Raw genomic sequence first — 49,520 nt, 5'->3', positions numbered from 1 at the left:
CGCCTTCAACGCGTCGATCCGCCCCGCCGTGGACAACCCTCCACGCTCCAGCAGGCCCAGCATCGCCGCCGTCTGCGGCCCCGGCACCGCCGAGGCCAGATGCGCCGCCCACTCATCCGCCGACACCGGCAGATCCGACGCGCCTGGTCCGGCTGCGTCGGTGGGTTCGAGCAGTGTGGCTTGCATGGTCTCCGCCCCCGATCGGATGCCTTCGAACTCCCGCCCACGCAGCGGGTGTTCCTACCTCCTATTCTCCGTCACGGACGGTAATACATCCAGGTCCACGGGTCGGAACCACCCGAACGAGTGGCCGAAACCGGACCCGGGAACTCCACCTCTGCCCCACACCACGCACCCCCCAAGCCACCCCTTGGGGACCGCTGCCAGCGGTAGACCGCCACGACGACCCGAAGGCCGGACAACACCGGCGCATGTGCCCCTGAAACCGCCCACAGAGACCAAGCGCCACCCGTGACCGACACCGACAGCCCGCCACGACGGCGGGACAGCCGAAGAGATCAGGCGCGCGTGTGTTTCCGCGCACCCCCACCGGCACCAGCCACGCCATCGCCTTTCGAACCGACCCCGGCGGCATAAGGCCCCGGATAGACGACCGACCACCGGCCAACCCCCGGCACGGATGCCGTAACCCACACCCAACAACCCCCGCCGGACCGCGACGCACCCGCCACCACCACCGCGCCGCCCACCCGGCGCCGTAACCCCGGCCCACCCACCGCCTTGCCTGCGCTCACCGCGCCGACGCCATCGGCCGCCGGCGCTTGGCGGCTCGGCCGCCGCTCCGGTCTTCCAGTCGTTCCCTTCGAGCCGTCTGCTCGGCGCCCAGCCCGTCTTGCTCCATCTACTCGCTCGGCTGGATCTACTCGATCTACTCGATCTACTCGCTCGGCTCGGTCTCCTCGCTCGCCTCGGTATGCATCGCCTGCTCGGCCTGAACCGTCTGCTCCCTCCACCGACTGCTCCGCCCCGCTCCTACTGCGCCTACCGCGTCTCCTCCGCCACCGCACGCACCTCTCGGATCTCCCCTACGTTCTGCACCCGTTGCGCCCCATCCGGGCCCTCCACCCCGTCGGCTTCGAGCAAGTCCAGCTCGAACCACACCGTCTTGCCGATGCCGCACGGTCGGCGGTGAGCGCCCCACCAGTCGGCCAACGCGCTGACCAGGGCGAGCCCGCGGCCCGACTCATCGGTTTCCGCCGCCTGCCGGAGACGCGGCATCTCATCCCCCGCGTCCGACACCTCGACGCGCAGGGCCGGTCCTTCCGCCACGCACCGGATGCTGATCTCGCGGCCGGGCGATGTCCGTGCCTGCCGGTGGGCGTTGGTCACCAGCTCGCTGAGCAGGAGGACGGCCGTCTCCACCGTCTCGTCCGGGAGTTCCCAGGAGTGCGCCTGCCCACGCAGCAGCGTCCGGGCCCGGCTCACGCTGCGCGCGTGGCGCGGCAGGCGCCATTCGATGTCGCGGGACAGCTTGCCAGGGTTAGCGCCCGCGGGCGGGCCAGCCGGTCGGGAATCGCTCGTGAGGGGAGTCTTTGCGCTGTTCACGCCGCCAGCGTGCTGATGCGCTCCTAGCCTCGCCAAGGAGCGGAGCGGGTACGGAGCGTAGCCGTACCCCGCGCGCACCGGGTCTCGGAAGCGATGCCCGGGACCGGTGACCGAGCACCGAGGAGGCGGGGCGCAGTGAGCACGGAGAACCCCGAGCCGCCGATGGCATGGCGGTACTGCGGCAACCAGATCAAGCTGTGGCGGACCCAGGCGGGCATCAGTCGCGAACAGTTGGGCAGAGAGGCGAACTACGAATACGACTCGGTGAAGTCCATGGAGCAGGGCCGCCGGAAGCCCACCCTGCGGCTGCTCCAGGTCGCCGACGAGATGTGCGGGGCGCACGGGCTGTTGCTCGCGGCGCAGGACTACCTCAAGCCGGAGAAGTACCCGGCCCGTACACAGGACTTCATGGCGGCTGAGGAAGCGGCCGTCGCCCTGCACTCGTACGGAGCCCTGCTCATCCCCGGTCTGTTGCAGACCGAGGCCTACGCCCGGGCCCTGATCGGCGGTCACTGTCCGCCGCTGGACGAGGAGACGGTCGATGAACGCGTGGCCGCCCGCCTCCAGCGTCAGGAGAAGCTGAGGCGCAGGCCGCCGGTCCTCTTCGGTTTCGTGATCTACGAGGCGGCGCTGCGCACTGCGGTCGGCGGACCGGACGTCATGAAGGCGCAGCTCCGTCATCTGGTGAAGACCGGTGAGCTGCGCAACGTCTCCGTCCAAGTACTGCGGGCCGGGCCCGCCGCCCTGGCCGGGCTCAGTGGTCCGTACGTCCTTCTGGAGACCTCGGAGCATGAGCAGTACGCCTATGTGGAGGGACAGGAGACGGGGGTCTTGTACACCGATCCCCGCAAGCTCAGCGCGCTCGCCCAACGCCATGGAATGATCCGGATGCAGGCCCTCGGCACGGAGGAATCGGCTCGGTTCATCGAGAAGGTGGCGGAGGAACTATGAGTGCGCGGCTCGTGTGGTTCAAGTCCAGCTACAGCGACAGCGAGGGCGGCGACTGCGTAGAAGTCGCCCTTTCCTGGCGGAAGTCCAGCCACAGCGACTCCGAAGGCGGCAACTGCGTCGAAGTCGCCCTCCCCTGGCGGAAGTCCAGCCACAGCGACAGCGGAGGCGGCGACTGTGTCGAGATAGCCGACTGCTCCGGCGCCGTCCACGTCCGTGACTCCAAGGACCGGTCCGGTCCGCAGCTCGTTCTCGCGCCCGCCGCGTGGGCGGCCTTCGTCGCCCACGCGGCGCGGCAGCCTGTGGCGTAGCGGCCGGTCGGCCGGCTGCTCATCCCGGGGCCTCACCCGGGGCCCTCACTCGGACCCCCGCCCCGGGTCTTCTACCGGCTGTTCTCCGGGCCCTCCCTCGGCCTTCCCCCGGGCCTCGGGACCCGGACCCTCGTCCGAGCGGCTTTCCCGGCCGTCAACCCGGGCTGTCCTCCGGTCCGTCCACCAGGCGGGCCGCCAGCCCTTCCGCCAGCACCTCCGCCAAGTGGCGCGCCCTGCGGCCCGCCAGTTGACCGAGTTGGGTGCGGCAGGAGAAGCCGTCGGCGAGGAGTTCGGTGTCCGGGGTGGCTTGGCGTACGGAGGGCAGGAGTTGTTCCTCCGCGCAGGCCACGGAGACGTCGTAATGGCCGCGTTCGAAGCCGAAGTTGCCCGCCAGGCCGCAGCAGCCGCCCGACAGCTCGCCCGTCAGTCCGGCCCGTTCGCGGAGTTTGCGTTCGGCGACGTCGCCCAGGACGGCGTGCTGGTGGCAGTGGGTCTGGCCGACGACGGGGCGGTCCAGGCGCGGGGGCTGCCAGTCGGGGGCGTACTGGTCGAGGGCTTGGGCGAAGGTGGTCACTGCCTCAGCCAAGCGCGCTGCACGCGGGTCGTCGGACAGCAGTTCGGGCAAGTCGGTTTGCAGCGCGGCGGTACAGCTCGGTTCGAGGCCGACGACCGGGAGGCCCGCCTCCAGGGCGGGCGCCATGACGTCCAGGGTGCGCCGCATCACCTTGCGTGCGCCGTCCAGTTGCCCGGTGGACACCCATGTCAGCCCGCAGCACACGCGCTTGGGCGGAACGACGACCCGCAGGCCCGCCGCCTCCAGTACGGCCACCGCCGAGCGGCCGACGGAGGGGGAGAGGTGGTTGGTGAAGGTGTCCGGCCAGAGCACGACCGTGCGGCGGCGGTCGGGGTCCGTACCGGCACGGCCGGAGCCGGTGGGACGGGGCAGGTCGGCGGATGCGGGAGCGACCTCCGTCCCGGCTGCGGCTCCGGTCTCGGCTCCGGTCTCGGCTCCGGTCTCGGCTCCGGTCTCGGCCGCGGGCCCGACCCCGTTCACCGTCGCCTTCTCCCTCTTGCCCGCTGTCCCCGCCGCCGTTCCCGCGTCCGCCCTCGCGTCCGTCCCCGCCGCCTCCGTCTCCGTCCCCGCCTCCGTCCCCGCGCCCGCATCCGCCTCCGCCGTCCGGCGGCGCCACCACCGCCGGAACGTCTCCCGGGCCAGCTCCGGCAGTTCCCGTTCCGGCGCGATGCCGCCCAGCCGCTTCGCCAACGCCGCCAGCGGTGCCACCCGCGCCAGCCGGTTGGCCAGGGGTGCCAGCACCGGTGCGACCGGTGCCGTCGCGCGCAGCCAGAGCGGCAGGCGGCCCATCGCGTAGTGGGCGGCGGGGCGGAGCCGGCCCGCGTAGTGGTGGTGCAGGAACTCGGCCTTGTACGTGGCCATGTCGACGTTGACGGGGCAGTCGGTGCGGCAGCCCTTGCAGGACAGGCACAGGTCCAGCGCCTCCCGCACCTCTTCCGAGCGCCAGCCGTCCGTGACGATTCCGCCGGGACCGCCGTCGGCCCCGGCCAGCATCTCGTGGAGCAGCCTGGCCCGGCCGCGGGTCGAGTGCTGCTCCTCGCCGGTGGCGCGGAAGGAGGGGCACATAACGGCGGCTCCGGCGACCGATGGAGTACGGCACTTGGCGACGCCGACGCACCGGCGCACGGCCGCCGCGAAGTCCCCGCCGTCGTGCGGGTAGCCGAAGGCGACGTCAACCGGCCGCTTCGGCAGCACGGCGAAGCGGAGGTTGTCGTCGAGGCGGTGGGGGCGGACGAGCATGCCCGGGTTGAGGCCGCCCGCCGGGTCCCAGAGCGTCTTGAACTCCTCAAAGGCGCGGACCAGTTCGGCGCCGTACATCCGCGGCAGCAGTTCGGCCCGCGCCTGGCCGTCGCCGTGTTCGCCGGAGAGGGAGCCGCCGTGCGCGACGACCAGGTCGGCGAGGTCGGTGGAGAAGTCCCGGAAGCGGGCGATACCGGGCCCGGTGAGCAGGTCGAAGTCGATGCGGACGTGGATGCAGCCGTCGCCGAAGTGCCCGTACGGGGTGCCGCGCAGGCCGTGTTCGGTCAGGAGGGCGCGGAAGTCGCGGAGGTACGGGCCGAGGCGGGCGGGCGGGACGGCGCAGTCCTCCCAGCCGGGCCAGGCCTCGCTGCCGTCGGGCATGCGGGTGGCGGTGCCGGAGGCGTCCTCGCGGATGCGCCACAGGGCGCGGCGGCGGGCGGGGTCGGTGACGACCAGGCTGTCCGTGGTGCCGTCGGCCGCCGCGCGGCACAGCGCCTCCGCGCGGGCCCGGGCCTCGTCCGGCGCGGAGCCGCCCGTCTCGGCGAAGAGCCAGGCCGCGCCCCGGGGCAGGGAGGCGGCGGCCGGGGCGGGGACGAGGTCGGAGGCCATGCCCTCGACGGTCAGCGGCCCGTGCGGGAGGAGGGTGTGGGCGGCCTCGGCGGCGGCGCTCTCGTCCGCGTAGCCGAGCACGGCCAGGGCGCGGGCGGCGGGTGCCTCGACGAGCCGTACGGCCGCCTCGGTGAGCACGCCGAGGGTGCCCTCGCTGCCGGTGAAGGCGCGGGCCCAGTCGGGGCCGTTCTCGGGGAGCAGGGCGTCGAGGGCGTAACCGGAGATGCGGCGTGGGAGGCCGGCCGGGAACCCGGTGCGCAGCAGGGCGAGACGGCGTGCGACGAGGGCCTCGGCGCCCTCGCGCAGGGCGGGTGGGAGCGCTGTTCCGCCGGGGGCGGAGCCGGGGGCGGGGGCGGGGGCGGAGCCGGGCAGGGAGCCGGGGGCGGAGCCGGGCACGGAGCCGGCAGGCCCTGTGTCCCGGGCCGCCAGGTGGGCGTGCTCGCCGCCGTACGTGAGGACGTCCAGGGCCCGGACGTTGTCGGCGGTGGTGCCCCAGGCGACGGAGTGCGCGCCGCAGGAGTTGTTCCCGATCATGCCGCCGATGGTGCAGCGGCTGTGCGTGGACGGATCAGGGCCGAAGGTCAGCCCGTGGGCCGCGGCCGCGGTACGGAGGCTGTCGCAGATGACCCCGGGCTGGACGACGGCCGTGCGCGTCTCCGGGTCGAGGGAGACGATCTGGTTCAGGTACCGGGTGAAGTCGAGGACGACGCCGGTGCCGGTGGCCTGGCCCGCGATGGAGGTACCGCCGCCCCGGGGCACGACCGGCACACCGTGCTCGCGGCAGACGGCGAGGACGGCGGCCACGTCGTCGGCGTCGCGCGGGGCGACGACGCCGACGGGCACGCGCCGGTAGTTGGAGGCGTCCATGGTCACCAGGGCTCGGCTCGCGGCGTCGAACTCCACGTCACCACCGATGGCCCGGCGCAGGTCCCGCGCGAGCCCGGAGACGTCCGGGGCCGCCGCGCCGGACGCTGTGGAAAGGCCCTGGGCCGACGGGGCGGGGTGCGCCGGACTGGACTGCCCGGGATGGCGCCGTGCCGGGTCCGGCCGTGCCGGATCGGGCCGGGAGCCCGGGTTCGCCGGGTCACGCCGTTCAGGGCCGGGAGCTGCCGCGTCGTGATCAGCCATGAGTCCAGACTGCCCGCCGACGGGGCCCGGGCACACCAGGCGGCGAGCTGCGGCCGGCCGGCGTGGTGCGGCGCGGGCCGTCGGCGCGGTGCGGCCCGTCGGCGCGGTGCGGTGCGGCCGTTGATGCGGCGCGGCCCGTCGGTGCGGTGCGGCGCAGGCCGTCGGCGTGGGCGCAGGCCGTCGGCGCGGTGCGGTGCGGTGCGGCCGTTGATGCGGCGCGGCCCGTCGGTGCGGTGCGGCGCGGGCCGCCGGCGCGGGCGCGGGCCGCCGGCGCGGGCGCGGGCCCGTCAGCACAGTGCGGCTCGGCTCGGCGCGGCGCGGCCCGACAGCGCGGCACGGCGCGGTGCGCGGCACAGCGCGGTGGGCGGCACAGCGCGGTGGGCGGCACGGCGCCACGCAGTGCTGCCCCCGCCGGATCAGCGCCCGCCCCGCACCACCCGACGGCGGTCCTCCTCCTGCCCGGCCTCCTCCGCGAAGCCCCCGGTCCGGACGTAATCACCGTCTCATCCGGTGGACGAATGACCCCCGCCTGCACATCCAAGGATTAGGCTGCGGCCGTGGCTGATATCCAGATCCCCGCTGACATCAAGCCCGCCGACGGTCGATTCGGCTCGGGCCCCTCCAAGGTGCGCACGGAGGCGCTCAGCGCGCTGGCCGCGACCGGCAGCTCCCTGCTCGGCACCTCCCATCGCCAGCCCCCGGTGAAGAACCTGGTCGGCAGGGTGCGCGACGGCGTCCGCACGCTGTTCTCGCTGCCCGAGGGGTACGAGGTCGTTCTCGGCAACGGCGGCACCACCGCCTTCTGGGACATCGCGACCCACGGCCTCATCGAGCGCAAGTCCCAGCATCTCTCCTTCGGTGAGTTCTCCTCGAAGTTCGCCAAGGCCGCGAAGCTCGCGCCCTGGCTGGAGGAGCCCACCGTCATCACCGCCGACCCCGGCTCCCACCCGGAGCCGGCCGCCGAGGCCGGTGTCGACGTCTACGGCTTCACGCACAACGAGACCTCCACCGGTGTCGCCACGCCCATCAAGCGGGTGCAGGGCGCCGACGAGGGCTCGCTGGTGCTGGTGGACGCGACGTCCGGCGCGGGCGGCCTGCCGGTCGACATCACCGAGACGGACGTCTACTACTTCGCCCCGCAGAAGTGCTTCGCGGCGGACGGCGGCCTGTGGATCGCCGCGTTCTCCCCGGCCGCCCTGGAGCGCGCGGCCCGGGTGCACGCCTCCGGCCGGCACGTCCCGGAGTTCTTCTCGCTGCCGACGGCGATCGACAACTCGCTGAAGAACCAGACGTACAACACCCCGGCGCTCACCACCCTCTTCCTCCTCGCCGACCAGCTCGAATGGATCAACGGCCAGGGCGGTCTGGACTGGGCCGTGCGGCGCACCGCCGACTCCTCCTCCCGGCTGTACGGCTGGGCGGAGAAGGCGGAGTACGCCACCCCGTTCGTCACGGACCCGGCCAAGCGCTCGCAGGTCGTCGGCACGATCGACTTCAACGAGGGCATCGACGCGGCGGCGGTCGCCAAGGTGCTGCGCGCCAACGGCATCGTGGACACCGAGCCGTACCGCAAGCTGGGCCGCAACCAGCTGCGGGTGGCGATGTTCCCGGCCGTCGAGCCGGCGGACGTCGAGGCGCTGACGCGGTGCGTGGACTACGTCATCGAGCGGCTCTGACGGAAGAGAACAAACGGAACGGAACCGGTTCAGTACCCGGTTCGGAACCAGTCCGGTCGGCCGTGATCGCGGCGACCGGTGAGAGCGGGCTCCGGCCGTTCGTGCGTGACACCACGCGCGACGGCCGGGGCCCGCTCCGTTCAGCGGGTGGGCTCAGCGGCTGGGCCGGGCGGTCGGCTCAGCGGCTGAGCCGCTGGTAGCGGCGTACCGCCAGGGGCAGGAAGACGGCCGTGACGATCAGCGGCCAGACCACGGCCATGAGCAGGGCGTGCTGCTCGATCCAACTGCCGCCCGTGGGCACGGGATTGCCGAACAGCTCCCGGATGGCGTTGGCCGTGGACGAGACCGGGTTCCACATCGCGACGGCGCCCAGCCAGCCCGGCATCATCGACGGCGGGGTGAACACGCTGGAGATCATCCCGAAGGGGAAGGCCAGCGCGAAGAGATTGCCCGCCGCCTCCTGGTTGGGCACGAGCAGTCCGAGGAACACCCCCATCCAGATCAGCGCGAAGCGCAGCAGGATCAGCAGTCCGAAGGCGGCGAGGGTGGCCGGAAGGCTGCCGTCGGAGCGCCAGCCGACGGCGAGAGCGATGAGCGCCAGCACCACCAGGTCCAGGCAGGCGCTGATGACGTCGGAGACTCCGCGCCCGCTCACCACGGCCGAGGGGGCCATGGGCATGGACCGGAAGCGGTCCATGACGCCCTTCTCCTTGTTGATGGCGACCATCATCGCGGTGTTCATGAAGCCGAAGGCCATGGTCATCGCGAACATGCCGGGGAGCGCGTAGTCCTTGTAGTCGTCCGCGCCGACGTCCATGGCGCTGCCGAAGACGTAGACGAAGAGCAGGACGGAGACGATCGGGAAGCCCAGCTGCCAGGCGATGTTGGCGGGCTGGCGCACCAGATGGGTCAGTTCGTTGCGGACGATGACGAGGCAGTCGGCGATCGCCCAGTAGATCCTGCGCTCGGGGACCGCGAGGTCCGGCGCGGGGGTCGGCGCGGAGGCCGCTGCGGACCCGGGCGCGGAGGTGGGCGCGGGCCCGGACGCCGCCGCTGCGGGGCCCGCGGTTTCAGCCGTCCTGGTGCCCGTGGTCGTGGCACCCGTGGTCGTGGCATCCGTGCTCGTGGATGTGCCGGCGCTCGTGGCCATGGCCCTGTTTCCCCCTGTGTCCGCGTCGGCGCCCGTGTCGGCGCCCCTGTCCGCACCCGTGCCTGTGCCCGCACTGGTGCCTGTGTCCGCACGGGTGTCGGTGTTGCCCGTGCTGCTCGCCCTCGTGTGCGGGTTCATGCGGCTCGGCCTGCTTCCCGGGTCCGCTCGGCCTGTCCGGCTCCCCCGGTGCCCGTAACGGTGCCGACGTCCGTACCGACGCCCGTGCCGTCCTCCGCCCGCCGTCCCGTGATGCGCAGGAAGACCTCGTCCAGGGTCGGCCGCCGGAGACCGATGTCCTCGACCGGGATCTTCTCGTCCCGGAGGGTGCGGACGACCTCGGTGAGGGCGGCCACCCGGTCGGTCACCGGTGCCGCGGCACGGCGGACTTCGGGGTCGCTGTCCGGCTCGGCGCCCGTGACCCTGGCGACGATGCGGACCGCGGCCGGGAGGTCCGCGGCCTCCTGGACGACCACCTCGATCCGGTCGCCGCCGATCTGCTGTTTGAGGGCGGCGGGGGTGTCGTCGGCGATGGTCCGCCCCCGTTCGATGACGGCGATGCGGTCGGCGAGCTTGTCGGCCTCGTCCAGGTACTGGGTGGTGAGCAGCACCGTGGTGCCACCCGCGACGAGGGAACGCACCGCTTCCCACACCTCGTTGCGGCCGCGCGGGTCGAGACCGGTGGTGGGCTCGTCGAGGAACAGCACCTGCGGGGCGAGGATCATGCTCGTCGCGAGGTCGAGCCGGCGGCGCATACCACCGCTGAACTCCTTGACGCCCTTGTCGGCGGCCTCGGTCAGGGCGAACTGCTCCAGCAGTTCGGCGGCCCGGCGTTCCGCCCGCTTCTTGCCGAGGTGGAAGAGGCGGCCGAACATCACCAGGTTCTGGCGGGCGGTGGTGATCTCGTCCACCGCCGCGTACTGGCCGGTCAGTCCGATCCGGCGGCGCACCTCGCGCGGCCGGCTCGCCACATCGACCCCGGCGACCTCGGCCCGTCCCCCGTCGAGGCGCACGAGGGTGGAGAGGATCCGGACGACGGTGGTCTTGCCGGCGCCGTTCGGCCCGAGGAGGCCGTGGACGGTGCCGCGCGCGACCGTGAGGTCGAATCCGTCCAGTGCGCGCTTCTCGCCGTAGCGCTTCTGCAGTCCCTCGGCGAGGACGGCGTGCGGCGCCTGATGCACGGGCGGGTTCGCAGCCGAGCCCGCGGCGGGGCCTGCGGCGGCGCTCGTTGACGGACTCGTGGACGAGCTGGTGGATGGACTTCCTTCCGGATTCACGGACGTCTTCACAGGTGATTCCCCCTTGGGCGGACCCGCCCGAACAGAATTGAGTACGGTGTATGCAGAAAAGAGTACACCGTACCCAGTAGCGCGTACAGCGCAAGCGGTGACTGCGGACCGGCGTACCGCACGGCGGCTACGATGACGGTGCGATGACGACCGAACACAGCGGTGGCGGAGACCTCAGCCGCAGCCTCGAGCTGCTCTGGGGAGAACACGAACGCCGGACCCGCGGGCCGAAGCCCGGGCTGTCCCTCGACCGGATCGTCACGGCCGCCGTCACCGTCGCGGACGCGGAAGGACTGAGCGCGGTCTCCATGCGGCGGATCGCGGGCGAACTGGGCGTCGGCGCCATGTCCCTCTACCGCTATGTCCCCGGCAAGGCCGAACTGCTGGACCTGATGCTCGACAAGGTCAACGGCTTCGACCGCGAGAAGGCGGAGGACCCGGCCCGGCTCGGCTGGCGCGGCACCCTGGAACAGGTCGCCCGCGGGGTCTGGGATCTCTACGGCCGCCACCCCTGGCTGGTCCATGTCGACCAGGCGCGCCCCCTGCTCGGCCCCGGGGCGCTCGCCGGTCTGGAGTACGCCCTGGAGGGCCTCGACGGGCTGCCGCTGGCCGACGCGGAGCGGATGAATCTGCTCGTCGTCATGGACGGCTACGTCACGGGCACCGCGCGCAGCCGGGTCAACGCCGAACTGGCCGAACAGCGCACCGGTATGAGTGACGAAGAGTTCTGGAGAGCACAGGCGCCCATCCTGGAACGGGTCATGGCGACCGGCGCCTACCCGAAGCTGGCCGCGCTCAGCATGGAGGCGTTCGCCACCCCCTGGGAAGAGATGTTCGAGACCGGACTGCGGCAACTCCTCGACGGCATGGCGGCGTTCATCGAACGCCGACGGCGGGAGCGGGGGCAGGAGCAGTACGGACCGGGAGACGGGAACGGGAACGGCAGCGGCGAGGGCGACGGCCACGACCGCGCGGAGTGACCGACCGGACCGGTAACGAGAGCGGTGGCGGCGGCACGCACGGCGGCAACGCCCGTCGGCGGAAGGCGGGGAAGACCGCGTCCCCGCTCGGTGGGACCGGCGGGGGCCACCGGTCGTGACGGGCCCCGGCCGGCGCCGTACAACCGCCGGCCCCGGCCCGGCCCCGGCCCGGCCGCGCCGTGTGCCGGTTCACCATCCGGGTGCCGCTTGGCGGTTGGCGGCTGCCTGTTGGCGCTCAGCGCTCACCCGTTGCCGCAGGGCGCCGGGGCGCCGGGCGTCCGGCCGCGGGCTCCCCGTCAGCCGCGGCGGAACATCTTCCGTACGCCCATCAGCAGGACGGCCACAGCCGCCAGGGCGAATCCGCCGATGACCAGATTGAGGTCCGTCCCGGGCCCGGACTCCCCGCCGGCATCCTTCCCGTCACCGTCACCGTCACCGCCCGCGGTCGCCTTGCCGCTGCCCTTCCCGGCACCCGCGTCCGCTTCCGTCACTGATTCGGGCAGCAGTTCACCCCTCAGCTCCACCCTGGTCACGGTGCTCCGCAGCCCTTCCGAGCCGAACATCAGTGCCCGCCCATCCGGCGTGAACGTCACCGACTCCCCCTGCCGCTGCACCGGTACACCCGGGGTCATGGAGAGCTTGGCGGGCTTGCCGTCCTGCCAGCGGTACGCGCCGCCACCGAAGTAGCCGCGCACCACCAGCCGGGTCCCGTCCGGCGAGAAGGCGGCGTCGGTGGCCCACTCGTCGATGTCCGCGATCCGCCGGAAGGTGTTGACGCCGGACGCGGACGCCTCGGCCGGGCCCTCGTACAGCCCGCCGCCCTCCTTGTGCTTGCTGACGATGTACATCCGGCCCGTCCTCGGATGCACCATCAGCGACTCGGCGTCCCGGGGGCCGCCGTCGTAGCGGACGGTGAAGCGGGTCGGTGTGACGGTGGTGTCGCGCAGTTTCTCCGGCTCCTTGAAGCGGTAGACCCACACCTCGGGCCAGGTGCCGCCCATGTTGTCGCCGATGTCGCCGACGTGGACCATGCCGCCCGGGCCGATGGAGATGCCCTCGATGTCACGCGGCTCGATCCCGCCGAGCGTGACGGTCGCCACCGTGCGGCCGGTCGAGCTGTCGACCGCGTAGACGTACGGGCCGTCCTCGCTGTCGTTGTGCGTCCAGTAGACCCCCGGGTGGGCGCGGCTCGCGGCCAGGCCGCTGGACTCCTTGATCCGCTCGTCCTCGATACGGAACGAGTCACCGCCCTCCGCGGACGCCGAGGCCGGGAAGGCCGCACGGGCGGGAGACGCGGCGGCCACGACGGCCGAGGGCGCGGGCCCGGGGGCGGGCACGGCCAGTGCCGCCGCGGACGCGGCCGCCAGAGCAGCGGCACCGAGGCCGCAGGGGAGCGAAAGCATGCCCAAAGCCTGCCATCCCGGGCGAGCACTCGGCGCCGCATCCCCGGCCAATGGCCGGTTCCGCGACGGTGGCCGGCCACGCCCCCGAGGTGACGGGGCGGCCGGCGGACCGGCGCCGGGATCCGGCCACGGCTGCGCAAGACACCTTGCGACGGACCGCGCCGAAGAGGACTGTCAGGTCTGCCCTCGATGCTGCCCGCCCGGCTCTCGCGGGCGCGCGGCACTTCCGCGTAGTCCTGAAGCGCCCCGATGGGCCGACGAGCCGTTGCCCCGTTGCCCTGCTGAACGAAAGGGGGCGCCATGCACGCCCGTAATCAGGACCGCCTGCCGGAGCGGGGGCAGACGGCCGCACCCCCGAGCCGGAGCCCGAGCCCTGCTCCGGCCCCGCTCATGGCGCTGCAGCGGGCGGCGGGCAACGCGGCCGTGTCCCGGGCGATCCAGCGCGCCCGCGGTGAGCACGGCCCGGCCCCGGCCGCCTTCTCCGTCTCCGTGCAGCGGGCTCCCGCCGGAACGAAGGGCAAGGCCAAGGCCGAGCCGGTCTCACGGAGTTCGGAGACCGAGTGGGAGCGCCGGGCGAAGAAGATCGGCGAGTACGTGAAGGCATGCACGTGCCGGCAGACCATGAAGCAGTGGGGGCGTGTCGAGCCGGAGGTGATGGTCCGCCATCCGCGCTCCTACAAGCACCAGCCCGATGAGCAGAGTCTGCGCCACGCCGTGCGCAGGGTCCACCGGGCCGCCGCCTGGCTGGAAGAGCAGGACAAGCAGAGAAGCAAGCAGCAGGCTGCGGCGGCGGAGGACACGGCAGAGGGGGAGAAGGAGAAGACCAAGAGGACGGAGGACGAGATCGAGGCCATGCTCTTCAACGGGCGCCTGGCATTCGCCTCGAACCTGAACACGACGGTCCACACCCTCCACCGTCATCTTCTGAGCTTGGCGGAGGAGCCCTCCGACACCGAGGACGCACCGGGCCAGGCACTGCGGCACACCCTCCTCCAGGACTTCGACGAGGAGGACGGCAACGAGGCGGACGACGAGCAGCCGGAGACGTCGGCCACGAGCGGCAAGCGCCGGGCGCCGGGAGGCGGGCAGAAGGGCGGCAAGCGCCGGAAGACGGACAGGGACCCGGCCGCTCCACGCCTGGGCTCGAGTATCGGACCCGATGAACAGAGCAGGCGGAATCGCCGGGCCCGGCGGAAGCTGGCCGAGGGCCTGATCCCGGCTCCGCGCGTACAGCCTCTCCCCGAACTGCCCCCGGAAGCCGACCTGTACAAGAGGGACAACGCCACCACGCGGGCGCTGAGGAACGTGCAGTGGGTCCGGAAGGTCGACATCTCCAACGAGCGGGCCAAGGACCCGGAGTACCGCGAGTACTTGTCAGGGCTGCTCACCAAGTCCGACGCGGATTTCGAGAAATACGCCTTCCTCCTGCACAACGGCGCCAACGACGAGGTGCTGCACGCCGAGCAGAAGCTGATGCTCTTCATCCAGAACGCCGGGGTGACCGGGGAAACCCCGCACGACCCTGTGCTCGTCCGCGGCCTGAAGCGGCCCTGCAAGGCATGCCTCGCCCTGCTCGACTACTTCCGCACCGAGCTGAAGGTCGATGTCCGCTACAACCCGAACGGCGGCCACTTCTTCCAGAACGCACTCGGGACCATCTCCCAGAACTTCCCGGAGGCCACCCAGAAGACGGCCGAGGACGGCGAGAAGAACTGGTTCGCCCACAACATGACCGACGGACGCCCGATGTACGCCTCCAGCATCTCCGGTTTCCGCCCCGGCCTCGAGGCCGAGAAGGGCAACGAGGGCGGCCTGCAGGAGCGACTGACACTGGAGGAGAACGAGGACAAGCGGAACTATCCGACCAACGCGCCCGTGGTGCCCACGCTCGACACCGCCTCGTCGAGCGATGACGAGGGCACCGCCTCGCTGCTCTCGGACCTGGAGCAGGCCACCACCAAGCTCTCCCTCACGGGCACCCCCAAGTCCCGCACCGCCCCGCCGGTCAACCGTGAGGCGCAGAAGGAACTGGCGGAGGCCATGTTCCGGAAGCAGGTGGAGCCCCGGCTGCTCGCGGCGATGACACCGGAGTTCCACGCGGAGTGGGTGGAACGGCCGTCCGAGAGCAAGGGCAGGGGCCAGTACAAGACCGGATTCCCCGAGGCTTTGCGCGAAGAGGTCGGCAAGCTGCTGAAGGAGGCAATCCTCAACAACCAGATCGCCCAATATCTCAAGATGTCTCCCGCAGCCCTGACCAATCAGCTCAAAACCAAGAAGCGCACACAGGCGGAGAACATCAATCGTCACCCGAAGGAGAAGGAAAAGCTGGAAAACGCCATGCCTGAGGGCTTCCACACCGAGTGGCAGCAGCACACGACTGACAAGACGTACATGGCCCTCGAGTTCTCCGCAAACCTCCGCCGGCAGGTGTACGACACCATCGCGAGTGACATCTCCTGGACATCGGTGGCCGAGTTCCTGCGGATGAAACCGGGCACTTTGAAAGCTCGCTACGACAAGATGAAGGTTGAATGGGGCGATCCGGCAGTGGACCGCGGCGAGGGCCCGGCCGGCGCCTGAGCCGGCCGGATGCGCGGGGCTACCGGGCCGGAGCGTCCCACGGGGGAGCCGGGAGGTACCTCCGGGAAGGCTGCCCCTGCCCGCGGTCCCCGCCGGGACGGTGGTCGGCCCGGTCCCCCCGTCGGATAGCCTGGACCGCCGCGTCCCGCATCCCGCCTCCTGGCCCTGACCTGGGGAGAGCCCGTATGTACCTGATGTTCGTCGGGGACTCGATGACCATCGGCAGCACGGGAGAGCACACCTGGCGCCACCGCATGTGGCAGCACCTCAACCGGAGTTTCGGCGGCCCGTACCGCATCGTCGGGCCGCGCACCGCGCTCTACGACCAGCAGGCCGGGGAGCCGGTCTCGCAGGACTACGCCGACCCGGACTTCCCCGAGCGGGCCCGCGCACACCTCGCCGGCTGGGGCGAAGGCTGGCTGCAGATGGCGCCGCTGATCCGGGAGGCGGTCGCCGCGCACCGGGCCGATGTGCTGCTGGTCTCCCTCGGCCTGATCGATCTCGGCTTCTACACCAACCCCGAGCAGACGGCCGGCAACGTGCGGCGCTTCATCGCGGAGGCGCGGGCGGCCAATCCGGCCGTACGGATGCTGATCATGCCCGTGCTGCCCAACGTGCGGACGGCGGACGACCCGGCGTTCGGTGCCGAGGTGCGGCGCTTCAACGTTCTCCTCGCCGAGGCGGTGGCCGAGCTCGACAGCCCCGGCTCCCCGATCGTCCTCGCCGAGCCGCCCGCCGACTGGGACCTGCACCGGGACACCTACGACGGCACCCACCCCAGCGCCCGCGGCGAGCACCGCATGGCGGCGGCCTTCGCGGACGCGCTGTACGAGGAGTGGGGGCTCGGCGCCCCGTACGAGGCGCGGCTCGCCGCCCGCTGAGCCCGGGCCCGCCCGGGCGCCGGGAACCCGGGCCGCGGCAGCCGAGTGCCGCCCTTGCTTCGAGCGCACTCCAAGGCGTTGGCTGGTGACCATGAAGTACACGCAGCTCGGACGCACCGGACTCAAGGTCAGCCGCCTGGTTCTCGGCACGATGAACTTCGGCCCCACCACCGACGAGGCCGAGAGCCACGCGATCATGGACGCCGCGCTCGACGCGGGCATCAACTTCTTCGACACCGCCAACGTCTACGGATGGGGCGAGAACAAGGGCCGCACCGAGGAGATCCTCGGCAGCTGGTTCGCCAAGGGCGGTGACCGCCGCGACAAGGTGGTCCTCGCCACGAAGGTCTACGGCAACATGGGCCTCGACGGCCCCGCGTGGCCGAACCACGACAAGCTCTCGGCCCTCAACATCCGCCGGGCCGTGGACGCCAGCCTCAAGCGGCTCGGCACCGACCACATCGACCTCTACCAGTTCCACCACATCGACCGGGACACCCCCTGGGACGAGATCTGGCAGGCGATGGACGTCCTCGTCCAGCAGGGCAAGATCCTCTACGTCGGGTCGAGCAACTTCGCGGGCTGGAACATCGCCCAGGCCAACGAGACCGCCGCGCGCCGCGGCCGCCCCGGGCTCGTCAGCGAGCAGTGCCTGTACAACCTCTGCGAGCGCCGCGCGGAGATGGAGGTCGTCCCGGCCGCCCAGGAGTACGGCCTCGGGGTCATCGCCTGGTCGCCGCTGCACGGCGGGCTGCTCGGCGGCGCGATCCGCAAGGAGCAGGAGGGCGGCAACCGCCGCGCCGCCTCCGGCCGGGCCGCCGACGCGCTGAAGGACCCGCGGCAGCGCGAACAGATCCAGCGGTACGAGGACCTGCTCGACCAGCACGGCCTGGAGCCGGGCGAGGTCGCGCTGGCCTGGCTGCTGACCCGTCCCGGCGTGACCGGCCCGATCGTCGGCCCGCGCACGGCGGACCAGCTGGCCTCGGGGGTGCGGGCCGCCGAACTGACGCTCTCCGACGAGGTGCTCACCGCGCTGGACGAGATCTTCCCGGGGCCGGGCCCGTCGCCGGAGGCGTTCGCCTGGTGACGGGGGCGGTTGGGCGGGACCGGTTGGGCTCGTTCGGCCGGTGACGGGGTGGCCGGCCCCGGCCCGGCCGGTGGCGGCCGTGCCCGCTCAGCGGAGGGCGGCCGCCACGGCGACGACGACAAGCATCAGCACCAGCGTGCCGCTGACGATCAGGGTTCGGGTCCTCGGGTCCATTTCACGAGGTTAGCCCCGGTCACGGCGCGCCCGGGATTCAGGGTGGGCGGCCGGGCCGGGGCGCGGTCCGGACTCCGGTGCCGGCCCGGGCTCCGGTGGCGGCCCGGACTCCGGACGGCCCAGCGGCCAGAGGGCCACCGTCTCGTAGTGCGGCTGAGCGCCCGGCATGCCGGGGGCGGGCGGATGGCTGCGGATCAGCGCCAGTTCGGAAACGGTCCAGGGGGTGCCGGCGAAGCCCGCCAGCGCCTCGACGTACGGACGCAGGTCCACGTCCCGGTCGCCGTGACGGCCGTGGCCATGACCATGGCCGCTGTGTTCGCCCTGGTCCCCGTGAACCCCAGGTCCGCCGGGTCCGCCCTGTCCGCCGCGGCCGCCGCGTCGGGCACGGGTGTTGTTGCGGGCCAGCGTCAGGTGCGGGGTGAAGCCCGGACGCTCGTCCTTCATCGGGATGCCCGCCCGGCGGCCTGCGGCAACGGCCGTGGCGGCAAGCCGTGCCATCGCCCGGACGTCCCCGGTGGCCCCGGCCCACAGTGCCCGGTGCCCGAAGCGGCCGCCACCGGCCAGGCTCAGTTCGTACGCGCTGTGCCGGTGCGCGGCGCGGGCGAGGCGCCGGTGCAGGTCGGGAAGCGGTTCCTCGGCCACCTCGCCGTAGAAGGCGAGCGTGAAGTGCCAGCCGTGCCGCCGGGTCCAGCGCAGGCGGTCGGCTCCCGGCAGTTCCCGGAGCCCGGACACGACCTCGGCAAGTTCACCGGCCACCGGCATCGGCGGGACCACGGCGGCGAAGAGTCTCATGGGATCAGTGTCGCCCGGGGAACCTCGGAACCGGGGAAACCGGGGAAACCGGGGAAGGAGCCGGGCCGGAGGCCTTGGGGAGCACGGGCGTGTGGGCGTCGTCATGCCGCCCACGGCGGCGAACACCGCCTCCTCTTCGACCTCATCGACCGGGCCTGCCCTCGGTAGGTCCGGTCGTTCAGGCGGCTCCGTCCCGACCCGCGCAGGCCCCGTCCAGGCGCCTCTGTCCTGACCCGCGATCGTTTCGGTCGTCGTACTAACCTCGTCCGGATGAAGAACCAGCCGACGGAGCACACCCCGAAGTCCCCCGATACCTCACGGACTTCGGACACCACGGAACCCGGGAAGGGCCCGGAGAGGGCCGAGCCGCCGAGGGCCCCGGCCGCGCCGGAGCCGTCGGCGCCGGAGCCGTCGGCGGTACCGGAAGCGGCGCCGGCCGTGAGCAGGCCCCCGCGGCTCTCCGAGGTCTCCGCGGGTGGGGAGAGCGTGCGGATCAGGGAGGGCGGCCCCGGGGACGTTCCGGCGGTCGTCGCCCTGCTCGACGGTGCGGTGGAGTGGCTGGTGGCCCGCGGCCGCACCGGCCAGTGGGGTACGGAGCCGTGGTCGGCCCGGCCGGAGGCGGTGGAGCGGGTCACGGAGATCGTCCGCTCGGGGGCGCCGTGGATGGCCGAGCTCGGCGGCAGGCCCGTGGGGGTGATCGTCCTCGCGCCGCACGGCTCGCCCGGCGTACCGCCGGCCGGGGAGCCGGAGGTGTTCATCCGCCTGCTGGTCACCGACCGCCGCTTCGCGGGCCGGGACATCGGAGGCGCGCTGCTGCGGCACGCGGTCGAGGAGACCCGGCGGCAGGGCCGGGGCCTGTTGCGCGTCGACTGCTACGCGGGCGGGGACGGCGCGCTGATCGAGTACTACACCCGGCACGGCTTCCACCCGGTCGAACGGTTCGCGGTCGGCGACTGGCCGGGGCAACTCCTGGCCCAGCGGGTGTGAACCGGCCCGAGGGTCCACTCCCCGCGGCATCCACCGTCCGGCCACCTCTGGCCGCCCCCCGGCCCGCGCCGGGCAGCGGCCGCCCCGGGCTCACATCATCGCGGCCAGTTGCTTCTTCCGCGGGGCGCGTTCGACGAAGGCCACCCGGGGCCGTCCCCGGCGCAGGTCGACCTTGAGCCGGAGCCCGCCGATCCGGGCCAGCATCAGCCCGACGGCGAGCGCCGCTCCGGCGGAGATCACGCCGCCCGCGAGGAAGCCCGTCCGCGCCCCGTGGGCGTCGGTGATCCAGCCGACCAGCGGGGCCCCGAGGGGCGTACCGCCCATGAAGACCATCATGTACAGGCTCATCACCCGGCCGCGCATGGCCGGGTCGGCCGCCAGCTGCACGGTGGAGTTGGCGGTGACGTTGATCGTCATGCCGAACATGCCGATCGGCACCAGCAGCAGCGCGAACATCCAGAAGACGGGCGCCGCGGCGGCGGTGATCTCCAGCAGGCCGAACAGCAGTCCGGCGCCGACCAGCAGCCGCAGCCGCGAGGTGCCGCGGCGGGCAGCGAGCAGGGCGCCGGCCAGCGATCCGGCGGCCATCAGGGTGTTGAGCAGGCCGTAGGTGCCCGCGTCGCCGTGGAAGACGTCGTCGACGAAGGCGGTCAGCCAGATCGCGAAGTTGAAGCCGAAGGTGCCGACGAAGCCGACGAGGACGATCGGCCAGAGCAGTTCGGGACGCCCGGCGACATGGCGCAGCCCGTCCCGGAGCTGGCCCTTGCCGCGCGGGGTGGGCGCGACCTCGTGCAGCTCCTCCCGGCGCATCAGCAGCAGCGCGGCCATGGGCGCGAGGAACGACAGTCCGTTGGCCAGGAAGGCCCAGCCGCTGCCGACGGCGCTGATCAGCACACCGGCGACGGCGGGGCCGACGAGCCGGGCGGACTGGAAGTTGGCCGAGTTGAGGCTGACGGCGTTGCGGAGGTCGCGCGGTCCGACCATCTCGGCGACGAAGGCCTGCCGGGCCGGGTTGTCGACGACGGTGGCCAGCCCCAGCAGCAGGGCCATGAGGTAGACGTGCCACACCTGGACGTGCCCGGTGAGGGTCAGGACGGCGAGGGCCAGGCCGGTGAGGCCCATGGCGCTCTGGGTCACCAGCAGCAGCCGCCGCTTGGGGAGCCGGTCGGCGATCACGCCGCCGTAGAGGCCGAACAGCAGCATGGGCAGGAACTGCAGGGCGGTGGTGATACCGACGGCCGCGGAGGAGCCGGTCAAGGTGAGGACCAGCCAGTCCTGGGCGATGCGCTGCATCCAGGTGCCGGTGTTGGACACCATCTGGCCGCCGGCGAAGAGCCGGTAGTTGCGGATGCGCAGCGAGCTGAACATGCCTCGGCGGTCGGGGTCGGGGTTGTCGGCGGCCCCGGCGGGGTCGGGGGTGCGGGTGGGGTCGGGGTCGGGAACGGGTGCGGAGTGTGCTCCGGGTCCCGTACTCAAACTGCGTCGCCTCCTCGGCGTTCTTCGGCGTCCTCAGCGCTTCTCGGCGTTCTCGGTGCCCCTCGGCGTTCTCGGCCTTCGGTGTCCTGCCGCGTCCTGCCGCGTTCTGCCGCGTTCCGCCGCGTTCTGCGGCGCTCTGCGGCGGCCTCCGTCCGCGCCGGACCCGGCGGCCCCCGACGGTCGCCCGCGACGAGACCGAGGCCCGCGAGAACCCGTCCGTCCTAGCTCTCGGCGAGCTTCTCCAGGACGGGCGCGGCCGCGCGGAGGGTGGCCCATTCCTCGTCGGTCAGGCCCTCGCAGAGCTCCGCCAGCCAGACGTTGCGCTTGCGGCGGCTCTCCTCCAGCATCGACTCGGCCCGTTCGGTCCGGGTGACCACCTTCTGGCGGCGGTCGTCCCGGTGGGGCTCCAGCCGGACGAGTCCCTTGGCTTCGAGCAGGGCCACGATGCGGGTCATCGACGGCGGCTGCACATGCTCCTTGCGGGCCAGCTCGCCGGGGGTGGCGCTGCCGCAGCGGGCGAGGGTGCCGAGAACGGACATCTCCGTGGGGCTGAGCGACTCATCGACCCGCTGGTGCTTGAGTCTGCGCGAGAGGCGCATCACGGCGGAGCGCAGGGAGTTCACGGCGACCGCGTCGTCGCCGAGGGACAGATCCGACATGTTTGTTAGCGTAACTCATTACTCTAGCTAAATACGGCCGGGGTGAGGAAGCCAACAGATGTACCGCCGTCCGGGTGACGTCCCTGCTCAGCGCCGCGCCGGGGCCCGCGTCCGGCCGCCGCCCCGCCCGTCGCCCCGGGAACGCCGCAGCGCCCGGAACTCGTGGTTCCGGGCGCTGTGTGAGGCCGGATGCCGGGCCGGCCGGCGGTGGATGGCGCCGGCCGGCGGAGGGCGGTCCGGCCCGGTCGGCCGGGGTGTCAGCCGATGCCGAGGGCCTGCTCGATGGGGCTGAGCAGGAAGTAGACGAGGAAGCAGAGACCGACGACGTTGAGCAGCCACGGCACGGTGCGGAGCTTGCCGGTGGCCGCCCGCAGCACGATGAACGCCAGCACGCCGAGGCCGATGCCGTTGGTGATGCTGTAGGTGAACGGCATCGCGATCATCGTCAGGAAGGCCGGGGCCGCGATGGTCGGGTCGTCCCATTCGATCCCGCGGATGTTGGCCATCATGATGAGGAAGCCGACCACGACCAGCGCCGGGGTGGCCGCCTGGGACGGCACGATCAGCGCGAGCGGGGTGAAGACCAGGGCGAGCAGGAACAGGCCGCCGGTCACGATGTTGGCGAGCCCCGTGCGCGCCCCCTCGCCGACACCCGCGGTGGACTCCACGAAGCAGGTGTTGGCCGAGGCGGAGCCGAAGCCGCCCGCCGCGACGGCGGCGCCGTCCACCATCAGGATCCGGCCCATGCCCGGGACCTGACCGTCCTCACTGGTGAGCTTCGCCTCCTCGGAGACGCCGATGATGGTGCCCATCGCGTCGAAGAAGCCGGACAGCAGCACGGTGAAGACGAAGAGCGAGCCGGTGAGGATGCCCACCTCGGAGAAGCCGCCGAACAGACTCACCTGGCCGATCAGGCCGAAGTCCGGGGTGCTCACGATGGAGTCGGGCAGCTCGGGCGTGGTCAGGCCCCAGGCGCCCTTCGGTATGTCGGCGACCGCGTTGATGATCAGGGCGAGCACCGTCATCGCGGCGATGCTCAGCAGGATCGCGCCCTTGGTGCGGCGGATCACCAGGATGAACGTCAGCGCCAGGCCGAGCACGAAGACCAGCACCGGCCAGCCCTCCAGCCGGCCCCCGACGCCGAGGCCGAGCGGCACGGTGGTGTGGGCCTCGTCCGGGTTGCGGGTGACGAACCCGGCGTCGACCAGGCCGATGAGGGTGATGAAGAGGCCGATGCCGATCGCGATCGACCGGCGCAGACCGCTCGGGATCGCGTCCAGGACCCGCTGCCGCAGACCGGAGGCGACGAGCACCATCAGCACGAGGCCCGCGAGGACCACCATGCCCATCGCGTCCGGCCAGCTCATCACGGGTGCGAGCTGGAGGGAGACGACCGCGTTGATGCCCAGGCCGGCGGCGAGGGCGATCGGGACGTTGCCGATGAGGCCCATCAGGATCGTGGTCAGACCGGCGATCAGCGCGGTGGCGGTGACGAGCTGCCCCGCGTCCAGCTGATGACCGAACTTGTCCGTACCGGAGCCGAGGATGATCGGGTTCAGTACGACGATGTAGGCCATGGCGAAGAAGGTCGCCAGGCCGCCCCGGATCTCGCGGGAGACACCGGTCCCGCGCTCGGAGAGCTTGAAGAAGCGGTCGAATCCGCTCACGGGTCGCGAGGGCGGCTTTTCGTCGACCGGGGTGGTGGCCGGGGATGGCATGACAGGACCTCAGGGGGAGGACGGGGTCCGCGGCGGCGTGGTCGGCCGGCCGGACAGGACCGTTGGCGGAGCGGGACGGGCGTATCAGGGCGGGACGGGACGTACCGGCGTCGACAAGCGTGGACGGGCGGACCGCGGGGCGGACCCACCGGCCCCCTCCTCAACCGCCCGGCCGGGTTGGACGAAGCTACGAAAGAAACAAGTCAACTCCGGACCGATTCAGTATGAATACATAAGCTTCGGATAGCCAATCTTCGCGCGTAGAACGCCCTGCGGTATCCGTCACGGGGCGGCCGCGGGCAGCCGCTTAGACTGACCGTCGCCGCAGCCGGCGCAGAGCAGGAAGCCGCAGCCGTCAGGAACAGGAACGGGGAACGATGGGCAAGTGGACTCCCACCCGGGAGGCACCGGAGCCGCTGGAGGGGAACGTCGTCGCCGTCGTGACCGGCGGCACCCTCCTGTGGTTCGTGATGTTCCTGGTCCAGCTCCCCTTCTACGGCTGGTTCGAGAGCCGGGGGCTGCTGTGGTGGCTGTGGACCTGCCTCGCCGGGGCCGGGCTCGGGCTCATCGGCATCCGTTACGTACGCCGCCGCGAGGCCGCCATCCGGCGCGCGGCGGAGGAGAACCCCGCCACCGCGGACCGGCCCGGCGGCACCGGCGGCCCCGGCCGGACCGGCCCGGACGCGGAGCCGGGCACCGGCTGACCCGGCCCCTACGGGCCCCGCCTCGCCGAACCACCGTAAAGGGGACGGAAACCCCCGGAGCCCGCCCGCGCCCCGGGATCTCCCCCGATTCCGCCGCCCCGGCGGCGCGGGAGCCGTTCGTCCCCGTACCGTCTTCCGCATGACGCATCGCTCCCCCACCGACATCGGAGAGCCGGAGCCGGGGAACGCCGCCCCCGCCGCGCCGGTTCCGGCCGGCGGAACCGCCCCCGGGGCCGGGGCCGCCACCGGGGCTCCCAACGGGGCCGCCACCGAGGCTGTCACCGCGGCCCGGACCACGACCGTGACCGGTACGGTGCCCGCGCCCGCGCCGGTGGCCGCGCCCCAGCCCGCGTCCGCACCCGCGGCCGGAACCACGGCAGCCACCGCCGCCACCACCACCGCCGCCCCCGCCCGGCTTCCCGGGCTGACCGGCGCCGAGGTGGCGGCGCGGATCGCGGCGGGCGAGGTCAACGACGTTCCCGTACGGTCCTCGCGTTCGACGGCCGACATCGTCCGGGCCAACGTCTTCACCCGCTTCAACGCGATCATCGGCGTGCTCTTCCTGATCATCCTGATCGTCGGCCCGATCCAGGACGGCCTGTTCGGCTTCGTCATCATCGCCAACACCGCCATCGGCATCATCCAGGAGCTGCGCGCCAAGAAGACCCTGGACAACCTGGCCGTGATCAGCGAGGCCCGGCCGGTCGTCCGGCGCGACGGCCACTCCGCCGAGGTGCGGACGGGCGACATCGTCCTCGGCGATCTCGTCGAGCTCGGTCCCGGCGACAAGTGCCCCGTCGACGGCGAGGTGGCCGAGGCGGAGGGGCTGGAGATCGACGAGTCGCTGCTCACCGGCGAGGCCGACCCCGTCCTCAAGCGCCCCGGCGACCAGGTGATGTCGGGCAGCTTCGTCGTCGCCGGCACCGGCGCCTTCACCGCCACCAAGGTCGGCCGGGAGGCGTACGCGGCCCAACTGGCCGAGGAGGCCTCGCGGTTCACCCTCGTCCACTCCGAACTGCGGAGCGGCATCAGCCAGATCCTCAAATACATCACGTACATGCTGGTCCCGGCGGCGATCGGGCTCGTCGTCAGCCAGCTCTTCGTGCAGGACCACGACTGGCGGGAGGCGGTCCGCCGCATGGTCGGCGGCATCGTGCCGATGGTTCCCGAGGGCCTGGTGCTGCTGACCTCGGTGGCCTTCGCGATCGGCGTGATCCGGCTGGGCCGCAAGCAGTGCCTGGTGCAGGAGCTGCCGGCGATCGAGGGGCTGGCCCGGGTGGACGTCGTCTGCCTGGACAAGACCGGCACCCTCACCGAGGGCGGCATGGACGTCACCGGCATCCGCGTCCTCGACGGCAGCGGCGAGGAGCGGGTGCGGCACGTCCTCGGCACGCTCGGCGCCTGCGACCCGCGGCCCAACGCCAGCCTGCGGGCCGTCGTCCGGCACTGCCCCGCCCCGGACGGCTGGCGGCACACCGAGACGCTGCCGTTCTCCTCCGCGCGCAAGTACTGCGGCGCGTCGCTCACGGACGCCGACGGGGCCACCGCCACCTGGCTGCTGGGCGCGCCGGACGTGCTGCTGCCCGCCGGCGATCCGGCGCTCGCCTCGGTGGACGAACTCAACGCGCAGGGGCTGCGCGTGCTGCTGCTCGCCCGCACCGGGCAGCCGCTGCTCGACCCGGCGGCGGGCCGCGACGCGCGTCCCGTCGCCCTCGTCGTCCTCGAACAGCGGCTGCGCCCCGACGCCGGGGACACCCTGGCCTACTTCGCCGAGCAGGACGTCGCCGCCAAGGTGATCTCCGGCGACAACGCCGTGTCGGTCGGCGCGGTCGCGGGCAAGCTGGGCCTCCCCGGCGCGGAGAGCCCCGTCGACGCCCGCCGGCTGCCGGAGGACCGGGAGGAGATGGCGGAGGTGCTGGAGGGCGGCGCGGTCTTCGGCCGGGTCACGCCGCAGCAGAAGCGGGACATGGTGGGCGCGCTGCAGTCCCGCGGCCACACCGTTGCGATGACGGGTGACGGCGTGAACGACGTCCTGGCGTTGAAGGACGCCGACATCGGCGTCTCCATGGGCTCCGGCTCGGAGGCCACCCGGGCCGTCGCCCAGATCGTCCTGCTCAACAACAGCTTCGCCACCCTGCCGTCGGTCGTCGCCGAGGGGCGGCGGGTGATCGGCAACATCACGCGGGTCGCGACGCTCTTCCTGACGAAGACGGTCTACTCGGTGCTGCTGGCGATCCTGGTGGTCTCCTCCCAGGTGCCGTATCCGTTCCTGCCGCGGCATCTGACGCTGATCTCGTCGCTCACCATCGGCATCCCGGCCTTCTTCCTGGCCCTCGCTCCCAACCGGGAGCGGGCGCAGCCGCACTTCGTGCGCCGGGTGATGCGGTACGCCGTCCCGGCGGGCCTGATCGCGGGCACCGCGACCTTCACCTCGTATCTGCTGGCCCGGCACCACTACACGGGGCCGGAGGCGCTGGCCGCCGAGACGAGCGCGGCGACGCTGACGCTGTTCCTGATCGCGATGTCGGTGCTGGCGATCGTGGCCCGCCCCTACACGTGGTGGCGGATCGGGCTGGTCGCCACCATGGCGTCCGCCTTCCTGGTCGTCATCGTCACGCCGCTGCTGCAGGACTTCTTCGCGCTGCGGCTGGTGGGGACGGTCATGCCGTGGACGGCGGTGGGCATCGCGGCGGGGGCGGCGGTGCTGATGGAGCTGAGCTGGCGCTGGGTCGGCCGGCGCTTCCCGGCCTGAGCGCTTGCGCCCCGGTGGGCGGTGGACGGTGGGCGCGGTGAGCCGGCGGGGCGGCGGGGCGGGGCTGGGCGGGGCTGGGCGGGCGGTTCAGCTCGGCCCCGTCCGGTCGGGCCGGGGCAGATCCGGAGGCGGCAGGTCGGTGAAGCCGGGTCGGGTCAGGCCGGGCCAGGTCAGTTGGTCAGGCCGGGCCAGGCCGGGCCAGGCCGGGCCAGGTCCAGTTCGCCGACGATCTGGTGGCCGCTCGTCTCACCCGTCCGCCGGAAGCCGAGCTTCCGGTAGAACGCCTCGGGGCTGCCCTCGCCGGGTGTCCAGGTGACCGTCACCCGGCTCCCGCCGCGCCTGCGGATCTCCTCGCACACGGACTCCACCGCGAAACGGCCGTATCCGCGCCCCTGTTCGGCGGCGTCGACAGCCAGCCGCCACAGTCCCGAGCGGGGCCGGTCGCCGGGGTCCTCCGGGTGGAGGCGGACGTCGAAGAAGGCCATCACGAACCCCACCAGCCGGTCCCCGTCACAGACCAGCCGGGGCCAGGCGATGTCCGGTTGTGCGTAGGCCTCGGCCAGTGAGCGGGCGACCGGGGCGACGAAACGCTCCTGGTCCGGGCGGACCGCCAGGCGGCACGCGGCCAGAACGTTGTCGGCTGTGACCTTCTCCAGGCGGAGGGGAGACGCAGTCATGCCGCGCACCGTACCGGCGCCGCCCGGGTGGCCGTCCACCCCGTACCGGCGTCCGGCGCGGACTGGACACCGGGCACGGCTCGGGCGGCGGGCACGGCTCGGGCATGAGCATCGCGCACGGCTCGGACGCCGGTCCCGGGCGCGGACTGGCGTACCGCCGCTGGTCCTCCGCCGAGCCCGGTCACCCCGGTCACCCCGGTCGCGCCGGTCACCCCGCTGCTCGGAGGGCCCGAGCTCCGCGCGCCGTCCGGACTCCGCCGCGCGCCCGTGCTCCTGGCTCCGGCACCGGCACCGGCACCGGCTCAGTCGAACCAGCGGTCCCGGGCCAGTTCCTCCGTGCGGGACAGGTCCTCCAGCAGGGCCGCGACCTCGAAGCGGCGGGGCCACTGGCCCGCCGCCCAGGCCAGGCCCGCGGCCACGCCCTCCACGGTCGCGGCGTGCACCACGCCGTCGGGGGTGCGGCGCCAGTCGACCTCCACCAGCGGGGCCGCGGACCCCGCCGCGTCCTTCCCGCCGGAGCCGCTCCCGCCGGAGCCGCTCCCGTCCGCGCCGTCCGCTCCGGCGCGGACGAACAGCTCCTCGTACTCGGTGTAGGCCTCGGGGGTGCCGGGGCCCAGCAGGACGCGGACCGCCTCCGGGACCTCGCGGACCTCGCCCGCGTCCGGGTCCGCGACCGGGGCCGGGTACGCCTCGCTCAGCCGCCGCACCTGGAGCAGCTCCGCCAGGTCCGCCGCCCGCGCCGGGCTCACCGGGACCAGCGGGCGGTCCCCGGCCAGCGGCAGCAGATCGGGGGCGTCGGCGATCAGGGCGTCGGCGGCGTCCACGACCCGTACGTCGCCCGCCGCGCCGACGACCGCCCGGAGTTCGTCGGGCAGGGTCACCTGTTCGGGGTCGAGGACGGCCAGGGCGTTGTAGAGGCCGTGCAACTGGCGTGGGCGGACGGGGCGTTCGGGGTCGGCCAGCCGGTTCAGCAGTTCGGCGGCGCCGCCGGGCTCGTCCAGGAGCGCGGCCACGGAGGTCCGCACGCCCAGGGCGCGCAGCACCTGCTCGTCCTCGAAGCCCGTCGCGTCGGCGGCCTCGTAGAGCCCCGCCAGCAGCGGGTCGCCGCCGGCCGCGCGCAGGCCCGCGGGACGGCGGCCGTCGAGCACCGGGTGCCCGCGCAGCCACCAGGCGGTGTACGGGCGGACGGTCTCGGTGGTGCCGTCCGGGAGCAGGACGCGCACGGGCTGGGTCAGGGCGTCGCGCAGCGGCGGCCGGGCGAGCAGCGCGAGGGCCCGGGGCCAGGCGTCGTCGTCGACGAGGTCCAGGTCGCGGACGGCCGTGATCTCGGTGGCGACGGGCGGCACGGGGCTGTCGGGGAGCTGGTCGAGGACGTCCTCGCACCAGACGTCGACGGAGTCCAGGAGCCCGGTGTCGTCGGGCTCGGCGTAGTCGCTGTCGCGCGGTTCGAACTCGTCCGGGTCGAGGACGACGTCGGTGGCGCGGACGAGGGCGAAGGTGGACTGCACGCCGACCGCCGCGAGGGTCTCGGGGCCCCAGCGCCCGGCGAGGCCGGCGTCGCAGGCGGCGAGTTCGCCCTCGCGGATGACCTGCTCGAAGTCGCTTCCCGGGAAGACCAGTTCACCGGCCGGGGCGAGTTCGCCGTCCTCGTCGGGGAGGGCGAGGGCGCCGAGCCAGGGCTCGTCGTCCGGTGCCAGGCCGGCGTCGCGGACGAGGCCGAGCACGGCCTCCGCCAGCTCGTCGGCGTCGAGGGTGTCCTCGTCCCAGACGTCCTCGCTGTCGAGGGACGCGGCGACGGCCGCCCGCACCTGCGGGGTCGTCAGGACGGCGCGGGGCGAGGCGGGGAGAGCGCCCAGCTTCTCCAGCAGCGGGTGGGCGGCGTCGGGGTGGGCGACCTTCAGGCCGAGACGGGCGAGGGTGGCGGCGCTGGGGGCGGCGGCCTCGCCGGGCTGCTGCCCGGCCGTCGCGGTGGCGCCGTCCTCGGTGGTGCCGTCCGTGCCGGTCCTGTCCGCGCCGGTCTCCGCCGGGCGGTGCTCCTCGCCCGGGAGGGGCAGCAGGACCTGGCGGGGTCCGATGGTGGTCCGGCCGTCGGCGAGCGGTACCGGGAGGCCGCTGAGCCGCTCCGGGTCGGTGCCGGCCAGGCTGTCGTAGAGCCGCCGCCACCAGGACGGCGGGCGCTCCACGCCCGCGAGCCGGTCGACGGCCTCGCCGAGCGGCACCCGCACCACGCCCAGGCCGCGCAGCTCGGGACGGCGTTCCAGGCCGGCGGGCAGCAGGCCGGGGAACAGCTCGGCGAGCACCTTGACGGTCCCGGCCCCGGCGCCCTCGACGATCTCGGCGTCGACGGGGCGCAGCCGTACGGGGCGCGGGCCTCCGGGCGTGGCGGCGCCGGACGTGGCGGGACCGGGCATGGCGGCCCGCACTTCCCCGCCCGTGCCCGTGCCCGCGCCCGTTCCCGCGCCGGTCCCGGTGCCCGCGCCCGCGGCGGCCTCGCGGCCGTCGAAGCCGGGGAGCGTCTCCCACTCCCGGTCCGCGGCGGCTTCGTCGTCCTCCTCGGGCGCCGTGCCCGCGCCCGCCAGGAACGGCACCCTCGGCAGCAGCCGCAGCACCTCGGCGCGCAGCCGCCCGTCCAGCCCGCCCTTGCCGAGCGGGCCGGGCACCAGGTCGATCGTCCCGGTGGCGAGCGGCTGCCAGTCGCGGAGCAGCGCCGCGTACGTCTCGGCGGCGCGGGCCGTCAGGAAGTCGGTGAGCGGGCCGGGCGCGGTGTGCCGGCGGGTGGGCTCCAGCGGGAAGGAGCCGATGAGCAGCGCGGGCAGGCCGAGGGGTTCCTCGGTGGGGGTCGGCGCGTGCACGACGGACGCCGTGGCGGGCCGGGCCGGGGCGCCCTCGGCGTCGACGGGGACGGCCCAGGTGACCGACCAGACGGGCCGCAGCCGCTCCTCGACCGGGCGGTCGGCGAGCAGTGCGGGCTCCAGCCGGCCGCCGGAGGCGGCGGTGCGCCAGCGCGTGGTGCCGCGCGCGCTGTCCTCGACGACGGTGTACGGGCCGTCCTGGCCGCGGGTCAGCGTCCGGACGTCCTCCTCGGGGATCTCGACGACGATCTCGTCGAGGCCGGGCAGCGTCAGCAGCAGCGCGTCGTCGACGGCGGCGAGGAGGCGCTCCGCGAGGTCCTCGGCTGCGCCGTCGCGCAGGGGCAGCACGACGGCCGTGTCGTAGCCGAGCGGCGGGGAGCCCTCGGCGGGCAGCGGCAGGCGCAGCAGCGGTACGTGGCCGTCGCGCCGGCGCAGCTCGTCGGCCAGGCCGGGGTTCGTGCCGGCCGCCTCGGCCGCCAGGTCGCGCGCCTCGGCGAGGGACCACCGGACGCTGCCGCTGCGGCTGATCACGGCGGGCTCGTCGCTCACGGCCAGGACGGCGGCGAAGCCGACGCCGAAGCGCCCGACGGACGGGGTGCCGTCGCCCTCCTGCCACTCGTCGCGCTTGGCGGAGGCGCGCAGCGTGGCCAGCGACTCGACACCGGCGGCGTCGAGCGGCGCCCCGGTGTTGGCGGCGGCCAGGACGGCGGGGCTGTCGCCCTCGGCGGCGTGCAGGGTGAGCCGGAGGCGGCCGGGGACGCCGGTGCGGGCGGCGGCGTCGGCCGCGTTCTGGGCGAGTTCGACGACGAGCCGGTCGCGGTAGCCGCCGAGTGCCAGGTCCTCCTCGGCGTTGGCGTCCTCGCGGAATCGCGCGGGCGAGGCGGCCCACGCGTCGAGCACACCGCGCCGCAGCCGCGCCGTCCCGTACGGGTCCTGCCCGCCGGTCGCCGCTCGCACCATCGCCGTGCCGCTCACGTGTCGCTCCTTCTCCCGGGTGCCGTCGCGCGTCCGCGTTCGTCCGTGCGCCTGTCCGTGCGCCGGCGCTGCGTCCGCCCGTCCGGTGCAGTGGCTGCCAGCGCTGAACGTACCGCCTCCGGCCCGCCGGCGGCTCCGCAGCCCCCTCCGGCGGACGGGCGGGGGCGCACCAGCGGGGGCGCACCGGCAGGTCACGGGAGACGCGGGCGGACGGGGCGCCGGGACGAGGGCCGGGCAGGGCCGGCCGGACCTCGCCCGGGCCGGAGTCCGGAGTTGGTGACAGACGGGCCGACGAGCCGCCAGAGGTCCGGACCCTCGCGGCCATGACGGGATTTCCGGCTCCCGGGCCCGAACTCGGTGGAAGACCGGATACGAGCCCCGGACGGGTGGCACGGGCCCGGCCGGAAACGGAGGGCGTCCCGCCGGGTGGGCAGGGCTCGGAACACCGGAATCCACAGGTGGCGGCGGTGGGCGGGGCGCCCCGGCAACCGGCACCCGAACGGCTCTCCACCGGACAGCCCTTCGGTGACCTTGGCCAGCTTGCCCACATCGACCGCCTCCCGCCCCGCGAACGGGCGGCCCCGCCGAGCGCCCGGGCGCACCCGCACAGGTCCTCCGGGTACGGCACGGGCAGCCGACCGCCGCGGACGCCCCTGCCGGGCCCGTGCCCGGCCCTCGCCCCGGACGGGTCGGCGCACCCTTGCCCGACGGCTCCGGCGACGCCCGGGGCCCGTGACCCCGGGGGGCTCCCCGGAGTCGCGTCCCGCGTCAGGAGCCGCCGGGCTCCCCGGGGACCGTGTTCTCCGCCGGGCCGGTGTCTCCCGCCTGGCCCGCGTCCTCCGCCGAGCCGTCGGGCCGGCCGGGCCGCAGCGGCATCGGGTCCACCCTGGTCTCGTCGATCACGGGCGGTGCCGGGCGCGGCGGCTTCGGCATGACGGCTGCCTCGGAGTGGCCCCCGCAGCCGTACGTCAGGGAGACGACATGGCCGTCCGCCGGGCTGAACTCGTTGGCGCACACGCCGAAGGCCTGCCGGAGCGAACCGGTCAGCGGTACGAGGAAGCCGCAGGTCATGCAGGCGGCGGGGGCCGCCTGGGCCATGGCGCTCCGCGCCCCGTACGACTCGTCCCAGCGGTCGGCGGCGGTGTGCAGCCCGTAGCGGGAGAGCACGCGGGCGCGGCCCATGCCGAGCTCCGTGGCGACGGCCGCGATCGTGCCGGAGGCGCGGGCGGGGGACGGACGGCCGGCCGGCGGGCCCGCGGTGACTTCGGCGTCCTCGGCCGCGACGCGCTCCTCCATCTCCTCGGAGAGGGGGGAGTCGGGCGGCGGGGCGTCCTCGCCGGTGTAGCCGGGTTCGAGGCGGAGGTCGTCGGCCTCGGTGGGGAGCAGATCGCCGGGGCCGAGGTCGCCGGGGCGGAGCCGTTCGCTCCAGGGCACCCACTCGGGCGCCAGCAGGGCGTCGTCGCCGGGGAGCAGGACCGTCTCGTCGAGCGTGACGTTCTTGGCACGCGCGGCGCGGGCGACGGTGACCGCCCAGCGCCAGCCGCGGTACGCGGGCTCCAGGCAGGCGAAGTAGTGGGTCACGACCCGGTCGCCGTCCGCCACCGCCCCCAAGTGCTCGCCGACGGCCGCCTCACCCGCGGCCGCCACCGCCTCGGCGCGGGCCATGTCGACCGCCTCGGCGCACAGACGGTCCGGGGTCCGGCTTCGCATCGTCGCAGCACTCACAATGAATCGATTCTCTCCTACGCCGTCTCACGGGTGCGCCGGCCGACCGTGCCGAAACGGCGGGCTGGGGAGGCGCGGGCGGAGCGGACCGTGGGGCCGCGTCGACGTCCGCGCCCGACCGGGCCCGGGCGCACCTCCTGCGAACCATTCTGCGGGATCGTGGACAGGCACGCGGCCGGGAACAACAGCCGGTGGCGCATTATGTGCACGCTACCCCCATGACCGGGCCCCGGCCCACCCTGCCCTCGTCTTCGGCCCGGCCCGGGGGGCGGCTTGGGGGCGGCTTGGGGGCGCCGCCCCGGCTCGTCGCCCGGTTCGCCGGCCGTGCTCCGGCCGGTTCGCCGCCTGATTCGTCGCCCGGTTCGCCGCCCGGTTCGCTGCCCGGTTCGCTGCCCGGTTCGCTGCCTGATTCGCCGCCCGGTTCGCCGCCCGATTCGCCGCTCGGTTCGCCGCCTGATTCGTCGCCCGGTTCGCCGCCTGATTCGTCGCCCGGTTCGCCGCTCGGTTCGCTGCCGGCTCAGCCCCGTCCGGCACGGCCCCGCCCCGAGCCGCTCCCGGCTCCGCTCCGATACCTCCGCTCTGCCTTCCCGGCGCGGACACGGGGCACGGGCACGCCGCGGGCTCCAGGACGCGGGCACGGGCGCCGGCTCCGCCTCGTTCCGCCGGAGCGTCCCTCGCCGGCACTTCGTCTCCCCCTCCGCCGTCCGGTTTCGCGGCGCGGTCCCGCACTCCCCGCTCACCGGGGCAGGGGCGCTGCTCGTCCCGGCCGGGCGGCGGTGCGTTCCGGGCCGGCGCTTCCCCTCCTCCTCTCCGCCGTCCGGTGGCAGAGCCGGGACGCGTCGAACGAAAAGGCCATGCGGTGACGGAGTTGGGGCAGGATGGCGGAGTGGCAACCGACCGGCCGTGCGATGCGACGGGCCCGCTCCCCAGCCGAGCGGGCCGGAGGCCGCCATGTCCCGGCTGAAGGGCTTCGTCTCGGGGCTCGGCCGCTTCGGCCGCGCGCTGCGCTTCCCGTTCGCGGCGAGCGGCCGGCACATCCGGCGCGCGACGCACGCACAGGGCGCGGGTGAGTCCGGCCTCGGCAAACTGATCGAGTTGCATGCCGTCAACTCGGCCGGCGACATGCTGATCACCATCGCACTGGCCTCCACGGTCTTCTTCTCCGTCCCGACGGACGAGGCCCGCGGCCGGGTGGCGCTGTATCTGGCGATCACCATGGCGCCGTTCACGCTGCTCGCCCCGGTCATCGGCCCGATCCTGGACCGGCTGCCGCACGGGCGGCGCGCGGCGATGGCGGCCGCCATGCTGTTCCGGGCGCTGCTGGCCCTGGCCCTGTCGGGCGCGGTGGCCACGGGCGGCCTGGAGCTGTACCCGGCGGCGCTCGGGGTGCTGGTGGCCTCGAAGGCGTACGGGGTGGTGCGTTCGGCCGTCGTACCAAGGCTCCTGCCGTCACAGATTTCCCTGGTGAAGGCGAACTCCCGGGTGACGCTGGCCGGTCTGCTGGCCACGGGCATCGCGGCGCCCGTCGGGGCGGGACTGCAGGTCGTCGGGCTCGCCTGGCCGCTCTACGGGGCGTTCGCGGTCTTCATCGTCGGCACCTTCCTGTCCTTCTCGCTGCCGCCCAAGGTGGACTCGGCGAAGGGCGAGACGGCGGCCCAGTTCTTCGACCACGGCAGCCCGCACGGCTGGGCGACCGGGGCGCCGGCCCGGGCGCTGGAAGCGGCCCCGGGCGCGGCCTCGGCTCCGGGCGCGGGCGCGGCCTCGGCTCCGGCTTCGAACGCGGCGGGTGCGGAAGCCGGGGGGCCGCCGGCCGCCCGGGGCCCCTCGGCCGAGCCCCGGAGCGCGGGCATCCCCGGCGCGGGCATCCCCGAGGCAGTCGGTACGCAGGCGCCGGGCACCGCACAGCACACCCCGCCCCCCGCACCCACCGCACCTCCCGCGCCCCCCGCCCCGCCGGGCGCCGCGCCAGGAGCCGGCTCCGGCTCCGGCCCGAGCGGCCAGGGCAAGCGGCCCGGGCTGCGCTCCGTCGGCCCGTCCGTGCTGCACGGTCTCCAGGCCAACACCGCGCTCCGCGCGCTCTCCGGTTTCCTGATCTTCTTCCTTGCCTTCCTGCTCCGCGAGGAGCCCCTGAACGGGCAGAGCGCCGCCGTCTCCCTCGGGATCGTCGGCGTCGCCGCCGGGACGGGCAACGCCCTCGGCACCGCCATCGGCGCCTGGCTGAAGGACCGCGGCCCGGAAGTGATCATCGCCACGGTGCTGGCCCTCGCCCTCGTCGTGACGATCATGGCCGCCGTGCTGTTCGGCGCCGTGGCCCTCGCCGTCGTCGCCGCGGTGGCCGGGCTGTCGCAGGCGCTGGCCAAGCTCTCCCTGGACGCGATGATCCAGCGGGACGTCCCGGAGCGCGGGCGGACTTCCGCCTTCGCCCGGTCGGAGACGCTGCTCCAGATGTCCTGGGTGGTGGGCGGAGCGATCGGCATCGCCCTCCCGCTCCACGGCATCCTCGGCATGGCGGTGGCGGCGGTATTGGTGACCCTGGGCGCGGTCACGACCGTACGGGGGCTGCTGACCGCCGCGCGGCGTGGCACGCCGCACCCCCGCGTGGCGTGAGCAGGGCGGAACGATAGCCTTCGGGCATGACCGTTGCCACGCGGCCGAGCCGCAATCCGATGCAGTCACGGGGACGCGGGCTTCGCACCGCCGGCGCCCTCGCAGCCGTGTCCCTCGGGCTCGCCGCCCTGGTCGCCTGTGAGAAGCCGACGCCGATGGCGACGGTCACCGCGGGCTCGGACTCGGTGTCCAGTGAGGCCTCCTGCTACAACGACGGCAAGAAGCTCGCCCAGAAGCAGCTCAACGACTGCCTGAACAAGGGCGGCGAGGAGCTGGCCGTCGGCGACGCCGAGCGGGTCCGCATCGGCGTCGACCCGGAGATCGCCGAGTCCGGCTGGGCCATGGTCGTCAACGGCCAGGGCGTCATGCCCGAGGCTTCGGAGGACACGTACCGCTCCTTCGACCACGACGAGATCTTCGCGCCGCGCCAGGGTCAGTCGGGCGGCGCCGAGGTGCCGAAGACGGCGAAGGTGACGATCGTCGAGGTCGACAAGAAGGGCGAGGCGCGGGGCACCTGGTCCTTCACCCTGAAGCGGGAGTCCTGACGGACCGCCGCTCTCCTCATCGGAGCCCCATGGACCGCCGCCCCCGGGAGTGCCCGGCGGGCGGCGGTCCGCGCGCGTTCCGGCACGCGCGGCGCCCGGCCGCCGTGTGCCGCCGGCCGGGCTTCGCGACGGGCCCGACGGGCCGTCCCGGCCGTGGGAGTGACCGCTGATGCGCGTACTCGTCGTGACGGCCGTGCCGGCCGAGGCCGACGCGGTGCTGGCGGGACTGGGCCGCGGGCCCGGCTCGCCAGCCCCCGTCCGCGAACTCCCGCTGCCCGGCTACCTCCTGCGCCGCCACGAGTGCCCGGCTCCGGGTGACACCGAACCGGCGACGCCCGGCGCGTTCCGCGCCGTTGACGTGCTGTCCGCCGGAGTCGGGCCCGCGGCAGCGGCGGCCGGGACCGCCGCCGCGCTCACCGCCGCCGCGCTCACCGGGCAGCCGTACGGCCTCGTCGTGTCGGCCGGGATAGGCGGTGGCTTCCCCGGGACCGCGCCGCCCGGCTCCGTCGTGGTGGCGGACGCCGTCGTCGCCGCGGACCTGGGGGCGCAGACCCCGGACGGATTCCTGCCCGTGGACCGGCTGGGCTTCGGCCGGTCCGTCCACCTGCCGCCGATGGACACCGCGCGCCGGATCGCCGAGGCGCTGGGCGGAGCGGGCCTGGACGTGGCGCTCGCCCCCGTCCTCACGGTCTCCACCGTGACCGGCGGCGCGGCCCGCGCCGCGGAGCTCGCGGCCCGCCATCCCGGGGCCGGGGCGGAGGCCATGGAGGGCTTCGGGGTGGCCGAGGCGGCGGCCGTCCACGGGCTGCCGGTGCTGGAGATCCGGACGGTCTCCAACCCCGTCGGCCCGCGCGACCGCACCGCCTGGCGCATCCCGGAGGCCCTGGCGGCTCTCACGGACGCCTTCGGAACCCTCGCGGGACCGACGGCGACGGCAGCCTTTCGGGCCTTGGCCGGGGCCGGGACCGGCCGCCTGGACGGCACCGGCGATGGCGGGGGCAGTGGCACCGGCGATGGCGGAGGCAGTGGCGCTGGCAGCGGCAGCACCGGTGGCGGCAGCGGGGACAGTACTGGTAGCGGCGGTGACAGCGGAGGCAGCAGCGGCACCGGCTGCGGGGGCGTACCGGTGACACGCACCCGCCAGGCGCGGGAGGCGCGGGAGGAACACCGGACCGACCATCCGCAGCAGCAGGGAAGGAGCAGCGCGTGAACGGCAGGGCGGAAGACATGGCACGGACACCGCGTGACGCGCACACGGAGAGCGCGGCGGACACGGCAGCCGTGGCGGACACAACAGCCGCACGGGAAACGGCAGCGGCGACGGATACGGCAGCGGCGGACACCACGACCGCGGCCGCTGGGCCCCGCACGGAGAGCGCGGGTGCCCAGTGCGGCCCGGGTTCGCCGGGCGGGCGACCGCTGCGCATCGCCTACTCGCCGTGCCCGAACGACACCTTCGTCTTCCACGCGTGGTCGCACGGGCTGGTGCCCGGCGCCCCCGCCCTCGACGTGACGTTCGCGGACATCGACATCACCAACGGCCTCGCCGAACGGGCAGCCGCGGCCGCGAGCCGGGCAGCCGCGACGCCGGACAGCGGGGGCACGGGCGCCGGCAAGGGCCCGGACACCGGCGCGGGCGCGGAAACAGGCACCGGCACGGACACGGGCAAGGGCACCGCCGCCGGGCCGGGAAGCGCCCCCCTCTCCCCCGGCTCCGGTCCCGTCTCCGACTCCGACCCGCGCCTCGGCCCCCTGCTCGACCTCGACGTGCTGAAGGTCTCCTACGCCGTCCTGCCGTGGATCCTCGACACGTACGCCCTGCTGCCCTGCGGCGGCGCGCTGGGGCGGGGCTGCGGCCCCCTGGTGCTGACGGCCGCTCCCGGCCGGGCCGCCGGTCTGCGCGGCAAGCGGGTGGCGGTTCCGAGTGAGCGTTCGACGGCGTACCTGCTGTTCCGGCTCTGGGCGGCGGCCGAAGTGCCGGGCGGGGTCGGGGAGATCGTGGTGCTGCCGTTCCACGAGATCATGCCCGCCGTGCGGGACGGCGCGGTCGACGCGGGACTGGTCATCCACGAGGCCCGCTTCACCTACCGGGACTACGGCCTGCACTGCCTCGCCGACATGGGCGAGCACTGGGAGAACACCACCGGGCTGCCGATCCCCCTGGGCGCCATCGTCGCGAAGCGCTCGCTGGGTGAGCGCCGGCTGCGGGAGCTGGCGGACGCCGTGCGCGCCTCGGTGCGGATGGCGTGGGACGACCCGGAGGCGTCACGGCCGTATGTGCTGGAGCACGCCCAGGAGATGGACCCGGCCGTCGCCGACCAGCACATCGGCCTCTACGTCAACGAGTTCACCGCGGACCTCGGTGAGGCCGGGTACGCGGCGGTGCGCGGACTGCTCACCCGCGCGGCGGCCGAAGGGCTGGTGCCGCCCATCGCGCCCGACGCGCTGGCGTTCCCGCCGTCGGCCGGGTGACCGGCGCCGACGACCACCACTGGCCGGGGAGACGCCGGGGGCCACGACCGGGCACGGACGGCTCGGCGTGGTGACCGCAGTGACCGCAGTGGCCGGCCGGCACACGGCCGTCGGACACGGCGGGGCGCCGGGGGCCGGCTCGGCCTCGCGGTCGCCGGACGCGCGGGCTCCACGCGCCGGGGACCGGACGTCCGTTCGCGGAACGGGTCTTGGCGCCGTCCCCGGCCGGCGACTCCCGGTCCGGGAGTACTTGAAGCATGCGGTGCCGTCACGGGCCCGCCCCGAGGCGACGGCACTGCCCCGGCCGCCGGCCTTTCGGACCCCGGGCCCCGGACCCACCACGGCCCGGCCCCGGCCGCGCCCCCGGCCCCGCCTCAGACGTCCAGTTGGTCGGCGACGGCGCGGAGCATGCCCGCGATCTTCTGGCCGTGGACCCGGTCCGGGTAGCGGCCGCGTTCCAGCTGGGCGCCGACGTTCTCCAGGAGGGTCGTCAGATCCTGGACGATGGACGCCAGTTCGTCCGGCCTGCGGCGCTGCGCCGCGGCGACGGAGGGCGTCGGGTCGAGGATGGTCACGGAGAGCGCCTGGTCGCCCCGGTTGCCCGCGACCACGCCGAACTCGACCCGCTGTCCGGGTTTCAGCGCGTCGACTCCGGCCGGGAGCACCGAGGAGTGCACGAAGACGTCGCCGCCGTCGTCACGGGAGAGAAAGCCGAAGCCCTTCTCACTGTTGAACCACTTGACCTTGCCGGTAGGCACGTCTGTCCTCGTCCTCGTACTCGTCGGGGATGGCACACACAACAACAGCAGCTGGATCTCAGGCTAATGCTCCCGTGCCCGGTGACAAGAAGTCGCCGAGTGGTTCCCCAGCGTTCACGGGGAACGGTGAGCGGGGCGGAGGCCCCCGGTCCCGGGCCGCCGATCCCGATCTACCCTTGTGGGGTGAGCAGTGAAACCCCAGCAGACGGCGCCGGTCCCGGCGACCGGCTCGTACGTGTCGGCGGCGTCATCTTCCTGATCGGCGCCGTGGCCACCGTGGTGACGGTGGCGCCCCTCTTCCTCGGCCGGCCGCCGTTCCCGACGGCCGCCTATCTGATCTCGATGCTCATGGGTCTCGGCTTCGCCGTGGCCGGGGCCGGGGTGCTGCGCACCATCGCGGCGCAGCGGCGTCAGGCCAGGGGCGCGGGAGAGGCCTGAGAGCCCTGCCCGGTCCGGGACGCCCGGCCGGTCGGGGAGGCCTGCTCGGTCCGGGAGGCGAGCCAGCCCGGGAACGCCGTCAGGTCGTCCAGGATCACGTCGGCCCCGGCGGAGCGCAGTTCCTCCGCGTCGCACGGGCCGGTCGGCACGGCTATCGAGAGCGCGCCGGCCGTGCGCGCGCCCCGTACGTCGCCCGTGTGATCGCCGACGTAGACGGTGGCACCGTGCGCGCGCAGCGCCTCCGCCTTGGCCTCCGCCCAGAGTGAGCCGACGACGGCGTCCGGCTCGATGCCGAGGTGTTCGAGGTGGAGCACGGCGTTGGGCTCGTGCTTGGCGGTGACGACGACGGCCCTGCCCCCGGCCCGCCGTACGGCCTCGACGGCGTCGCGGGCGCCGGGCATGGGGAGCGCCGGACCGATGGCGTACCGCGGATAGATGTCCCGGTAGAGGTCGGCGACGGCATCGACGCGGTCGGCCGGGAACCAGTGGGCGAGCTCGTGTTCGAGGGGCGGCCCGAGCCGGCTGATGACGAGATCGGCGTCGACGGACGTCCCGGTGAGGTCCGAGAGCGCCAGGAAGGCGGCCTTGATCCCGGGGCGGGAGTCGATCAGCGTCATGTCGAGGTCGAAGCCGACCGTCGGGGAGTGCGATGCCATACGGGCCATTGTGCCCGGGGCCCGGACACCCGGTTCCCCGCCCGTGCCGGCCGCCGCGCTCCCCGGCAGCCCATGCCTGCCATGTCCCGTCCCGGCACCGGCACCGGCACCGGCACCGGCCACTGTGCCCCGGGTGCGAACATCCGCTCCCCGCACGGGAGCGCACGCCGGACCCCGCACAGCAGTGCACGCCGGACCCCGCACGGGCGCGCGCCGGTCAGCCGCGGGGCCGTCGCCTCGCCCGCCAGACGAGGAACACGGCCGAGGCGACGGCCGCCGCGCGCAGGGCGACCGGCCAGGTCTCGGTGAGCGCGGTGCTCATCTCCCCGTTCCGGATCGGCTCCCCCCAGCGTCCGTCCATCCGGCCCCACAGCCACACCAGCGCGCCGCCGGCGACCAGCCCGGGCAGGACGAGCACCGCCCACTTGGCCTCCGTGCGCGTGAGGCGGGGGCCGGCATAGGCGATGAGCCAGCCCGCGGCCAGGGCGAGCAGCGAACCGAACACCGCCCCGCCGGCCAGCAGCGCCGCGGCGAGCAGCAGCAGCGGGCTGGGGGTGCCCACCCGCCCGGGCGCACCGCCCCTCACCCGGCGCAACAGGCCGCCGCGCGCGGGAACTTCCGCCGCCCCGTCCGCTTCGCCGGCGGTCCCCGCCGCGCCGGCGGCCGCCCCGGGTGCCGCCGACGGGTCCGTTTCGAACGGCTTCTGCGGTGGCGGTTTGAGTATCTCGGGGATCTCGATGCCGCCGGTGAAGCCCGGTACGGAGTCCCCGGCGCCGAAGTGCCCGGCGGCGAAGCCGCCTCCACCGGGCTGCCCGGCGCCGAACGGGCCCGGTTCGACGCGCCACCATTCCGTGCCGTCGGCCCCGCGCAGTTCGTCCTCGCCCGCCAGGTGCGGCGGCATGGGCCCGGTCAGCGGGATGACGGGCACCACGGGGGGCTCCGCGGACGGTGCCGCGGCGGGTTTCGCCGCGCCGTCGCGGGGCGCCGGCACCGCGGTGCCGCCGATGAGCCCGGCGCGCCGGGCGAGGGCGCCGAGCCGGCCGAGCGTGCCGCGGCCGTCCGCGCTGCCGCCCGCTCCGGCCCCGGCCCCCGCTCCGGCTCCGCCACCGGGACCGCCACCGGGGCCGGGGGACGCACCGGCGGGCCCGGTCCGGCGCCCCGTCGCGCTCCCCGCTTCTCCCCCGGCCGCCGGCCCGGCGCCACGCCCGGGCCGCCACCCGGCTCCCGTCCCGCCCGCCTTGCCGGCCTTGCCCGTCCCGCCGCGCCCCGCGCCGGACCCGCCGCCCGGGCCGTCCTCCGACACCGGCCGGTGCACGGGCCGCTCCGGCGCGCCGGCGCCCGCCGCGCGCCCCGTATCGGCTGCGCGCGCCCCGCCGGGCGCGCGGCCGCCCGCCTCGCGGACCACGTCCTCCGGTGAGCCGAGCCGGCCCAGGATGCGTTTCACCGCGCCCGGGCTGTCGGCGGCCTTGGTGCGCTGTTGTTCGATCTCCTGGCGCAACTGTGACACCAGTCGCATCCGGTCCCCGGACGACAACTGCCGCTGCTGGGCCAGATCACCGACCCGGCTCAGATAGTCCAGAACGAGCTGATCGCTTTCGATCCCCACGAAATCCCCTGCGGGTGTGCACTGTTGGTGACCGCCTCACCCGACCGTACCCGCTTCCGTCCCGCAGGAAGCGGGCACGCGCCGCAGCTCCGGCGGTGTGCCACCCGCCGCCGCCGGCCGCCGGCACGGGGCCCGCGCCGAGCCGTCCGCAGCCCGTCCGCAGCCCGTCCGGGGGCGCGCACCGGGCCCCACCCCCGGCGCGAACGCTACTGTGAGGCGGATGACGACCGAGCGGAACGGGGAGGCGCGCGTGCCCGCAGAGACCGGCCCGGCCGGACGAGCCGGCGCCGCCGGCAGCACCGGAACCGGCACCGGTGCCGGCACCGCGCCGCGCACGCTCGCCGAGGAACTGCGCGGCCGCGCCGACGGCGAACTCGCCGAGCTGCTGCGGGCCCGCCCCGACCTGCTCTCCCCGGTGCCCGGCGACCTCACCCAGCTCGCCACCGGTGCCGTGAACCGCGCCTCCGTCGCCCGGGCCCTGGAGCAGCTCGACCGGTTCGCCGTGCAGACCGCCGAGGCGCTCGCGGTCGCCCCGGACCCCTGTTCGTACGACACGCTGCTGACCCTGATGGCCGGGGAGGACCGCGAGGAGACCGTCGCGGCCGGACTGCCGCGCGCCGTGGGCACCCTGCGGACCCGGGCGCTGCTGTGGGGCGGCGGTGACCGGCTCCACCTGGTCCGGACCGCCCGCGAACTCCTGTCTCCCGCCGCGACGGGCCCCGCGGCGCCCTCGACCGGGCTCGGCCCGACCGTCGCCGAGGCCACCGCCGGGATGTCGCCGGGCCGTCTCCAGCAGATCCTCGCCACCGCCGGACTGCCCACCACGCACGACTCGGTGACCGCCGTCGAGTCGCTGACCGCGCTCTTCACCGACCGCGAGCGGATGGCCGGCCTGCTCGGCGAGGCTCCCCCGGAGGCCCTGCGGGTGCTGGACCGGCTGGTGTGGGGGCCGCCCTACGGCCAGGTGCCGGCCGATCCGGGGCCGGCCGTGCGCTGGCTCGTCACCCGCGGACTGCTGCTGCCGACCGCGCCCGGCACGGTCGTCCTGCCCCGCGAGGTGGCGCTGCACCTGCGCGGCGGACGGGCGCACCGGATCACGGAGCCGCTGCCGCCCCCCGTGGAGACCGCGGCCGAGCACAGTCCTCGCTCGGTCGACGCGGCGGCCGCCGGACAGGCGTTCACGGCCATCGGCACGGTGGACGACCTGCTGCACGCCTGGGAGACGGCCGGCCCGTCCGTGCTCCGCGCGGGCGGCGTGAGCGTCCGCGATCTGAAGCGGACGGCCGCGGCCCTCGACACCGACGAGCCCACCGCGGTCTTCTGGATCGAACTGGCCTTCGCCGCCGGGCTGCTGGCCTCCGACGGCGCGACCGACGAACGCTTCGTACCGACCCCGGAGTACGACGCCTGGCGGGCCCGGCCCGCCCACGAGCGCTGGGCCGCCCTGGTCTCCGCCTGGCTGGCGGCCACCCGCACCGCCGGGGTCGTCGGCGGCCACGACGCCAAGGGGCGCGCCCTGACGGTGCTCGGCCCCGGACTGGACCGCTCCCAGGCGCCCGAGATCCGGCACCGCACGCTGGAGCTGCTCGCCACCCTGCCGCCGGGCGCCGCGCCCCGCCCCGGCAGCGTGCTGGCCCGGCTCCGCTGGGAGCGCGGCGTCCCCTCCGGCGCGGGCGGCGCGGGGGCGGGGACGGTGACGGGCGGTTTCGGCGCCGCGACCGGGACGGGCGCCGGCGGCGGTACGGGCACGGGTTACGGCTCCGGTGCGGGGTACGGCGCGGGCGCGGCCTACGCGGGCGGTGCCGGCGCGGCCTACGGCGGCTCCGGGTACGGGGACGGCTCCCGCGCCCAGGCCGCCCACGGGGCGCCGTCCGGCCGGGCCGCCACCACCGCGGCCCGCAGGGGCGGCGGGGACGGCTGGCGCACCGCGGGCACGGCCCCCGTGTCCGCGCGCGGGCTGTCCTCCGCCGAGGAGCTGCGCACCCGGCTCACCGAGTGGACCCTGCGGGAGGCCGAACTCCTCGGCGTGACCGGCCGCGGCGCTCTCTCCGCCCACGGCCGGGTCCTGCTCAGCCTCCCCGCCGCGCCCCCGTCCGGCGTGGACGGGGAGGACGTGGCGGGCGGCGGCGCGGCCGACACGACCGGCGGGGACGGCCGGGTCGCGGGCCCCGGCGACAGACCCGGCGGCGCCACGGACGGCACCGGCGCGGGACCGGCCCCGGCCGGCCCGGCCGGGGAAGGCGCGGAGGGCACGGAGGGCACGGAGGGCGCGGCGGACAGCGGGACCACGGCCGCCGAAGGCACGGCCGCCACCGGCTCGCCCGGAGGCACCGCACCCGCCGGGGCCGCCACCGCGCCCGGAACCGTGAACTCCCCAGGGGCCGCCGCCACGCACGAGGGCGCGACCACGCACGAGGGCGCGACCACGCCGGGGGCCGGGTTCACGTCCGGAACCGCCGGCATGCCCGGAACCGCCGGCACGTCCCCGGACACGGCGACAGGCGCCGGCCCCGGCTCCGACGCCACCACCGCCGGGTTCCCGCGCTCCATCGCCCCCACCGGCTCGGGCGCCGGCACTTCGGCCGAGGGCCACTCCGCCGCCGCGTCCCCCACCGGGCCCCGTGCCGCCGACGCCTACGTGCCCCGTTCCCCCGACGAGATCGCGGCCGCCGCCGCCCGCGCCGCCGAGCTGCTGGCCCCGCTGCTGCCCGAGCCGCTGGACCACGTCCTGCTGCAGGCCGATCTGACCGCCGTGGCGCCCGGGCCGCTGGAGCGCCCGCTCGCGGAGACCCTCGACGCGCTCGCCGACATCGAGTCCAAGGGCGGTGCGACGGTCTACCGCTTCACCCCGGAGTCCGTGCGCCGCGCGCTGGACTCCGGGCGGACGGCCGACGACCTGCACGCCTTTCTCGCGGAGCACTCCCGCACCCCCGTTCCGCAGCCGCTGAGCTATCTGATCGACGACGTGGCCCGGCGCCACGGCCATCTGCGGGTCGGCGCCGCGTCCTCGTACGTCCGCTGCGAGGACGACGGGCTGCTCGCCGAGATCCTGGCCGACAAGCGCTCCGACGGGCTGCGGCTGCGCCGGCTGGCGCCGACCGTGCTGGCCGCGCAGCTCGACCCGGCCACGCTGCTCGCGAAGCTGCGCGAGATGGGCTACGCGCCGGCCGCCGAGTCGGCCGAGGGCGACGTCGTGATCACCCGCCCGGGCGTGCACCGCACTCCGCCGCGCACTCCCCCCGCCCCGGTGCCCGAGGGGCCGCCGGCGCCGGACGACACCCTGCTCGCGGCGACCGTCCGGGCCGTGCGGGCCGGGGACCGCACGGCGTCCGGTGAGCCCGCCCCGGCCGGGGCTGCCGCGGCCCCGGCCCGCGGCCCCGGCGGGCTGCCGCGGAGCACCCCCGGTGACACCCTGGCCGCGCTCCAGGCCGCGGCGCTCACCGGAACCCCGGTGTGGATCGGCTGCCTCACCGCGCAGGGCACGGCCGAACGGCGGCTCGTCGCCCCGGTCCGCGTGGAGAGCGGCCTCGTCACGGCGTACGACCACACCGCCGAAGAGGTCCGCACCTACCCGCTGCACCGGATCACGGGCGTCGCCGATTCCTCCGGCGACACGAGCTGAGCCCCGGCGGCGCGGGCCCGGCCCCGGCGGCGTGGGTGGGGTGCACCGCGGCGAGGGCCGAGCCCTCCTGCGGCACGGGGCCGAAGCGCAGGCAGCGCGGGCCGGGCACCGGTCCTCCGGCCGGGCCCCGCGACGCAGGACGGGCCCCGCCGGGCCCTGCGGTGCGGGCCGGGCCGGGCAGCGCGGGCCGGAGCCCGACGCCGGAACGCGGCAAGGCCGGAGGAATCTCTCCGGCGGCAGCTCCCGGCAGCTCCCGGCCCGGGGCCGCCCGCCCACGGCCGGCGGCCCAGGGGGGGCGGGGTGCCACCCGCACCGGCCGGGAAACGGAATACACCGTCGGTAACGGCGGTTGCAGTGCGGACAGGGCCCGGACCCTGCAACGCCTCGTAGCCGCCCGGCCCACCGCCCGGTGAGGCGCCCGGCAGGGCGTTCCGCGGGGCGTCCGGCAGACCCGTCGGCAAGAACCGTCCCGTCCGGTTCGCGCGATGGGCGACCATGGAGAGCGGCGCGCGTCCCCGGCGCGCCGGCCGGTGCGCGTTCCGGCACCGGGCAGGGGGCATGGCCCGAGCCGTGGCGGACGCGCTGTCCGTGCTGTGTGCGCTGTCCGTCACGCCGACTGACGACCGATCCGCGGAGGTACGCGTGTCCTGCCTGATCGTCCAGAGCGACAAGACGCTCCTGCTGGAGGTGGACCACGAGCAGGCCGACGCGTGCCGTCGCGCCATCGCGCCCTTCGCCGAGCTGGAGCGTGCCCCCGAGCACATCCACACCTACCGGCTGACCCCGCTCGGCCTGTGGAACGCGCGCGCCGCCGGGCACGACGCCGAGCAGGTCGTCGACGCGCTGGTCGAGTACTCCCGGTATCCGGTGCCGCACGCCCTCCTCGTCGACGTCGCCGAGACGATGGCCCGCTACGGGCGGCTGCGGCTGCTGAAGCACCCGGTGCACGGGCTGGTCCTGGAGTCCTCCGACCGCCCCGTCCTGGAGGAGATCCTGCGGTCGAAGCGGATCCAGCCGCTGGTGGGCGCCCGGATCGACGCGGACACCGTGGCCGTGCACCCGTCCGAGCGCGGGCAGATCAAGCAGACGCTGCTCAAGCTGGGCTGGCCCGCCGAGGACCTCGCCGGTTACGTCGACGGCGAGGCGCACCCGATGGAGCTGGAGGAGCACGGCTGGCAGCTGCGCCCGTACCAGCGGCAGGCCGTGGAGAACTTCTGGCACGGCGGCTCCGGTGTCGTCGTGCTGCCCTGCGGCGCGGGCAAGACGCTCGTCGGGGCGGGCGCGATGGCCACGGCCAAGTCGACCACGCTGATTCTCGTCACCAACACCGTCTCGGCCCGCCAGTGGAAGCACGAACTGGTCAAGCGCACCACGCTCACCGAGGACGAGATCGGCGAGTACAGCGGCACCCGCAAGGAGATCCGCCCGGTCACCATCGCCACGTACCAGGTGCTGACGACGCGCCGGAAGGGCGTCTACCCGCACCTGGAGCTGTTCGACTCGCGCGACTGGGGCCTGATCCTCTACGACGAGGTGCATCTGCTGCCCGCGCCGGTCTTCAAGTTCACCGCCGACCTCCAGGCGCGCCGCCGGCTCGGGCTGACGGCGACCCTGGTGCGCGAGGACGGCCGCGAGTCGGACGTCTTCTCGCTGATCGGCCCGAAGCGGTTCGACGCGCCGTGGAAGGAGATCGAGGCGCAGGGCTACATCGCGCCGGCGGACTGCGTGGAGGTGCGGGTCGATCTGACGGACGCGGAGCGGCTGGCGTACGCCACCGCCGAACCGGAGGAGAAGTACCGTTACTGCGCCACGACGGTCACCAAGCAGCGGGTGATCGAGGCGCTGGTGCGCAAGCACGCCGGACAGCAGACGCTGGTCATCGGCCAGTACATCGACCAGCTCGACGAGCTCGGCGAGCATCTGGACGCGCCCGTCATCAAGGGCGAGACGAGCAACGCGCAGCGCGAGAAGCTGTTCGACGCCTTCCGGCGGGGCGAGCTGTCCGTCCTCGTCGTCTCGAAGGTCGCGAACTTCTCCATCGACCTGCCCGAGGCGACGGTCGCCATCCAGGTCTCCGGCACCTTCGGCTCCCGCCAGGAGGAGGCGCAGCGGCTGGGCCGGGTGCTGCGGCCCAAGGCGGACGGGCACGAGGCGCGGTTCTACTCGGTCGTCGCCCGCGACACCATCGACCAGGACTTCGCGGCGCACCGCCAGCGCTTCCTGGCCGAGCAGGGCTACTCCTACCGCATCGTCGACGCGTCGGAGCTGCTGGCGGCGGGCGACGAGGTCTGACGCGGCCCGGGCAGGCCCGGCGCTCCTGCGGCGCCGGGCGGCGCTCCCTCGGGGGTGCCGCGCAGCCGCCAGGCGGCGAACAGCAGCAGACCGAGGCCCAGCAGGGGATAGGGGGAGCCGGCCGCCTGCAGCCACCACGGCAGCCGCAGGTCGAGGGCCCCGTCGTGCGGCACCAGCCAGTGGCTGCGGGCGCTGAAGAGGACCAGGGCGGCGACGGCGAGCACCGGCCGCGGCCGCGCCCCGGCCTCGACGGCGAGCAGCACGAGCAGCGGCACGCACCACACCCAGTGGTGCGACCAGCTGATCGGTGACACCAGCAGCGCGGTGAGCGCCGTGCAGAGCACGCCCCACGCCTCGTGTCCGTGGGCACGCACCGCGTGCCGGGCGAGCAGCAGTCCGGCGACGGCCGTCACCAGGGCGGCCACCCGCCAGACGGTGCCGGGGTCGGTCATGTGCAGCAGGCGCGCGAACAGGCCCTGCAGGGACTGGTTGTCGACGATCCACACCTTGCCGACGCGGCCGGTCTCGAACATCCGCCGGGTCCAGAAGTCGAGGCTGGCCCCGGGCAGGACGGCGACGCCGGCGAGCACCGTGCCCGCGAACCCCGCGAGGGCCCAGAACGCGGCGCGCACCCGTCCGGTCAGCAGCAGGTAGACGGCGAAGATCGCCGGCGTGAGCTTGATCCCGGCGGCGACGCCGATGGCGAGGCCCTTGCCCCGGGCGCCGTCCGGACGCGTCAGATCCCACAGCACGAGGCAGGCCAGGGCGAGGTTGACCTGCCCGAAGAGCATCGTCTGGAAGACGGGTTCGAGCCACAGCCCGAGCGCGGTCGCGCCCGTCACGAGGGCTCCGCGCGGCCAGGCCGCCAGCCGGGTCCCGGGGGCCGGGGCGGCCAGGCGGAGCGAGAGATGGACGAGCAGGGCCAGCAGCAGCACGTTGGTCGCGGCGAAGGCGGCCTTCAGCGGCAGCAGGGGCAGCAGCGCGGCGGGGACGAACAGCATCGCCGCGAACGGCGGGTACGTGGCGGGCAGGTTCCACTCGGTGACGCGGAACCCGTAGAGGTCGGTGCCGTCCAGGACGGCCCGGCCCTCCGCGCGGTAGACGAGCAGGTCCGCCATGGGCGTCGGCCGCAGCAGGCAGAGCGCCGCGAAGGCGGTGAGGGAGAGCAGGAGCAGAAGCAGCGCGGCGGTGGTCGGCCGGGTGAGCCGTCCTCTGCCCGAGCCGGTCGCGGCAGCAGCCACCTGTCCGTCCCTCCGGTCCGCCATCCGGTCAGCACCAAACGGCGGCAACCCTACTGGAACGGGTCAGGCGGCGGCAGCGCTGCTTCCGGCGTGTCCGCTCTTGTGTTCGGTTCCTTGTCCGGAAGGGCCGTCTCCGCCGGGCGCCCGGCCGGGGCCGCGGCGGCGGTCGTGGTCGTGGTCGTGGTCGTGGTCATCGTCGTCCCTGTCGCCGGTGTCGCCGAGAACGACGACGCTCAGCGCCGCTCCCGCGAACACACGGATCGCGTGCAGGGCGTCACCGAGGACGTGGCGACGGTGACCGGGCTCCGCGCCGGAGGCGACGGCTCCCTGCGACGGCCGTCTGGGCGGTGGGATGGGGGGTGTCGTCATGGTGT

General features: G+C 74.6%; 33 protein-coding genes and 2 pseudogenes (1 of these 35 cut by a window edge). 17 read left to right on the top strand and 18 right to left on the bottom strand.

Features of this window, described 5'->3' with window-relative positions; all coding sequences use genetic code 11:
- Together IF83_RS33810 and IF83_RS0120510 are read right to left on the bottom strand one after the other, a co-directional pair.
- A partial coding sequence (locus IF83_RS33810) for a hypothetical protein (protein ID WP_158711076.1) occupies positions 1–186 on the bottom strand: 186 nt, incomplete at its 3' end.
- An 816-nt stretch (positions 187–1,002) separates the two neighbouring features.
- Positions 1,003–1,446, bottom strand: a complete 444-nt coding sequence (locus IF83_RS0120510) for an ATP-binding protein (RefSeq protein WP_244177139.1) — start codon at positions 1,444–1,446, stop codon at positions 1,003–1,005.
- A 282-nt stretch (positions 1,447–1,728) separates the two neighbouring features.
- Between IF83_RS0120510 and IF83_RS0120505 the strand changes: the two genes are divergently transcribed.
- Positions 1,729–2,517: a helix-turn-helix domain-containing protein gene (locus IF83_RS0120505; RefSeq protein ID WP_030546225.1), complete on the top strand. Its 789-nt coding sequence runs from the start codon at positions 1,729–1,731 to the stop codon at positions 2,515–2,517.
- The gene (locus IF83_RS0120500) at positions 2,514–2,825 is read left to right on the top strand and encodes a DUF397 domain-containing protein (RefSeq protein ID WP_030546224.1); all 312 of its coding nucleotides are present in this window, start codon (positions 2,514–2,516) and stop codon (positions 2,823–2,825) included. Before IF83_RS0120505 ends, IF83_RS0120500 begins: the two co-directional genes overlap by 4 nt.
- 154 nt (positions 2,826–2,979) lie before the next feature.
- Here IF83_RS0120500 and IF83_RS30480 read toward each other — a convergent pair whose 3' ends face one another.
- The gene (locus tag IF83_RS30480) at positions 2,980–6,375 is read right to left on the bottom strand and encodes an FAD-binding and (Fe-S)-binding domain-containing protein (protein WP_078843659.1); all 3,396 of its coding nucleotides are present in this window, start codon (positions 6,373–6,375) and stop codon (positions 2,980–2,982) included.
- A gap of 557 nt (positions 6,376–6,932) precedes the next feature.
- Between IF83_RS30480 and serC the strand changes: the two genes are divergently transcribed.
- A complete protein-coding gene (gene serC / locus IF83_RS0120490; protein ID WP_030546222.1) occupies positions 6,933–8,051 on the top strand; it encodes a phosphoserine transaminase in 1,119 nt (372 codons plus the stop codon).
- Between the two features lie 178 nt (positions 8,052–8,229).
- Here the strand turns inward: serC and IF83_RS0120485 are convergent, their stop codons facing one another.
- Both IF83_RS0120485 and IF83_RS0120480 read right to left on the bottom strand, forming a co-directional pair.
- Complete coding sequence (locus IF83_RS0120485) at positions 8,230–9,201, bottom strand: ABC transporter permease (RefSeq protein ID WP_167343610.1); 972 nt, start codon at positions 9,199–9,201, stop codon at positions 8,230–8,232.
- Between the two features lie 134 nt (positions 9,202–9,335).
- On the bottom strand, positions 9,336–10,379 hold the full coding sequence (locus IF83_RS0120480) for an ATP-binding cassette domain-containing protein (protein ID WP_078843658.1): 1,044 nt from the start codon (positions 10,377–10,379) through the stop codon (positions 9,336–9,338).
- Between the two features lie 251 nt (positions 10,380–10,630).
- On the opposite strand from IF83_RS0120480, the gene IF83_RS0120475 reads away from it, so the two are divergent.
- On the top strand, positions 10,631–11,467 hold the full coding sequence (locus tag IF83_RS0120475; RefSeq protein WP_078843657.1) for a TetR/AcrR family transcriptional regulator: 837 nt from the start codon (positions 10,631–10,633) through the stop codon (positions 11,465–11,467).
- Positions 11,468–11,763: 296 nt separating this feature from the next.
- Here IF83_RS0120475 and IF83_RS0120470 read toward each other — a convergent pair whose 3' ends face one another.
- Positions 11,764–12,870, bottom strand: a complete 1,107-nt coding sequence (locus IF83_RS0120470) for a hypothetical protein (RefSeq protein WP_078843656.1) — start codon at positions 12,868–12,870, stop codon at positions 11,764–11,766.
- A gap of 300 nt (positions 12,871–13,170) precedes the next feature.
- Here IF83_RS0120470 and IF83_RS0120465 point away from each other — a divergent pair, with 300 nt between their 5' ends.
- The 3 genes from IF83_RS0120465 (at position 13,171) to IF83_RS0120455 (ending at position 17,418) form a co-directional block, all read left to right on the top strand.
- Positions 13,171–15,450, top strand: a complete 2,280-nt coding sequence (locus IF83_RS0120465; protein WP_158711075.1) for a hypothetical protein — start codon at positions 13,171–13,173, stop codon at positions 15,448–15,450.
- Between the two features lie 185 nt (positions 15,451–15,635).
- Positions 15,636–16,331 (top strand): SGNH/GDSL hydrolase family protein, encoded by a 696-nt coding sequence (locus IF83_RS0120460; RefSeq protein WP_030546212.1) that lies wholly within the window; start codon positions 15,636–15,638, stop codon positions 16,329–16,331.
- A 91-nt stretch (positions 16,332–16,422) separates the two neighbouring features.
- Entirely contained in the window at positions 16,423–17,418 is a 996-nt protein-coding gene (locus IF83_RS0120455; protein ID WP_030546210.1) for an aldo/keto reductase, read from the top strand.
- A 288-nt stretch (positions 17,419–17,706) separates the two neighbouring features.
- Here IF83_RS0120455 and thpR read toward each other — a convergent pair.
- Positions 17,707–18,384, bottom strand: a pseudogene (thpR, locus tag IF83_RS30475) (RNA 2',3'-cyclic phosphodiesterase); the annotation flags it as partial.
- Between the two features lie 438 nt (positions 18,385–18,822).
- Between thpR and IF83_RS33290 the strand changes: the two are divergent.
- Positions 18,823–19,371, top strand: coding sequence for a GNAT family N-acetyltransferase (locus tag IF83_RS33290; protein WP_244177138.1), 549 nt, complete (start codon positions 18,823–18,825; stop codon positions 19,369–19,371).
- Between the two features lie 90 nt (positions 19,372–19,461).
- On the opposite strand, the gene IF83_RS0120435 is transcribed toward IF83_RS33290, so the two are convergent.
- From IF83_RS0120435 to IF83_RS0120425, 3 genes are all read right to left on the bottom strand, one after another.
- Positions 19,462–20,847, bottom strand: a complete 1,386-nt coding sequence (locus IF83_RS0120435; protein WP_030546204.1) for an MFS transporter — start codon at positions 20,845–20,847, stop codon at positions 19,462–19,464.
- A 221-nt stretch (positions 20,848–21,068) separates the two neighbouring features.
- Positions 21,069–21,506: a MarR family winged helix-turn-helix transcriptional regulator gene (locus IF83_RS0120430; RefSeq protein ID WP_030546202.1), complete on the bottom strand. Its 438-nt coding sequence runs from the start codon at positions 21,504–21,506 to the stop codon at positions 21,069–21,071.
- Between the two features lie 257 nt (positions 21,507–21,763).
- Positions 21,764–23,224 carry an NCS2 family permease gene (locus IF83_RS0120425; RefSeq protein ID WP_030546200.1) on the bottom strand — a complete coding sequence of 487 codons (1,461 nt, stop codon included), beginning with the start codon at positions 23,222–23,224 and terminating at the stop codon, positions 21,764–21,766.
- Positions 23,225–23,601: 377 nt separating this feature from the next.
- Between IF83_RS0120425 and IF83_RS0120420 the strand changes: the two genes are divergently transcribed.
- On the top strand, positions 23,602–23,928 hold the full coding sequence (locus IF83_RS0120420) for a DUF2530 domain-containing protein (RefSeq protein WP_051723014.1): 327 nt from the start codon (positions 23,602–23,604) through the stop codon (positions 23,926–23,928).
- Positions 23,929–24,067: 139 nt separating this feature from the next.
- A complete protein-coding gene (locus IF83_RS0120415; RefSeq protein WP_078843654.1) occupies positions 24,068–26,680 on the top strand; it encodes a cation-translocating P-type ATPase in 2,613 nt (870 codons plus the stop codon).
- Positions 26,681–26,850: 170 nt separating this feature from the next.
- Here IF83_RS0120415 and IF83_RS0120410 read toward each other — a convergent pair whose 3' ends face one another.
- The 3 genes from IF83_RS0120410 to IF83_RS0120400 all read right to left on the bottom strand — a co-directional run bounded on the left by IF83_RS0120410 (position 26,851) and on the right by IF83_RS0120400 (position 32,909).
- Positions 26,851–27,357, bottom strand: coding sequence for a GNAT family N-acetyltransferase (locus IF83_RS0120410; protein WP_037680651.1), 507 nt, complete (start codon positions 27,355–27,357; stop codon positions 26,851–26,853).
- A 302-nt stretch (positions 27,358–27,659) separates the two neighbouring features.
- On the bottom strand, positions 27,660–31,169 hold the full coding sequence (locus IF83_RS0120405) for a sacsin N-terminal ATP-binding-like domain-containing protein (RefSeq protein WP_030546192.1): 3,510 nt from the start codon (positions 31,167–31,169) through the stop codon (positions 27,660–27,662).
- Between the two features lie 783 nt (positions 31,170–31,952).
- Positions 31,953–32,909, bottom strand: a complete 957-nt coding sequence (locus IF83_RS0120400) for a DUF3027 domain-containing protein (protein WP_051723011.1) — start codon at positions 32,907–32,909, stop codon at positions 31,953–31,955.
- A gap of 951 nt (positions 32,910–33,860) precedes the next feature.
- Between IF83_RS0120400 and IF83_RS0120395 the strand changes: the two genes are divergently transcribed.
- The 4 genes and pseudogenes from IF83_RS0120395 to IF83_RS0120380 all read left to right on the top strand — a co-directional run bounded on the left by IF83_RS0120395 (position 33,861) and on the right by IF83_RS0120380 (position 38,533).
- Complete coding sequence (locus IF83_RS0120395; RefSeq protein WP_030546189.1) at positions 33,861–35,516, top strand: MFS transporter; 1,656 nt, start codon at positions 33,861–33,863, stop codon at positions 35,514–35,516.
- Between the two features lie 26 nt (positions 35,517–35,542).
- On the top strand, positions 35,543–36,061 hold the full coding sequence (locus IF83_RS0120390) for a hypothetical protein (RefSeq protein WP_051723008.1): 519 nt from the start codon (positions 35,543–35,545) through the stop codon (positions 36,059–36,061).
- A 169-nt stretch (positions 36,062–36,230) separates the two neighbouring features.
- Positions 36,231–37,007, top strand: a pseudogene (locus tag IF83_RS0120385) (futalosine hydrolase); the annotation flags it as partial.
- 473 nt (positions 37,008–37,480) lie between these two features.
- Complete coding sequence (locus IF83_RS0120380) at positions 37,481–38,533, top strand: 1,4-dihydroxy-6-naphthoate synthase (protein WP_244177142.1); 1,053 nt, start codon at positions 37,481–37,483, stop codon at positions 38,531–38,533.
- 374 nt (positions 38,534–38,907) lie between these two features.
- Here the strand turns inward: IF83_RS0120380 and IF83_RS35340 are convergent, their stop codons facing one another.
- A complete protein-coding gene (locus tag IF83_RS35340) occupies positions 38,908–39,291 on the bottom strand; it encodes a cold-shock protein (protein ID WP_030546181.1) in 384 nt (127 codons plus the stop codon).
- Positions 39,292–39,474: 183 nt separating this feature from the next.
- Here IF83_RS35340 and IF83_RS0120370 point away from each other — a divergent pair, with 183 nt between their 5' ends.
- Positions 39,475–39,729, top strand: coding sequence for a hypothetical protein (locus IF83_RS0120370; RefSeq protein ID WP_030546179.1), 255 nt, complete (start codon positions 39,475–39,477; stop codon positions 39,727–39,729).
- On the opposite strand, the gene IF83_RS0120365 is transcribed toward IF83_RS0120370, so the two are convergent.
- Both IF83_RS0120365 and IF83_RS0120360 read right to left on the bottom strand, forming a co-directional pair.
- Positions 39,702–40,385, bottom strand: a complete 684-nt coding sequence (locus tag IF83_RS0120365; protein ID WP_078843653.1) for an HAD family hydrolase — start codon at positions 40,383–40,385, stop codon at positions 39,702–39,704. The two genes, IF83_RS0120370 and IF83_RS0120365, sit on opposite strands and share 28 nt — an antisense overlap.
- Before the next feature lie 217 nt (positions 40,386–40,602).
- Positions 40,603–41,991: a hypothetical protein gene (locus tag IF83_RS0120360; protein WP_030546175.1), complete on the bottom strand. Its 1,389-nt coding sequence runs from the start codon at positions 41,989–41,991 to the stop codon at positions 40,603–40,605.
- 220 nt (positions 41,992–42,211) lie between these two features.
- Between IF83_RS0120360 and IF83_RS34895 the strand changes: the two genes are divergently transcribed.
- Both IF83_RS34895 and IF83_RS0120345 read left to right on the top strand, forming a co-directional pair.
- On the top strand, positions 42,212–45,613 hold the full coding sequence (locus IF83_RS34895) for a helicase-associated domain-containing protein (RefSeq protein WP_244177137.1): 3,402 nt from the start codon (positions 42,212–42,214) through the stop codon (positions 45,611–45,613).
- Positions 45,614–46,255: 642 nt separating this feature from the next.
- On the top strand, positions 46,256–47,905 hold the full coding sequence (locus tag IF83_RS0120345; protein ID WP_030546173.1) for a DNA repair helicase XPB: 1,650 nt from the start codon (positions 46,256–46,258) through the stop codon (positions 47,903–47,905).
- On the opposite strand, the gene IF83_RS0120340 is transcribed toward IF83_RS0120345, so the two are convergent.
- Both IF83_RS0120340 and IF83_RS30470 read right to left on the bottom strand, forming a co-directional pair.
- Complete coding sequence (locus tag IF83_RS0120340; RefSeq protein ID WP_078843670.1) at positions 47,854–49,080, bottom strand: glycosyltransferase 87 family protein; 1,227 nt, start codon at positions 49,078–49,080, stop codon at positions 47,854–47,856. The two genes, IF83_RS0120345 and IF83_RS0120340, sit on opposite strands and share 52 nt — an antisense overlap.
- Before the next feature lie 129 nt (positions 49,081–49,209).
- On the bottom strand, positions 49,210–49,520 hold the 3' portion of the coding sequence (locus IF83_RS30470; RefSeq protein WP_158711074.1) for a hypothetical protein. 4 nt of this gene lie beyond the right edge of the window; 311 of the gene's 315 nt are visible here — the last part of the coding sequence; the start codon falls outside the window, past its right edge; it ends in the stop codon at positions 49,210–49,212.

The organism is Streptomyces albus subsp. albus, from assembly GCF_000719865.1.
GTDB classification, from domain to species: Bacteria; Actinomycetota; Actinomycetes; order Streptomycetales; family Streptomycetaceae; genus Streptomyces; species Streptomyces albus_E.
The sequence above is the reverse complement of the archived record's forward strand: the minus strand, read 5'-3'. Positions and strand labels throughout refer to the sequence as shown.

What these genes read in the sequence shown, in the direction of transcription:
- IF83_RS0120465 (WP_158711075.1), top strand. Translation starts at nt 13,171, where the DNA reads ATGCACGCCCGTAATCAGGACCGCCTGCCGGAGCGGGGGCAGACGGCC.
- IF83_RS30480 (WP_078843659.1), bottom strand. Translation starts at nt 6,375, where the DNA reads ATGGCTGATCACGACGCGGCAGCTCCCGGCCCTGAACGGCGTGACCCG.
- IF83_RS0120395 (WP_030546189.1), top strand. Translation starts at nt 33,861, where the DNA reads ATGTCCCGGCTGAAGGGCTTCGTCTCGGGGCTCGGCCGCTTCGGCCGC.
- IF83_RS0120500 (WP_030546224.1), top strand. Translation starts at nt 2,514, where the DNA reads ATGAGTGCGCGGCTCGTGTGGTTCAAGTCCAGCTACAGCGACAGCGAG.
- IF83_RS0120485 (WP_167343610.1), bottom strand. Translation starts at nt 9,201, where the DNA reads ATGGCCACGAGCGCCGGCACATCCACGAGCACGGATGCCACGACCACG.
- IF83_RS0120390 (WP_051723008.1), top strand. Translation starts at nt 35,543, where the DNA reads ATGACCGTTGCCACGCGGCCGAGCCGCAATCCGATGCAGTCACGGGGA.
- IF83_RS0120365 (WP_078843653.1), bottom strand. Translation starts at nt 40,385, where the DNA reads ATGGCATCGCACTCCCCGACGGTCGGCTTCGACCTCGACATGACGCTG.
- IF83_RS0120405 (WP_030546192.1), bottom strand. Translation starts at nt 31,169, where the DNA reads ATGGTGCGAGCGGCGACCGGCGGGCAGGACCCGTACGGGACGGCGCGG.
- IF83_RS0120415 (WP_078843654.1), top strand. Translation starts at nt 24,068, where the DNA reads ATGACGCATCGCTCCCCCACCGACATCGGAGAGCCGGAGCCGGGGAAC.
- IF83_RS0120410 (WP_037680651.1), bottom strand. Translation starts at nt 27,357, where the DNA reads ATGACTGCGTCTCCCCTCCGCCTGGAGAAGGTCACAGCCGACAACGTT.
- IF83_RS0120460 (WP_030546212.1), top strand. Translation starts at nt 15,636, where the DNA reads ATGTACCTGATGTTCGTCGGGGACTCGATGACCATCGGCAGCACGGGA.
- IF83_RS0120420 (WP_051723014.1), top strand. Translation starts at nt 23,602, where the DNA reads ATGGGCAAGTGGACTCCCACCCGGGAGGCACCGGAGCCGCTGGAGGGG.
- IF83_RS0120475 (WP_078843657.1), top strand. Translation starts at nt 10,631, where the DNA reads ATGACGACCGAACACAGCGGTGGCGGAGACCTCAGCCGCAGCCTCGAG.
- IF83_RS0120505 (WP_030546225.1), top strand. Translation starts at nt 1,729, where the DNA reads ATGGCATGGCGGTACTGCGGCAACCAGATCAAGCTGTGGCGGACCCAG.
- IF83_RS0120470 (WP_078843656.1), bottom strand. Translation starts at nt 12,870, where the DNA reads ATGCTTTCGCTCCCCTGCGGCCTCGGTGCCGCTGCTCTGGCGGCCGCG.
- IF83_RS0120455 (WP_030546210.1), top strand. Translation starts at nt 16,423, where the DNA reads ATGAAGTACACGCAGCTCGGACGCACCGGACTCAAGGTCAGCCGCCTG.
- IF83_RS0120430 (WP_030546202.1), bottom strand. Translation starts at nt 21,506, where the DNA reads ATGTCGGATCTGTCCCTCGGCGACGACGCGGTCGCCGTGAACTCCCTG.
- IF83_RS34895 (WP_244177137.1), top strand. Translation starts at nt 42,212, where the DNA reads ATGACGACCGAGCGGAACGGGGAGGCGCGCGTGCCCGCAGAGACCGGC.
- IF83_RS0120425 (WP_030546200.1), bottom strand. Translation starts at nt 23,224, where the DNA reads ATGCCATCCCCGGCCACCACCCCGGTCGACGAAAAGCCGCCCTCGCGA.